The 57,671-nt window shown below is 36.1% G+C and carries 60 protein-coding genes, 1 rRNA gene and 1 pseudogene (1 of these 62 running past the window's edge); 27 read left to right on the top strand and 35 right to left on the bottom strand.

What is annotated here, in order from left to right:
• Positions 1-87 carry the beginning of a DNA helicase RecQ gene (recQ, locus tag C7437_RS14230; protein WP_211310035.1) on the bottom strand. 1,680 nt of this gene lie to the left of the window's left edge, so the window shows 87 of its 1,767 coding nt (coding positions 1-87); the start codon lies at positions 85-87; the stop codon falls past the left edge of the window.
• Between the two features lie 39 nt (positions 88-126).
• Positions 127-363 (bottom strand): hypothetical protein, encoded by a 237-nt coding sequence (locus tag C7437_RS14225; protein WP_111440524.1) that lies wholly within the window; start codon positions 361-363, stop codon positions 127-129.
• A gap of 124 nt (positions 364-487) precedes the next feature.
• Between C7437_RS14225 and C7437_RS14220 the strand changes: the two genes are divergently transcribed.
• The gene (locus C7437_RS14220) at positions 488-1,678 is read left to right on the top strand and encodes a class I SAM-dependent rRNA methyltransferase (protein WP_111440522.1); all 1,191 of its coding nucleotides are present in this window, start codon (positions 488-490) and stop codon (positions 1,676-1,678) included.
• 69 nt (positions 1,679-1,747) lie between these two features.
• Here C7437_RS14220 and C7437_RS14215 read toward each other — a convergent pair whose 3' ends face one another.
• From C7437_RS14215 to C7437_RS14200, 4 genes are all read right to left on the bottom strand, one after another.
• The gene (locus tag C7437_RS14215; protein ID WP_111440520.1) at positions 1,748-2,248 is read right to left on the bottom strand and encodes a ferritin; all 501 of its coding nucleotides are present in this window, start codon (positions 2,246-2,248) and stop codon (positions 1,748-1,750) included.
• A 201-nt stretch (positions 2,249-2,449) separates the two neighbouring features.
• The gene (locus C7437_RS14210; protein ID WP_111440518.1) at positions 2,450-3,274 is read right to left on the bottom strand and encodes a squalene/phytoene synthase family protein; all 825 of its coding nucleotides are present in this window, start codon (positions 3,272-3,274) and stop codon (positions 2,450-2,452) included.
• Between the two features lie 92 nt (positions 3,275-3,366).
• Positions 3,367-4,542 (bottom strand): MFS transporter, encoded by a 1,176-nt coding sequence (locus C7437_RS14205; RefSeq protein WP_111440516.1) that lies wholly within the window; start codon positions 4,540-4,542, stop codon positions 3,367-3,369.
• A gap of 170 nt (positions 4,543-4,712) precedes the next feature.
• A complete protein-coding gene (locus tag C7437_RS14200; RefSeq protein ID WP_111440514.1) occupies positions 4,713-5,090 on the bottom strand; it encodes an SET domain-containing protein in 378 nt (125 codons plus the stop codon).
• A 195-nt stretch (positions 5,091-5,285) separates the two neighbouring features.
• Between C7437_RS14200 and C7437_RS14195 the strand changes: the two genes are divergently transcribed.
• A complete protein-coding gene (locus C7437_RS14195; protein ID WP_245909303.1) occupies positions 5,286-6,002 on the top strand; it encodes an alpha/beta fold hydrolase in 717 nt (238 codons plus the stop codon).
• Positions 6,003-6,054: 52 nt separating this feature from the next.
• Here C7437_RS14195 and C7437_RS14190 read toward each other — a convergent pair whose 3' ends face one another.
• The 6 genes from C7437_RS14190 to C7437_RS14165 form a co-directional block, all read right to left on the bottom strand.
• Positions 6,055-7,716, bottom strand: a complete 1,662-nt coding sequence (locus C7437_RS14190) for a hypothetical protein (protein WP_111440510.1) — start codon at positions 7,714-7,716, stop codon at positions 6,055-6,057.
• A gap of 655 nt (positions 7,717-8,371) precedes the next feature.
• Positions 8,372-9,061, bottom strand: coding sequence for a GNAT family N-acetyltransferase (locus C7437_RS14185; protein ID WP_111440508.1), 690 nt, complete (start codon positions 9,059-9,061; stop codon positions 8,372-8,374).
• A 14-nt stretch (positions 9,062-9,075) separates the two neighbouring features.
• A complete protein-coding gene (locus C7437_RS14180; protein ID WP_111440658.1) occupies positions 9,076-10,188 on the bottom strand; it encodes a mandelate racemase/muconate lactonizing enzyme family protein in 1,113 nt (370 codons plus the stop codon).
• Between the two features lie 37 nt (positions 10,189-10,225).
• Positions 10,226-11,329: an amidohydrolase gene (locus tag C7437_RS14175; protein WP_111440506.1), complete on the bottom strand. Its 1,104-nt coding sequence runs from the start codon at positions 11,327-11,329 to the stop codon at positions 10,226-10,228.
• A gap of 32 nt (positions 11,330-11,361) precedes the next feature.
• Entirely contained in the window at positions 11,362-11,556 is a 195-nt protein-coding gene (locus C7437_RS14170) for a YwbE family protein (protein ID WP_111440504.1), read from the bottom strand.
• A 354-nt stretch (positions 11,557-11,910) separates the two neighbouring features.
• On the bottom strand, positions 11,911-13,731 hold the full coding sequence (locus C7437_RS14165; RefSeq protein ID WP_111440502.1) for a helix-turn-helix domain-containing protein: 1,821 nt from the start codon (positions 13,729-13,731) through the stop codon (positions 11,911-11,913).
• A gap of 693 nt (positions 13,732-14,424) precedes the next feature.
• On the opposite strand from C7437_RS14165, the gene C7437_RS14160 reads away from it, so the two are divergent.
• The 8 genes from C7437_RS14160 (at position 14,425) to C7437_RS14125 (ending at position 21,734) form a co-directional block, all read left to right on the top strand.
• Entirely contained in the window at positions 14,425-15,636 is a 1,212-nt protein-coding gene (locus tag C7437_RS14160; protein WP_111440500.1) for an acyl-CoA dehydrogenase family protein, read from the top strand.
• A gap of 56 nt (positions 15,637-15,692) precedes the next feature.
• Positions 15,693-16,667: a catechol 2,3-dioxygenase gene (locus C7437_RS14155; protein WP_111440498.1), complete on the top strand. Its 975-nt coding sequence runs from the start codon at positions 15,693-15,695 to the stop codon at positions 16,665-16,667.
• A 216-nt stretch (positions 16,668-16,883) separates the two neighbouring features.
• Positions 16,884-17,687: an alpha/beta fold hydrolase gene (locus C7437_RS14150; protein ID WP_425450572.1), complete on the top strand. Its 804-nt coding sequence runs from the start codon at positions 16,884-16,886 to the stop codon at positions 17,685-17,687.
• Positions 17,688-17,759: 72 nt separating this feature from the next.
• Entirely contained in the window at positions 17,760-18,233 is a 474-nt protein-coding gene (locus C7437_RS14145) for a flavin reductase family protein (RefSeq protein WP_111440494.1), read from the top strand.
• A gap of 12 nt (positions 18,234-18,245) precedes the next feature.
• Positions 18,246-19,037, top strand: a complete 792-nt coding sequence (locus C7437_RS14140) for a 2-keto-4-pentenoate hydratase (protein WP_111440492.1) — start codon at positions 18,246-18,248, stop codon at positions 19,035-19,037.
• Positions 19,034-19,915 (top strand): acetaldehyde dehydrogenase (acetylating), encoded by an 882-nt coding sequence (locus tag C7437_RS14135; protein ID WP_111440490.1) that lies wholly within the window; start codon positions 19,034-19,036, stop codon positions 19,913-19,915. The genes C7437_RS14140 and C7437_RS14135 overlap by 4 nt, the downstream gene beginning before the upstream one ends.
• Positions 19,916-19,927: 12 nt before the next feature.
• Complete coding sequence (gene dmpG / locus C7437_RS14130; RefSeq protein ID WP_111440488.1) at positions 19,928-20,935, top strand: 4-hydroxy-2-oxovalerate aldolase; 1,008 nt, start codon at positions 19,928-19,930, stop codon at positions 20,933-20,935.
• Positions 20,936-20,951: 16 nt separating this feature from the next.
• On the top strand, positions 20,952-21,734 hold the full coding sequence (locus C7437_RS14125; RefSeq protein WP_111440486.1) for an FAD synthetase family protein: 783 nt from the start codon (positions 20,952-20,954) through the stop codon (positions 21,732-21,734).
• A gap of 90 nt (positions 21,735-21,824) precedes the next feature.
• Here the strand turns inward: C7437_RS14125 and C7437_RS14120 are convergent, their stop codons facing one another.
• Both C7437_RS14120 and C7437_RS14115 read right to left on the bottom strand, forming a co-directional pair.
• Positions 21,825-22,799 (bottom strand): NADPH:quinone reductase, encoded by a 975-nt coding sequence (locus tag C7437_RS14120; RefSeq protein WP_111440484.1) that lies wholly within the window; start codon positions 22,797-22,799, stop codon positions 21,825-21,827.
• A 128-nt stretch (positions 22,800-22,927) separates the two neighbouring features.
• Positions 22,928-23,608 (bottom strand): DUF554 domain-containing protein, encoded by a 681-nt coding sequence (locus C7437_RS14115; protein WP_111440482.1) that lies wholly within the window; start codon positions 23,606-23,608, stop codon positions 22,928-22,930.
• A gap of 438 nt (positions 23,609-24,046) precedes the next feature.
• Between C7437_RS14115 and yhfH the strand changes: the two genes are divergently transcribed.
• The 6 genes from yhfH to C7437_RS14085 all read left to right on the top strand — a co-directional run bounded on the left by yhfH (position 24,047) and on the right by C7437_RS14085 (position 28,701).
• Complete coding sequence (yhfH, locus tag C7437_RS14110) at positions 24,047-24,175, top strand: protein YhfH (RefSeq protein WP_111440480.1); 129 nt, start codon at positions 24,047-24,049, stop codon at positions 24,173-24,175.
• Positions 24,176-24,398: 223 nt separating this feature from the next.
• Entirely contained in the window at positions 24,399-25,526 is a 1,128-nt protein-coding gene (locus C7437_RS14105; protein WP_111440478.1) for an ABC transporter permease, read from the top strand.
• Complete coding sequence (locus C7437_RS14100; RefSeq protein WP_111440476.1) at positions 25,526-26,197, top strand: ABC transporter ATP-binding protein; 672 nt, start codon at positions 25,526-25,528, stop codon at positions 26,195-26,197. Before C7437_RS14105 ends, C7437_RS14100 begins: the two co-directional genes overlap by 1 nt.
• A gap of 53 nt (positions 26,198-26,250) precedes the next feature.
• On the top strand, positions 26,251-26,922 hold the full coding sequence (locus C7437_RS14095; RefSeq protein WP_111440474.1) for a response regulator transcription factor: 672 nt from the start codon (positions 26,251-26,253) through the stop codon (positions 26,920-26,922).
• A 164-nt stretch (positions 26,923-27,086) separates the two neighbouring features.
• Positions 27,087-28,304, top strand: a complete 1,218-nt coding sequence (locus C7437_RS14090; RefSeq protein ID WP_245909300.1) for a sensor histidine kinase — start codon at positions 27,087-27,089, stop codon at positions 28,302-28,304.
• A gap of 4 nt (positions 28,305-28,308) precedes the next feature.
• A complete protein-coding gene (locus tag C7437_RS14085) occupies positions 28,309-28,701 on the top strand; it encodes a hypothetical protein (protein ID WP_111440470.1) in 393 nt (130 codons plus the stop codon).
• Between the two features lie 49 nt (positions 28,702-28,750).
• Here the strand turns inward: C7437_RS14085 and C7437_RS14080 are convergent.
• A pseudogene (locus C7437_RS14080) lies at positions 28,751-28,930 on the bottom strand (oxidoreductase); the annotation flags it as partial.
• A gap of 267 nt (positions 28,931-29,197) precedes the next feature.
• On the opposite strand from C7437_RS14080, the gene cyoE reads away from it, so the two are divergent.
• Entirely contained in the window at positions 29,198-30,094 is an 897-nt protein-coding gene (gene cyoE / locus C7437_RS14075) for a heme o synthase (protein ID WP_111440468.1), read from the top strand.
• A 144-nt stretch (positions 30,095-30,238) separates the two neighbouring features.
• A complete protein-coding gene (locus tag C7437_RS14070; protein ID WP_111440466.1) occupies positions 30,239-30,679 on the top strand; it encodes a peptidylprolyl isomerase in 441 nt (146 codons plus the stop codon).
• A 113-nt stretch (positions 30,680-30,792) separates the two neighbouring features.
• Here C7437_RS14070 and C7437_RS14065 read toward each other — a convergent pair whose 3' ends face one another.
• From C7437_RS14065 to C7437_RS14025, 10 genes are all read right to left on the bottom strand, one after another.
• Positions 30,793-31,899, bottom strand: coding sequence for a DUF1648 domain-containing protein (locus tag C7437_RS14065; protein WP_111440464.1), 1,107 nt, complete (start codon positions 31,897-31,899; stop codon positions 30,793-30,795).
• Positions 31,896-32,285, bottom strand: coding sequence for a GntR family transcriptional regulator (locus C7437_RS14060; protein WP_111440462.1), 390 nt, complete (start codon positions 32,283-32,285; stop codon positions 31,896-31,898). The genes C7437_RS14065 and C7437_RS14060 overlap by 4 nt, the downstream gene beginning before the upstream one ends.
• Positions 32,286-32,418: 133 nt before the next feature.
• Positions 32,419-32,541 (bottom strand): hypothetical protein, encoded by a 123-nt coding sequence (locus C7437_RS17350; protein WP_281269975.1) that lies wholly within the window; start codon positions 32,539-32,541, stop codon positions 32,419-32,421.
• Positions 32,542-32,824: 283 nt separating this feature from the next.
• The gene (locus tag C7437_RS14055) at positions 32,825-34,126 is read right to left on the bottom strand and encodes a D-serine ammonia-lyase (RefSeq protein ID WP_281269974.1); all 1,302 of its coding nucleotides are present in this window, start codon (positions 34,124-34,126) and stop codon (positions 32,825-32,827) included.
• A 19-nt stretch (positions 34,127-34,145) separates the two neighbouring features.
• Positions 34,146-34,589: a GNAT family N-acetyltransferase gene (locus C7437_RS14050; RefSeq protein ID WP_111440460.1), complete on the bottom strand. Its 444-nt coding sequence runs from the start codon at positions 34,587-34,589 to the stop codon at positions 34,146-34,148.
• 215 nt (positions 34,590-34,804) lie between these two features.
• On the bottom strand, positions 34,805-35,761 hold the full coding sequence (gene trhO, locus C7437_RS14045) for an oxygen-dependent tRNA uridine(34) hydroxylase TrhO (RefSeq protein ID WP_111440458.1): 957 nt from the start codon (positions 35,759-35,761) through the stop codon (positions 34,805-34,807).
• Positions 35,762-35,853: 92 nt separating this feature from the next.
• Entirely contained in the window at positions 35,854-36,300 is a 447-nt protein-coding gene (locus C7437_RS14040) for a YaiI/YqxD family protein (RefSeq protein WP_111440456.1), read from the bottom strand.
• A gap of 118 nt (positions 36,301-36,418) precedes the next feature.
• A complete protein-coding gene (locus tag C7437_RS14035) occupies positions 36,419-37,486 on the bottom strand; it encodes an ABC transporter substrate-binding protein (RefSeq protein WP_111440652.1) in 1,068 nt (355 codons plus the stop codon).
• Between the two features lie 27 nt (positions 37,487-37,513).
• Complete coding sequence (locus C7437_RS14030) at positions 37,514-38,293, bottom strand: ABC transporter ATP-binding protein (RefSeq protein ID WP_111440454.1); 780 nt, start codon at positions 38,291-38,293, stop codon at positions 37,514-37,516.
• Positions 38,294-38,300: 7 nt separating this feature from the next.
• Complete coding sequence (locus C7437_RS14025; protein ID WP_111440452.1) at positions 38,301-39,122, bottom strand: ABC transporter permease; 822 nt, start codon at positions 39,120-39,122, stop codon at positions 38,301-38,303.
• Between the two features lie 125 nt (positions 39,123-39,247).
• Here C7437_RS14025 and C7437_RS14020 point away from each other — a divergent pair, with 125 nt between their 5' ends.
• Complete coding sequence (locus C7437_RS14020) at positions 39,248-40,552, top strand: M48 family metallopeptidase (protein WP_111440450.1); 1,305 nt, start codon at positions 39,248-39,250, stop codon at positions 40,550-40,552.
• 349 nt (positions 40,553-40,901) lie between these two features.
• Here C7437_RS14020 and C7437_RS14015 read toward each other — a convergent pair whose 3' ends face one another.
• Positions 40,902-43,982: an AAA family ATPase gene (locus tag C7437_RS14015; RefSeq protein WP_111440448.1), complete on the bottom strand. Its 3,081-nt coding sequence runs from the start codon at positions 43,980-43,982 to the stop codon at positions 40,902-40,904.
• Entirely contained in the window at positions 43,979-45,145 is a 1,167-nt protein-coding gene (locus C7437_RS14010) for an exonuclease SbcCD subunit D (protein WP_111440446.1), read from the bottom strand. Before C7437_RS14010 ends, C7437_RS14015 begins: the two co-directional genes overlap by 4 nt.
• Before the next feature lie 126 nt (positions 45,146-45,271).
• Here C7437_RS14010 and putP point away from each other — a divergent pair, with 126 nt between their 5' ends.
• The 6 genes from putP (at position 45,272) to C7437_RS13980 (ending at position 51,011) form a co-directional block, all read left to right on the top strand.
• Positions 45,272-46,756: a sodium/proline symporter PutP gene (gene putP / locus C7437_RS14005; RefSeq protein ID WP_111440444.1), complete on the top strand. Its 1,485-nt coding sequence runs from the start codon at positions 45,272-45,274 to the stop codon at positions 46,754-46,756.
• 179 nt (positions 46,757-46,935) lie between these two features.
• Positions 46,936-47,988 (top strand): Delta(5) desaturase DesA, encoded by a 1,053-nt coding sequence (gene desA, locus C7437_RS14000; RefSeq protein WP_111440442.1) that lies wholly within the window; start codon positions 46,936-46,938, stop codon positions 47,986-47,988.
• Between the two features lie 212 nt (positions 47,989-48,200).
• A complete protein-coding gene (locus C7437_RS13995; RefSeq protein ID WP_111440440.1) occupies positions 48,201-49,331 on the top strand; it encodes a sensor histidine kinase in 1,131 nt (376 codons plus the stop codon).
• 2 nt (positions 49,332-49,333) lie between these two features.
• Positions 49,334-49,933: a response regulator transcription factor gene (locus C7437_RS13990; RefSeq protein WP_111440438.1), complete on the top strand. Its 600-nt coding sequence runs from the start codon at positions 49,334-49,336 to the stop codon at positions 49,931-49,933.
• A gap of 210 nt (positions 49,934-50,143) precedes the next feature.
• Positions 50,144-50,752, top strand: a complete 609-nt coding sequence (locus tag C7437_RS13985) for a hypothetical protein (RefSeq protein WP_111440436.1) — start codon at positions 50,144-50,146, stop codon at positions 50,750-50,752.
• A 64-nt stretch (positions 50,753-50,816) separates the two neighbouring features.
• Complete coding sequence (locus C7437_RS13980) at positions 50,817-51,011, top strand: CsbD family protein (protein WP_425450571.1); 195 nt, start codon at positions 50,817-50,819, stop codon at positions 51,009-51,011.
• A gap of 35 nt (positions 51,012-51,046) precedes the next feature.
• Here the strand turns inward: C7437_RS13980 and C7437_RS13975 are convergent, their stop codons facing one another.
• The 7 genes from C7437_RS13975 to C7437_RS13945 all read right to left on the bottom strand — a co-directional run bounded on the left by C7437_RS13975 (position 51,047) and on the right by C7437_RS13945 (position 55,630).
• Entirely contained in the window at positions 51,047-51,844 is a 798-nt protein-coding gene (locus C7437_RS13975) for a metallophosphoesterase (RefSeq protein WP_111440433.1), read from the bottom strand.
• A gap of 25 nt (positions 51,845-51,869) precedes the next feature.
• Positions 51,870-52,493: an NAD(P)-dependent oxidoreductase gene (locus C7437_RS13970; RefSeq protein WP_111440431.1), complete on the bottom strand. Its 624-nt coding sequence runs from the start codon at positions 52,491-52,493 to the stop codon at positions 51,870-51,872.
• A gap of 172 nt (positions 52,494-52,665) precedes the next feature.
• Positions 52,666-52,944 carry a hypothetical protein gene (locus C7437_RS13965; protein WP_211310034.1) on the bottom strand — a complete coding sequence of 93 codons (279 nt, stop codon included), beginning with the start codon at positions 52,942-52,944 and terminating at the stop codon, positions 52,666-52,668.
• Between the two features lie 79 nt (positions 52,945-53,023).
• Entirely contained in the window at positions 53,024-53,728 is a 705-nt protein-coding gene (locus tag C7437_RS13960; RefSeq protein ID WP_111440429.1) for a CBS domain-containing protein, read from the bottom strand.
• A 26-nt stretch (positions 53,729-53,754) separates the two neighbouring features.
• Positions 53,755-54,537, bottom strand: coding sequence for an ABC transporter permease (locus C7437_RS13955; protein ID WP_111440427.1), 783 nt, complete (start codon positions 54,535-54,537; stop codon positions 53,755-53,757).
• Positions 54,534-55,436 (bottom strand): ABC transporter ATP-binding protein, encoded by a 903-nt coding sequence (locus C7437_RS13950; protein ID WP_111440425.1) that lies wholly within the window; start codon positions 55,434-55,436, stop codon positions 54,534-54,536. Before C7437_RS13950 ends, C7437_RS13955 begins: the two co-directional genes overlap by 4 nt.
• Entirely contained in the window at positions 55,433-55,630 is a 198-nt protein-coding gene (locus C7437_RS13945) for a PLD nuclease N-terminal domain-containing protein (protein ID WP_111440423.1), read from the bottom strand. Before C7437_RS13945 ends, C7437_RS13950 begins: the two co-directional genes overlap by 4 nt.
• 102 nt (positions 55,631-55,732) lie before the next feature.
• Here C7437_RS13945 and C7437_RS13940 point away from each other — a divergent pair, with 102 nt between their 5' ends.
• Both C7437_RS13940 and C7437_RS13935 read left to right on the top strand, forming a co-directional pair.
• Positions 55,733-56,305 carry a GNAT family N-acetyltransferase gene (locus tag C7437_RS13940; protein WP_111440421.1) on the top strand — a complete coding sequence of 191 codons (573 nt, stop codon included), beginning with the start codon at positions 55,733-55,735 and terminating at the stop codon, positions 56,303-56,305.
• A gap of 13 nt (positions 56,306-56,318) precedes the next feature.
• Positions 56,319-57,224 carry an EamA family transporter gene (locus C7437_RS13935; protein ID WP_111440419.1) on the top strand — a complete coding sequence of 302 codons (906 nt, stop codon included), beginning with the start codon at positions 56,319-56,321 and terminating at the stop codon, positions 57,222-57,224.
• Between the two features lie 218 nt (positions 57,225-57,442).
• Here C7437_RS13935 and rrf read toward each other — a convergent pair.
• Positions 57,443-57,558, bottom strand: a 5S ribosomal RNA gene (gene rrf / locus C7437_RS13930).
• Between the last annotated feature and the right edge of the window lie 113 nt (positions 57,559-57,671).

The raw sequence follows: 57,671 nt of genomic DNA, 5'->3' as shown, positions 1-57,671 counted from the left end.
GACATACTTGATCACAGTCTCTTGTCCTTCACGAAAAGAATCATATCCAAAGTACTTTTGTAATAATTCACGTGCATTTTCTATCAATTTAGTCACTCCTATCTCAGTATGAAAAAAGAAAACAGATTATTTCCCGTTTCCTTTTTTATTGTTATACGTATTTGTTGGTGGCTTTGGATCTACTTTATCCACATCTACCCCTAGTAAAAAGTAGCCTATAACAGAAGAAATAATTGCTGCTCCCGCTATGATGAGAATTCTATTTATAATAGTTACTTCATTATATTCATCTGAGTTTAACATGATAGTTGCCAATACAGCTACGACGACCATAATAGGCACAATTATTTTCGATTTTTTCACTGCGAACTTCCTTCCATTACATATGTATAGTATATTGTACCATAAGAAGGTCTAAGTCAATTAGTAAACGACGGGCTTATTAATGTGAGATAATTATAAAAAATAACTTGTAAGGATGACATAGATGAGAAATGAAATAGATGTAAAAGTAAAAGATATACTAGCTCAAGATTTACAAAAAGGTATTCCTATTTTGTGGAAAGATGGGTTTAGCGAAACTGAATCTCTAAATGAAGGTAGCATTCTTAAATTGCGAAATCCAGCAGGTAAGTTTATCGGAAAAGGCTATGTAGGAATGCAAAATAAAGGCATCGGCTGGCTTCTAACAAAAAATGAAAACGAAACAATTGATACTGCATTTTTTCAAAAGAAAATTACTAATGCAGTCAAACACCGCGAAGACTATTATAATAATCCCGATACGACTGCTTTCCGTGTATTTAATGGAGAAGGAGATGGCATTGGTGGACTTACGATAGATTACTTTGATGGATATTACTTGTTGAGTTGGTATAGTGAAGGTATTTATTCGTTTAAAGAAATGATTTTGGATGCGCTCGATATTTCTGTTTCTTCTAAAGGAATTTATGAGAAAAAACGCTTTGATACAAAAGGACAGTATTTAGAAGACGATGACTTCGTTAAAGGGGAACGCGGAGAATTTCCACTGATTGTAAAGGAAAATGGACAAAACTTTGCAATATACTTAAATGACGGTGCTATGGTTGGTGTATTTTTAGATCAACGAGATGTTCGTAAAAAAATTAGAGATAACTACTCAAATGGTAAAACTGTTCTTAATACATTCTCTTACACTGGAGCATTTTCTGTCTTTGCTGTGGCTGGTGGTGCAACGAAAACGACAAGTGTTGATCTTGCTAAACGAAGCTTAAGCAAAACGACGGAACAATTTGAAGTAAACGAAATGGATGTAGAAAAGCAAGACATTATTGTAATGGATGTATTTGATTACTTTAAATATGCCAAACGAAAAGAATTAGCCTTTGATGTCGTTATTCTAGATCCACCGAGCTTTGCACGTTCGAAAAAATATACTTTCAGCTCTGCTAAAGACTACACTAATTTATTGAGAGATGCGATTGCTATTACCGAAAAAAGCGGTGTCATTATTGCTTCTACAAACAATGCTACTTTCGGAATGAAGAAATTCAAAAGCTTTATAGAAAAAGCATTTACTGAAAGTAATCGCAAATACGCAATCGAAGAAGAGTTTTCCCTTCCAAGTGATTTTAGAACTTCGCCTTTGTTTAAAGAAGGAAATTATTTGAAGGTTTTATTTATTAGAGCTAAATAATAGTAATATCAAAGACCCTGTGAATATAGATTCACAGGGTCTAAAAAATCCTCATTTTATAATAAGAGTTTATGCTTCGTTAAATTTACGTGATCCTAACTCAGAATCTAGCATAAAGATGGCATTTGAATCATTTTCAATACGTCTAATTTTGTTAATAAGTGTATCAAATGATGACTCTTCTTCCACTTGCTCATCGATAAACCATTTTAAAAATGCCATTGTTGCATGTTCACGCTCATCTAATGCGATATCAGCTAAGTGATAAATGCGACGTGTCACTTCTTTTTCATGTACTAAAGCTTTTTCAAAAACTTCTAAAATAGAAGTAAATTCATTTTCTGGACGGTTGAAACCATCAATTGTTGATCTATATCCTAGATCACTTAAAAAAGAATAAAATTTCATTGCATGGAAACGTTCTTCTTCTGCTTGTACTAAAAAGAAATTAGCAAATCCATCATATGCTTCCGCTGTGCAGTATGCGGCCATTGCAAGATACGCATGTGCAGAATAAAATTCAAAATTCATTTGATCATTCAAGGCTTCATGTAGATTTTCAGACACCATCGTAAAATTCCTCCTCGTTTGGAAACTATTAAAGATAAAGTAACCATCTTCTATTATTAGTATACAACTTGTAGCAATTTTAAAGCAATTAACAATTGATAAAAGTTATCAATTAGAAAAACGCCCTTCTTCACCAACATCATTTGACAAAGAACCAAAATACCCAGAAGAGTCATCTACTCTACTGGGTATTTTTTGTACTTACTTAGCCTCGGCTTGTACTTCTTCTACAGTCTCTTCGACTTCTGCTCGAGTCATTTTTTCTTTCCCATTTTTCAATGCCTTTAATGTCTTATGCGCAAGTGCCAGTGGTAGTTTGCAGAACAACGAAATACTGCGACGATTAATACTCTTGATATAGTCATCAGCCTTCGATAAATTTCCATCAGCATACTCAAACATGTCTGCTCGAGTCCATCCTTCTGGGAAAAACTTAACGCCTCTTTCACTATCCTCGTCTACATTGCGTAAAATATTAACCGCTTGAAGACCACGTCCATACGCTATTGCAAGCTCGCGGTCCGTCTCAATATCTGCACTCCATTTCCACAAATCTGATAACATTACACCAACAAGACCTGCCACATAATATGTATATTCATCGAGATCTTCTTTGGTTTTTACTTGCCAGTTCTTCCCTACCCATTTAGCCATTCCTTCTGCCATTTCACTCGTATAAACTTTTACTGTTTCAACTAAATCAGTAGGACAAATTTCTAACCAGTCGCCTAATCTTAGTGAAACTGGAGGAAGTATATCTTTATATGGTGCTACTAGTTGCTCATATTCTACCTTATTAAAGTCTTTTAACAACATTTTACTAGTTGCAATTAATAATTCTTGTTTTATTTTTGGATCCAATGTCTCATGATCCTCTACTTCGTCAATCGCACGCATGCATAAATAAGCAGAAGCTACCGCCTTTTTTAGCTTTGGTTCTAAAAAAGTGATTGGTATATAAAAAGTTCTACTTGTCTTTTTTAGCATATCTAGCGCTTCTTTTTGTAAAGCTGCCACTTCACTCACAACTAGTCCTCCATTCACAATCAAATACTCTACGTACTATTGTATCGGATTTTCATAAAAAGACAAAATGACATCCCTTATTACATCGTCTATTAATTTGTTCGTTCTTTCCAGAACAATGAAATGACAAAGCTGAGTATAAGTACAAACATCGATAACACATATGGATAATCAATATTCACGTCGAATAAAATCCCTGCCATACCCGGCCCAATAATATTTCCTATACTTGTGAAAGTTGAATTTAGACCTCCTACAAACCCTTGCTCATTGCCAGCCATTTTAGATAAATACGTCGTCAGTGCTGGACGAATTAAATCAAACATTAAGAAAATCACAAAAGTCACTATTAATATGGACCAATATGCTGTCACTTTAATCATAGCAAATATGAAAATTGCCGATACTCCCATACAAATTTGTATCAATCTAATTTCCCCGATTTTCTCCACAATTCGGTCGAATGTTAAAACTTGGGCAATGACGCCTAAAACTCCACTAATCGTAATGATCAATGCAATATCTTTTGGTGTAAATGCAAACTTATAATCGACGAAAAGAGAATATACCGTCTCAAAAGCAGCCAAGCCAAAACTAGAAACAAAAATAATAATCATAGGAATCAGATAAATTGGCTCCAATACTTTGCGGAACCCTGATTTTACAACCGGCTTATCTGTATTACTCTCTTTAACGTCTGGTCTTTTAGGCTCTTTCAATATAACCAGTGAGAAAATAGAACCTAACAAGCCTAGCAACGCCGCAAAAAAGAAAGGCAGTCTAGTTCCGTGTTCAGCTAAAAAACCACCAATTCCAGGTCCTATGATAAACCCTGCGCTGATAGCAGCTGCAACGTAACCCATTGCTTTGGGACGCTCTCTTAAAGAGGTCATATCTGCAACAAAAGCTGTCACTGCCGGCATTATGAACGCTGCACTAATCCCGCCAAGCATTCTAGAAACATATAATGTTTTCACATCTTGCCCAAGACCAAAGAGCAATTCAGACAACGCAAAGATAAACATACCAATCACAATCAATTTTTTACGACCAATCGAATCTACCCATTTCCCCGCAATAGGAGAAATCAATAATTGTGCAAATGCAAATGCCGCTACTAAATATCCCATAGTGGAACCTTCTAATTGCATCTCTCTCATTAGTGTAGGCATTACCGGAATAACTAAACCCATGCCTAAAAATACAATAAATAAATTTACTAACACTAAAAATATTGTCTTATCTAAACCATTTTTTTGTAAAACCATTTTCAATCTCCTTATATGCTGTTCATAAATTTCATGCTAGTATAGCTTTTTTAGTTTGTAGAGTTTATTATGTCCCTAGAAATATAATAACCATCTATCAGTTACTTTGATAGATGGTTATTATATTTCATTTAGAAAGGCGATCCTTCAAGAATCTCCTCCAATTTCTTTTATTCCTTATTAAACCAAAGTGGATCCTTGTCATCAACGTCGCCATTATAATTAATTAAAATTTCCTCACCTGCTTTTATATCTGTGTAAGCAAAAAAGTCAAATGTGTGATTTTTAAAATTAATCTCATACGTTACATTAGGTTCATATGAATGATTAAACAACATTCCATAACCAAGAAGAATAGCAGATCTACCTATCCCATACTCAAATGCGTAATCACCTAGTATAGTTTGCTCAATGTATTGATGCTCCTCGTTTGGATAAGCAATGACTGGTGCTTCATGTAAAAGAGCACCTTTTTTGATATCACATGTAGCAAATAACCCTCTATTGAATTCTCCATCACTTAATGTAGAAGTTTTTACCTCAATCATGTTTGTTCACCTACTCACTTTTAAAATGTTCTATCTAACAATAACATGAATTTGGACATTGAGCTCCATTATTTACTTTTAAAATGTGGCCATATACTTTCCTTTGAATAAAATAGGAATAATAAGAAAATGCTCGGGAACAATAGTAATACATGATCCACAGTAAAGGAGGTTTGTATCATATATTACTTGGATGTGGGTCAAGGAGACCCTGTCGTTTTAATTCATGGATTGGGAAGCAAAAAGGAATCCTGGGAAAATCAGTACGAATTATCGTCCAATTACCGTTTAATAATACCTGACCTACGCGGACATGGAGAATCTCAAATATACAGTAATATTTCCATATCTAACTTTGCGATAGACATTCTATCTCTTCTTGCTTCTTTAAATATAAAAAAAGCGCATTTTTGCGGGCTTTCCATGGGAGGTCTAGTTGTACAAGAGATCTATAGACAGAGCAAAGAAACTGTTCTCTCTATGGTTTTGTCTAATACATTCTCTTACGTCCCTACATTTTTAGGACAACTGACTGTCATGAAAGGCGCAAAAAATTTGAGTGCCACATCGAAAGAAGAATACACAATGTATACTGCGAAAAAATGCCTGTTTCAGAAAGAACCTAAGTTAATCGAGGCTGCTAAGAAAATGTTTAATATCAAAAAGGATTCTTATATCCCTTCTTCTCTTTCTGCGGTCAAATCAAATTATCTTCCCATTTTGCCATTTATAAAAATTCCTACTTTAATCATCGGAGGAAAATACGATGAAGTTAATCCTTTAATAAGTATCTATCAAACCAAGTGGTTTATGCCTAAAGCGAAAGTCGTTATATTTGATAATTGTGGACATTTACCAATTTTGGAGAAGAAAGAGGAATATAATCAGTTGCTGAAGCAATTTTTCGCTTGAATAGGAAAAGAAAGCTTTCCCATTACTTTAGGGACAGCTTTCTTTTTCTTGATTATTGTTCAATTCCTTGAATTATAACTTCTTTTACAGGCAGGAATAATTCTCCTGTATTTAAAAACTTCACTTGTACCTTGTCGCCTTCTTGCATATAAACTGCAAGTGGCGATATTTCTGAAGAAACGATGTAGTTATCTTTATTGTCTAGCAAGAAAGAAACTTGCGTATAGTCTCCTACACGTTCTTTGAATACACGTACAACAGTACCTGATACGGATTTCTCTTCCGCACTTGAACTACCGTCTACCGTGCTCCCCCCGCGTTGAATTGCTGTTTTGTACAATTTCAATGCTTCGTTTGGTGTATTTCCATATACCGAAATTTCCGGATTTGCAGCAGAAACGATAAAGTAATTTTGTAAAAATCCATTCGAATCGAGTACTGGTGTTAACCAGCTTGCTTCCCCGTAGAAGTTATACAGCACAGGCATTTCGCCTTGCCATTTCTTCTCTATGAATTTCTTTTCAATAATTTGAAGAGCCCCTTGAGAATCCATATAAGAATCTTCTAAGTTACCTGTATAGAAAGTAGCTTCTCCACTTCGACCATCCGTTAATGAATAACCAAGCATCGAATCGACGCCTTCTTTCGGACTAGTGAAGTCTGTGAAGTAATACATCTGACCATCTTCACCGAAAATTGGACTAACATTTGCTTCTGTTCCTTCATCAGAAGGTAACTTCACATCTTTTTTACCAAAAAGGCTATTGATAAAACCATGAACATATTTCCCGTAATAGCTATTTTGCAAACTAACTGTTTCCGGTGATACCGCTCCGTCTATAAAGCTAGGAACATCTGCCAGTTTATAAGAATCTGTTTGACCGGTTGCAGGATCGACTGCTACAATACCTTCCACTTCAAAGCCGTTTCGAGCAGAGATGAATTTCCCATAAGAACGGATATAGTACGGTTTTCCATCTTCATCAATTTCAAGCTGCGTATCTCCGTGGAAAATCTTTGTAGGATGCTTCATACGCATATGTCTTTCTAAGTTTTTATGGAAATAAGATGATGGTGTATAAGACATCTCAGCTGCTAAGAATTTCGGATTATCCGAAGAATCTGTTGCGCTCATTCTAAAGTATCCAGGTGTAATATCTCCGTTCCACCATTTGAATATTCCAGAAAACTCGACTGGTGCAATATATACATATTCATCTTTTATTTTTTGAATTTGTAAATTTCCTAACTCATAATAACTGGTATTTGGTACTTGCCCAAATGCTTTTTTCATTTTATTTCTTGCAAATTTTGGTGGTACACTTGCAGGTGTTTTTGTTTCATCAAAAGCCTCTATTTCTACTTGTTCAGCCATTTTTGAGACTTCATATTTATCATCTGCATTCCAAAATGGTGCAGACAACATGAAAATAGCAAAGCCTAAACTACCAAGGAAAAGCACACCCTTTAGCTTTTGCTCATTGCCTCTTGAAAGAATTGTCCCAGCTAACGTAGCAAGTACTAACCAAGGCCATAAAGCCGTCCAATTACGGTCTAAATTTGTTACGTAATATATAATTGCTAATACGATAAAAGATAAAATCGCTAGACTAATTAAAGAAGGCATCATGTCCTTCCTTTTAGCTGTTAACGGTACGACTAATAATGCAGTAACAATTGCTGCAATTGCCGAAAGAATAAAAACAAACGTCATATCATCATCCTTCTTTCTAATTTTCTACACACTTACTATACGGAAGAAAATAATAATGGTTTCAGTTTTTATATTTAACAAAAGCGCAAGCGCCTATTACTGCCCCGACAGGCAAATGGGGAATCGCGAGGAGGCAGCTCCTCAGCCACCGCAGTGATTCCCCATTTGACCCCGAGGGGCAAGGCGCTGGAGCTAGACGTCATTTTAGAAAAGCCTTTGGACGTAACTTATAGTAGACAGGATAAACGAGAAAAAGAGAGAGGAGCTATGTGACGCAATCACGTTGCTTCTCTCTCTTTTGAACCATCAAAAATAGATAGGCATCTATCATTTCTACACATTGAATATTTCTATTTAAATTATTAGTACTGATTACTAAAATATAGCAAAATGGCTATACGACTTATCCGTTAATAAGTGCAAAAAGAGACTTTTCTCCTGTATTTGCACTTATTTTAAAATATGTCGTATGTGAATTTTGCTTAATTTTGAAGATGCGACTTTTTTTTTTGGTAGGCTCGTTTAAGAAGTGCTTTCTTAAGCCATTGTTGTTCTTTTAAGTAAAAGTGTAAGCTAAAGAAACTGGCCAAAGCAATCCAAAAAAACCGCACATACTTCGGTCCAAGTCGGTGAAATTCTTATACTCTCTTCGTTTTTATAAATACGTTCCTTTTTTCTCGTACATGACGAACCAAACATCCTCTATTTCTTTCAAACCTGTTCCGATCCAGCCTTCTGAAAGTAGTTGCTGTTGTTTAACAGTATCAGCCATATCGATAAGCAATTCTACACTGCCTTTTTCACGTTCTTCATGTAGCTTTTTATAAAATACGTAGCGCAACATATTCGCGTATTTCTTTTTTAGAGCACCAATGATCATCTTTTGGCTTAGTTTATCTTTTAAGCTAGCAATATTAAAAGGTGCAACCGTTGCACATACATGTGTATACGCAGAATGTTCTAATCGATCCATGACAATTTTACCAAGTTCTTTTTGTAATCCATATCCACGGTACGCTGGATGAACATTCGTAATTTCTTGATACACTACCATGCCGAGTTGTGCTTCCTGTAGTCCTATATCGTATCCTAAATGTTCTTCATCTATTTCTGGAAGAGCAAGTGCTCGAAAGCCGATTAACTCATCTTCTACAAATGCTCCTACCATTAAGTTTTTTGAGATGGAATCCTTAAACTCTTCTTTTGACAACGGAGACAAGAACTCCCCTTTTTCAAGAGTTTCCAAAACAATATTTTGAATACGCAAAATATCATCTAAACTATCCAATGTCAACTCGCGAACTACATATTCCTTCTCCCCAAGCATTCCCTTCCATTCTTGCATCTCAACACTTCCTCTTACTTCATTACTTTCGTAGAATACTGCGTTAGTTCTTGTAAAACTGTTTCATCTATATCAATTCCTAGGCCAGGACGTTCATTTAGCTTTATAAATGGTACATCATAGTGAAGATTTCCAACATCTTTGGAGAATTTAATCGGTCCTGTCAATTCTACGCTAGTAAATGCTTTTTTCGAAAATGCAACATGGAATCCTGCTGCTGATCCGATAGAAGACTCTACCATCGAACCTATTTGACATTCTATTCCAGCCATTTCTGCCATATGCGCAAGCTTCATAGCAGGATATATGCCACCGCATTTCATCAATTTAATATTCACTTTATGTGCAGCTTTTTTCTCGATTAACTCACGCATATCACGAATTCCTCTTAAACCTTCATCCATCATGAGTGGCGTACTTGTTTTTGCTTTCACTTCAACCATTCCATTAAAATCATCTGCAACTACTGGTTGTTCTAACCAATCGAGATTCTCTTGCTCTAGCTGACGCATTGCGGTAATAGTATTGGCACTATTTTTCCAGCCTTGATTGACATCTACGCGAATAGCAACATCTTTCCCCACTTTTGCACGTACTGCCTGAATGCGTAAAATGTCTGCTTGAACTTCTGTTCCTACTTTCATTTTAAACGATGAATAACCTTCTTTCATGCGTTTTTCTGCTTCTTCTGCCATCGATTCAGGTGTTCCTATACTCAATACATGTGTAATAGGGAATTTCTCATGGTAACGACCACCCAACAGTTGATATACTGGCACTCCTAGCTTTTTCCCTACTAAGTCATAGCATGCAATATCCATTGCAGCTTTTGCAGCTGGTGCTTGATAAACAGCTTTATCCATTTTTTCGTGTATCCGCTCGAACTCCATTGGATTTTGTCCAATTAGTAAAGGAGCTAATGTATGTTTTAATAAAGCATATGTACTTTCCCATGTTTCGCCAGTTACGTGTTCATCTGCAACCGCTTCGCCATAACCCACTAGCCCATCCTCTGTCGTCATCTTTACAATAATAGATGGCATATCCTCATATGTATGATAGCTAATAATAAATGGGTCTACTAATGGTAATCTAATTGCATAAATATCAATTTCTTTGATTTTCATCATAAATATCCTTACTCCCTTACAAATGAATGGTTCATTAAGCTTTTTTTGAAACGATTGCAAGCGTTTTTGCAATCACTTTTGCACCTATGAGAAGTGAATCTCGGTTAAACGTCATTTTTGGATGATGTAATCCAGGTGAAAGATCTGCTCCAATGCCAATCATTGCAGCCTTTACTTCAGGCTGTCTAATAGTATAAAAATGAAAATCATCACTTCCAGAAGTAATCACTTCTTCCGCTAACTGATTTTCCCCAAGTACTTCAATAATTCCTTCCCTTGCAATTGCAGCTGCTTCCTTCGAAACCTCTGCCCCTGGTGTTAGGTCATACCATTCCCACTCTATTTCAATATCGAATAGTTTTTGCAACGCTACTAGATCCTTCTCTATTTGGTCTTTCAGTTGAAATAAAATAGGGTTTTTAGCTGCACGTACATCTATCGAAAATACTGCGTTGCCAGGGATAATATTCGCATTTTCTCCACCGGCTTGTATTTTCGTTAACTTCGCTGAATAGGATTCGAAAGGAGAGAAATACAGATTTTTTAAAGACTGATGAATGGACATCATCACGTCAATTGCATTTTTCCCTTGATGTGGACGTGCACCATGTGCATCGATCCCTTTAATTTTACCCTCTAAAAAAATAGCTGCTCCGTGATGAATCGCAGGAGAAACTTTTCCAAATGGCAGCTCTTCAATTGGTCTTAAATGCACACCAAATAGATGCGTTACATCTTCCAATGCTCCCCTATCGATCATAGAATTTGCACCATTTCCTTTTTCCTCTGCAGGTTGGAAAATGAAACGAATTCGTTTATTTACTTTTTCATTTTTTAATAGTAACAAAGCTCCTAGTACCATGGAAATATTAGCATCATGCCCACATGAATGATTCGCACGGAAAACACCATCCACTTCTTGCCAAAGGGCATCAATATCTGCACGTACAGCGATAACTTCATTCCCTTCACCAATTTCAGCAAGGAGCCCAGTCACATCATCAAAACGACGATATGGTACTTTCAATTCATCTAATATTTCTGCAAGTTTTTTCGTGGTTTCATGTTCTTCCCAACTGACTTCTGGATTTTCGTGAAAATGATTAAACCACTCTAAAATTTGATTTTCTACTTGCATAACCATCCACTCCTTGTCCTCTCCGTTAGTACTTAGCCTAAAATTTCACATACTCTTCCTATTTGTCCATCCGCTAATCGAACTTTGATGCCATGGGGATGGAAAGATGAGCTAGTTAAAAGATCTTTCACAATCCCTTTTGTTTTTTGGCCCGATCTTTGGTCTTTCTTCAAAATGATATATACTTCTATACCTGGTTTTACATCTTTTCTATTTTGTCCATTCATTTTAATTCACCTCTTTTTTTATCGTACCACTTTCATGCTATACTTACATCATTTTGTAAACGAAGGTTTAACAATTCTACAAACTCAGGTAGTACCAACACTTTAATATGTATCGTTAGTTTTTATCTTTACGATATAAGGTAAATTAAACATATATTTGGGGCTAAGCAATAGAAGAAACTTAAAATACTTAGTATTTAAACTATCATCTTCTAAGTAGTGATAAGTAGGCAGTAGCGCTAGAGCAATGCGTACAAATTTTCTGAACTCTTTTTGATAAACCTAATATAAAAATAGTAGTACAAGCCATGGTCTTGGTTTGTACTACTACTTTTAGTATTTTTTTCTCTTCATTTATATTTTAATTATCCCTTTTGATTTTAAAATATTAATGGCTAAGTAAATCGAAAATAAAGCTTGTGTATCAGTCAGATCATGATTTAAGATTTCGCTTATTTTAGTGAGTCGATAGCGTAAACCACTAATCGACATCGACATTTTCTTTGCTGTATTGTTAATGCTATTGCCATTATCTATATATGTGTAAAGCGTCTTGATTAAATCGGATTCTGTATCTAGGGCTAGCAATTTGCCAATATGCTGATTTACAAAACGCTCGATTAGCACTTCATCTTGTATTTGGAACAATACACTTTCAATACCGAGTTCTTTGAAAAAAGAGATATTTGATTGTTCGTTTATGGAACGTAGGGCAGCTAACGTTTCATTATATAGCACTGAGATATCCATAAACTTTGAAATCACTGTACTTACACCTACAAAGAATTTATATTTAGAAGATCGTCGCGAGCAATGTTTTAATAATTGATCGATGAACTTTGATTGAGTTATACCCAAGTCTTCAAAAGTAGGGTATTCAATTAGAACAATAACCTTATCAAGCTTATGTGAAACGATTGAACTAATATTGCGCTCATTTAAAAATAAGTTGATATGTCGAATTAACTCTTCATTAAATGCAATTTCGTGGTCAACTTCCTTCATATTACGATCGAGTGTAAGCATCCAGTACGATGAAGAGGAATTAAAGTTCAAATAATAAGAAGTTTTATACATTTCTTCTTCTGTTAAACGGCCCTCTAAAATATCACCTAAAAAACTTCTTTTAATATTTTGCTCTATATTAATTTTAATATTTTCATTCATTAGGATAATCGAGGATGTCAATCCTGCTTTTTCTATGATCATATTGTCCAGTTTATTAGGTTGATCTTCGCCGGTATAAAGAAATGAGCAATAACCCTTTATTTGATGTTCATAGAAAATAGGTGTGCGTAACAATGAAAGGTCATCTGAATAGCTAGTAAAAATAGTATGTTTTGATTTGAATTTCTTTAAGTCGAGCGTTGTATCAAGATGTCCTGCTTTAACTAGAATTTGATGATTTTCATTTTCTATAAAGGTAGTTAAACCCGTAGTTTCAAATAAAATGTCGACAACCCTTTGAATTCCTTGTTTTGATAACAATTCCTCAATTAAACGCTCAGAGATGTCATTAGCTTTGGTTAAATTGTCGCGCTCTATTTTTAGTTTTTCTGTAATTTCATCCAGTTCATTGATGATGCTGGTGGTCTGATAATAACTTTGTTCACTTGCGATATCGTCTCCCCACTTTTCAATAGGCATACAAATACATTTACAATGCTCGTGACCCATAGCGCGACATTCTATTTCTTTTACTATGATTGGTTGTTGTAAGACTGTTGATAAGTAACCACTAGTATAGCCACATAATGTATGACAAACTGGTTTGGTAACAAAATCTTGCGTTTTTAAATGCTCCTCTGCTTCAAATGTATTAATCCATAGTACTTCAATAAATTCAAGTTGATCCTTATCAGTACGCAATTCCAGAATTTCTACTTCATCTAGGTAACCATGTAACTTGTGAAATTTAGGTCCAGCATATACTGCATCCCAAACGCTATCGGACTTAAATAGCTTCGATTTTTCCCCATCACTTACACCACAATGCCAGCCATATCGCGTAAATACACCTTTTGTTCTATCTTCACCAATTACGGAAATAAGCTCTTTTTTTAACGCGGTTCTTGTTTCAATTGGGATCGTAATCACACGTTCATAAAGCCCCTTTATAACGGTTTCTTTCTGGAAGTCAAACGCATCTTTTAAGTGCAAATGATTAGGCTTCATTTATATTTCACTCCTTGCTTTAATTTTTTTGACCTTCTATTTTCAATATGCGTTATTTACTAGAAGCTAGTGAAATAATAATAGCTATTTTATAATATCTTTTGTTGATAAATATGGATTAATAAGAAGATAGAAGCTGAGTGTTTGTACTATTAAGATACCCATAGTTTTTTAATTGTTTATTATTTTTAAGAAAAGCTACTTTCCGGTTGTTTTTTTAAACTGATTTAGATGCTGCTCCATAAACTTTCGGAAGATTGGAAAAGTAAGCGTTTGCATCATATAGAACTTTACCAACATATCACAATACAAAGGTGAATGTAAAATGGATCATTTATTATTATTCAGAAAAGCAATGGGTAAATTTGCAACGTGTATGACAGTATAGAAGTTCAAAATTTTGTGCCAGGCTGCCTATTAGTATGAAGAAACGCAGGCAATATTAATAGAAAAAAGTGTTTTTTAAAGTATTCTTTTACTTTCTATTAACAATAGATTTGTTTGTAAACCCCTAACACCACTCAATTTTTAGAACATTAAGAAAGTTCAATTAGTATGTAATGTCTGAAAAAACAGTAAACTTGAGTACATTAGATAGCTATCTTAAAGAATATCTGAATAATATAATAATAACCAGATAGACAGCAGTTATTTACAAAAATGATTGCGCTTACAATATGGGGGGGAATTAAATTGACGATTGGTACTTTACAGGTTCAGCAAAAAACAATTAATAGAGAAGAGTTACTTCAAAAAGCTAAAGAGGTTGGGGAATTAGCTGAAAAGCATGCATTACAAGCAGATATTGATGCACAATTACCAGATATCGTCATTGAAAAGATCAAAGAAGCTGGATTTCAATATCTTCATAGACCAAAAGAATATGGTGGTCAAGAATTAGACTTTCATACCTTTGGCGATATCATTCGAACTGTAGCCAACCATAATGTTTCAGCTGCATGGATAACTTATTTCTCCATTATTCATGACACTTGGCCAGCATTTTTACCAAAAGAGGCTCGAGACGAATTATACGAAAGTAAAGCTTTACTAGCTGATGTTTTTGCACCGGTTGGAAAAATTACAGATGATCCTGATGGAAAAGGTTATCGAATCAGTGGTCTTTGGAATTTCTGTAGTGGCGTATTGTGGTCTGATTGGATTGCTTTAGGCGCTATTCACCAAATGAGAGATGGTTCTGAACCAGAACTTGGCTTGTATATCGTCCATAAAAAAGATGTAGAAATTGTCAAAAACTGGAATCCTATTGGATTACGCGGGACAGGCAGTAATGCAGTTAAAGTAGATGATGTTTATGTCCCAGCAGATAAAGTTTTCCAGATAAAAAGAGTAATTGAAGGTGCTACTGCACCTGATGGAAACTACGATAAAGACTATCAACTATTTAATGTACCTTATTTAGCATATTTCTTCTCTGGATTCTCACAGATTGCAATTGGTGGTTTAGAACGCCTCGTTAATGATTTTGAAGCAAAGACAAAAGGACGCGTTCGTATTTATAACAAAAATGCAAATGAACAAGACAATAGTGTTGCCCAGCGCGCACTTGGTGAATTTAAAATAAAGTTATATTCTTTACAACTTATGGCGAAAGAATATATGAATAAATTAACTTATTATCAAGAAAATAGTATACGAGTTTTACCTGAAGAAGAGCGTGAGCAATTATTCGCTATGCGTGGTCATATTGCTAAAACTTCATCGGAAATGGCAACTCAGATTTTAGTAACACTGGGCGGTAACTCATTGTATAAAGAACAGCATTCAGAAAGATTCCTTCGTGACTTAATAGCTGTAGCTGCACATCCAACACATTTATATGATGACGCGATGGTAGGATACGGAAAAACGGTTCTAGGATTTGATGGACATCCAATGTGGTAAATTAGTAATCCTATTAAATAAAAACTAAAAAACTGAAATTATTGGAGGAAAATAAAATGACAAAAGAAAATATTTTTGATATTGCACATCTTGCACACGTTGAGCTTTATAGCCCTAAATTAGAAGAATCTGTAGAGTTTTTTAGAGAAATGTTAGGCATGAGTGAAATAGCTCGTCAAGGTAAATCCGTTTATATGCGTGCTTATGAAGATCATTACCATAATACATTAATTCTCACGGAACATCATGAGGCTGGTTTAGGTCACCTTTCTCTAAGAGCTACATCTGCTCAAGCACTTGAGCGCCGCGTAGCTCAGATTGAAAAAATGGGCTACGGTATTGGTTGGATTGACGGAGATGTCGGTCATGGACGTGCATATCAATTCAACTCACCTGATGGTCATTTGATGGAAGTATTCTGGGATGTTGAATATTATCAAGCACCTGAAGATCAGAAAACACCATTATTAAATCGTCCGCAAAAACGTCCAAATCGCGGTGTTCCTGTTCGTCGTATCGACCATGTTAATTTACTGGCAAGTGAAACAAATAAAAATGTTGAATTTTTAGAAGAAGCACTGGGCTTTAAAGTTCGCGAACGTATTTTAGCTGAGGATAAAACAGATATTGCTGCTTGGTTAAGTGTTAGTAACTTGGTTCATGATGTTGCTATTATGGGCGATGCATTAGGAGAAAAAGGGCGTCTTCACCACCTTTGTTACTGGTATGGCTATCCACAACATTTATCCGATGTTTCAGACCTGCTAATTGATAGCGGATACGAAATTGAAGTAAGTCCAATAAAACATGGCGTATCTCAGGCACAATGTATGTATGTTATGGAACCAGGTGGAAATCGTATTGAGCTGTTTGGCGATTCAGGCTATCTAATCTTTGACCCAGATTGGAAAACAATCGAATGGGATGTGAAAGGTATAGATCAAGCTATTCTATGGCATGGTACGCAATTGCCTCAAGAGTTCTTCACATATGGAACTCCGATAAGAAGCAAAGAGCTAGTAGAAAAATAACTCTTGCACGGTAAATTGCAGTATAAAGGACACCACCCGAATAATTTGATTGAAAGTAATATATATCAGGAACATGAAAGAGGAAGGATGAGCTGCATTCCTCCTTCATGCTTCCTTATTTTAGTAGTTAGCCAATTATATTTAGTTGATCGTTATTTATAAAGCCTTGTAGAAAAGGCACTAGGAGGGTTTCACTTGGAAATAAGTTCAAAACATATGAAAGTTAATGGTATTAATACGCATTATCATGAAGAAGGTTCTGGGAATAAAGAAACAATGATTTTAATACATGGTTCTGGTCCCGGCGTGTCAGCATTTGCAAACTGGAGACTCGTTATTCCCCGTTTAAGTGAATCCCTACATGTATTTGCACCGGACATTGTTGGGTTTGGTGAAACAGATAAACTTTCGAAAGATGAATACACCCTTGATTTGTGGGTAAACCATCTAATTGGTTTTATTGAGGAAGTATCAGATGGACCAGTGTATTTAGTAGGGAATTCTTTCGGCGGAGCGCTTTCCCTTCATGTAGCACAAAGAAGACCTGATTTAGTGAAAAAGTTAATTTTAATGGGCAGCGTAGGGGTTAAGCATAAAGTATCCTATGGTTTAGATCGTGTATGGGGGTACGATCCTAGCTTTGAATCCATGCAAGAATTGATTCAATTGTTCTCCTATAATCAAGATGCAGCTAATAATGAAGAACTTGTACGTATGCGTTATGAAGCGAGTATCAAACCCGAATCCAGGGACGCTTTTGCAGCGATGTTCTATGATTCAAGACAAGAAAGATTGGATGAACTTGCACTTTCGGACGAAGAAATTAAAAATATTAAAACGGAAACTTTACTATTCCACGGCCTGAATGATCAAGTAATTCCATTTGAAGAAACAAGTTATAAATTTATGCAGCTACTACCTCATGCCGAGTTACATTTATTTAATGAGTGTGGCCACTGGACACAAATAGAAAAAACAGAACCGTTTATTGACCATATCCTGGCTTTTCTTAAAATCTGAAACAAGTGTAAGCACGGGGACAGTTCTCGTGTTTACTTTAGCTTAATATCACAATTTAAAGGAGAATGTAAAATGGATGATTTATTATTCAGAAAAGCGATGGGTAAATTTGCAACGGGCGTAACGGTATTAACAACAATTCATGAAGGGGACATTCATGGAATGACAGCGAATGCCTTTATGTCTGTTTCATTAGATCCGAAATTAGTTGTGATTTCAGTAGGAAAATATGCACGCTTTTTAGATAAGGTAACGCAGTCGAAGAGATTTGCGGTCAATATTTTAGCTGAAGATCAACAACTGGTTTCACAGCATTTTGCTGGAAAGCCTCAAGGAGAAGTACAATTCGGTACTTTAGATGGTCTACCTGTAATAGATGGTGCAATTGCACAAATAACGTGTGAAGTAGCATCTGTATATGAAGAAGGCGACCATACACTATTTATAGGAAGAGTAACTGATCTTAAGCTAGAAGAAAAAAATCCACTTCTTTTCTTTGGTGGACAATACAGCGAAGTAAAAGCACTTGAAATAAATAAATTATAAGTAGGTGAGATCATGGAAATTCAGGCGATAGCACAAAAGCTACTAAATGCAGAGCTGTCTAAACAGCCCATTGCCCCATTAACTGAAAGTGAACCAAATATTACTGCTGATGATGCCTACCGCATTCAACTGCATCAAATAGAGCAAAAAGTAAGCGAAGGAGCCGTTGTAAAAGGCTTAAAAATTGGTTTAACGAGCAAAGTGATGCAAGAAATGTTAAATGTGCATACACCCGATTATGGATTCATTTTAGATACGATGATTTTTCAAGAGAATATAGCGATTGATACAGAACGATTTATACAGCCAAAAGTAGAATTTGAAATTGCCTTTGTCTTTAAGGAAGCACTAAAAGGACCGAATGTGACGATCCAAGACGTGATTGATGCTACAGACTATGTCGTACCGTCAATTGAAATTATTGATAGTCGAATAGAAGATTGGCGTATTAAGTTTGAAGACACAGTTGCAGATAATGGATCGTCGGCTGGCGCAGTATTAGGTACTCGAAAAACCCAATTATCGAATATTGATATCGCTAATATAGGCATGACAGTATATAAAAATGATGAATGCATTGATAAAGCAACCAGTGATGCAGTACTAGGAAACCCTTTAAATGCGGTAGTCTGGTTAGCAAATGAAGTGAGTAGTTATGATATTAGCATTCAACCAGGCATGTTTGTCTTATCAGGTGCATTATCCAAAGCATTGCCATTTACAAATGGCGACCACTTTAAGGCAGACTTCGGTAAATTAGGGGAAGTAAGTATTTCATTTCAAAAGGCAGAGGTGAAACAATGAACAAATTAAAAGTCGGAATAATAGGTTCAGGAAATATCGGGACGGATTTAATGTATAAAATTGAACGCTGCGACTCACTAGAAATGAGTGTCATGGTAGGGATCGATCCAGATTCTGAAGGACTAAAACGCGCGCAAGATGCAGGCTATACAGTCATTTCAAATGGAATTGATGGGTTAATGAAGCAATTGGATTTAGTCGACATCGTGTTTGATGCGACGAGTGCATATGCACATAAAGTGCATAGTGATTTACTAACGGCAGCTGGTAAGAAAGTGATTGATTTAACGCCAGCTGCAATCGGTCCATTTACTGTACCACCTGTTAATCTAAAAGCTAATTTCGAATCGTCAAATGTCAACATGGTTACATGTGGTGGACAAGCAACAATTCCAATTGTTTATGCAATTAGTCGAATTGTACCTGTGGAATACGCGGAAATTGTGGCTACTGTTGCTAGTAAAAGCGCAGGTCCGGGTACACGTGCCAACATTGACGAGTTTACACATACAACAGCACGAGCAATTGAAGTTGTTGGTGGAGCTGAAAAAGGAAAAGCGATTATTATTTTAAACCCTGCAGAGCCACCAGTTATTATGCGTGACACTGTAAATGCATTAATCAAAGATAAAAATTTCGATGAAGCAGCAGTTATCGCCTCAATTGAGAAAATGGTAACGGATGTTCAAGAATACGTACCAGGCTATCGCTTGCGCGGGGCACCACAATTTGACGGACAGCGTGTATCGGTCTTTTTAGAGGTTGAGGGTGCGGGTGACTTCTTCCCTGCCTATTCAGGTAACTTAGATATCATGACCGCTGCAGCCGCTAAAGTAGCGAATGAAATGGCAAAAGAATTATTAGCGACTAAAGCGTAAGGAGATGAACAAATGGAAAAGAAATCATTTGAAATTTTAGACGTAACACTTCGTGATGGAAGCCATTCGATGTCTCATGCTTTCACACCGCAACAAGTGCGTGAAACAGCAAGAGGCCTAGATGAAGCAGGCGTTCGCTATTTTGAAGTATCTCATGGAGATGGCCTCGGCGGATCGTCTTTACAGTACGGACTGTCTACACATGACGAGCTAAAGTTAATCGAAATTGCAGCAGATGAGTGTAAGCAAGCAGAAGTCTCAGTACTGTTAATTCCTGGTATAGGTGTTAAGGGTGATTTACAAGATGCCGTAAAAGCAGGTGCCAAAATGGTACGAGTAGCAACGCATGTTACAGAAGCAGATGTTGCAGCTCAGCATATTGCACTAGGCCGGGAACTAGGTTTAAAAACAGTTGGATTTTTAATGATGTCTCATATGGCATCAGTAGAAAAAATTGTAGAACAAGCTAAACTATTCGAAAGCTATGGTGCCGAGGTCATTTATGTAACAGACTCTGCAGGTTATATGTTACCTCAGGATGTTACTAATCGTATTTCTGCATTAAAACAATCGGTTGGCTGTGAAATTGGTTTCCATGGGCATAATAATTTATCCATGGCTATGGCGAATACGGTTGCAGCAGTTGAAGCAGGTGCTACATTTATCGATGGCAGTTTACGTGCTTTAGGTGCTGGAAGTGGGAACACACAAACCGAGGTTATGGTAGCAGTTCTAGATCGACTTGGGTATCAAACAGGCATTGATTTTTATAAAATCATGGATGTAGCAAATGATGTTGTAGCAAAATATATGCCAAGACCACAAGAAATAACAGGTTCAAGCTTAATCATGGGCTATTCAGGTGTGTATTCAAGTTTTCTTTTACATACCCAGGTTGCCGCTAAACGTTTTGGTGTTGACGAACGCGATATTTTGGTTGAACTAGGTCGTATAAAAGCAATTGGTGGCCAAGAGGATTTAATTTATGATGTTGCTCAAAGATTAGCAGTTCAAATTTAATGCGGGAGGGCATTTTATGCAAACAATTCACTTAACGAGTCAAACTATGTCACAATGGCAAAATCAATTTCAACAGCAAGTCCTGGCAATTGGCTTTTTTGATGGTTTGCATAAAGGCCACTTATCCGTCATTCAAGAGGCTAAACGTTTAGCTGGAGTTTATGAAGTTCCAGTAGCGGTAATGAGCTTTTTTCCACATCCAAAAACGATATTAACAGATCTACCCAATTCATTTCAATATTTAATGCCGCTTGAAGATAAACAAGCACTACTTGCGGAGCTTGGTATCGATACATTGTTTTTAGTTCACTTTGACCGTGACATCGCAAGCCTTCCTTCTGCTGATTTCGTACAAAGTTTTTTGATAGGATTAAATGCAATGCATGTTGTATGTGGGCCTGATTTTCACTATGGTTCCCGAGGTAGTGGGTGTACACATTCACTGAAAAAACAAGGAGAAGGAAATTTTCAAGTATCTGTAGTAGAGCTAATGGAATATAATGGAGAGAAAATTAGTTCAACACGTATTCGTCAAGCTTTAGCAAAAGGAAATATTTCCATACTCCAAAAATTGTTAGGGAAATTATATACAGTGAATTGGTGTCCTCAAAACGGTCTATTACCATTCTATTCTTTACCAGCACCTGGACAATACGCAGTGAAATTACATTATAATAACGAAATAATTTCATGTAATGCGCGAGTGTTAAATGAAAAGGAAGCAAAGTTTACGCACGATTTCAATCAATGGAGTCAATCTATTAAAATAGAATGGGTTAGAGCAATAGGAACCCTTTAGCGTACTTCTTCGGAGCTGAACGAAGAGAAGCGAAAGTTAATCTTTTATCCGTAGTATGAAAAAAGCACTCAACTAATGAGTGCTTTTTTGTTATTTAATTGTTAATACAAGTTTACCGTTACTAAAACCTTTTGCAATAATTTCAAATGCTTCACTTGCCTGTTCAAGTGGTAATGTTTTACCAATGATCGGACGTAAGGCACCATTTGCAAGCATGTCACCAACACCCTCAATCAATTTTGCATAATCCTCTTGTGGTGTGTTCCATAAAGCCGTTGCTAAAATATCACATTCCTTTTGCATTGCTAGACGTGGATTGATTTCAATAGACCCGCGGTTTCCAATGATAACGATTTTACCAAATTGCGCAATCATTTTTAAATCCGTCTCTAAATTGACGTTCGCTAAAAATTCGATAATAACATCTGGTCCCTTGCCACCTGTTACGTCAAGTACAGATTGAATTGTTTCATCTGTTACATGATCTATGACTGTATCCGCACCAGCTTGTTTAACTAATTCTTTTCCTTGTGGCTTACTAGCTGTTCCGATTACTTGAGCACCTACTGCTTTAGCCATTTGCACAGCTTGCAGACCAACCCCACCACTCGCACCGTGAATTAACACGGTCTGTCCTTCTCTTAAACCTGCCCGTTGGAATAGTGCACGATAAGCTGTTAGAGCAGGTACACCTAGTGCTGCCCCCTGCTCAAATGTTACAGCTTCAGGTAATGGGTGAATTGAAGCCTCCTCACAAACGATTTTTGATGCAAAGGTGCCAGTACCCCCTTTTTTCATTGAAGCAATAAATACGCGGTCACCCACACGAACATTCGTTACCCCTTCTCCAACTGCTTCCACAATACCAGCCCCATCTACACCTGGTGTATAAGGTAACTGTGGAACAAAGGAATAGGTACCTGTTAAAGTATATGTATCACTTGGATTTACCCCAGCAGCATATAATTTGACGCAAACTTCTCCCTTTCCTGCTATAACGTCTTCAATTTCTTTATAATGTAATAGTTCTGGTCCGCCGAACTCTGTTACTTGAATTGCTTTCATATTATCAACCTCCATCTATTATTATATAACGAATAATCAGAAAATACAGGAATAAGAAAAGCGCTGGAGCTAGACACTATGTCGAAAAACATGATGTGTCTGAACGTAAATAATACTCCCTATTTCTTTTAGGTAAACAATGCTAGTCCAACAAACCAAAATACAGGTACTAACAAAGCTGGTAGCATATTTAACGATTTACTATCTTTAATTCCTAAAATCGATAGCCCTGAACTTAATATTAAAATGCCTCCAACAATTGATACTTCCGTCATTAAGGCATCCGTTAAAAATGGCTCTATGTACTGTGCACTTATGTAAATGGAAGTTTGCCAAACGAATAACACAACAGCGGCAAACGCTATGCCAATACCATATGTTGCCGCTAACGCCAACGACGTCACCAAATCAAGTGTTGCATTTGTAAATAAATATGTATGATTATTATTTAAAGCACTTTCTACTGGACCTAAAATCGATAAAGTCCCGATACAAAAAAGTAAAATTGCTGTTGATAGGCCTTTACTTAAATCAGATTGCGAAAATCGGCCGACAAGCTGTTGAAATTTTGCATCGATATCTATAATCGTTCCTACTAATCCTCCAATTGCTAAACTTGCGATAAATAATACGGGATATGCGCTATTCGGCATGTTCTGTACAATAGCGTTTACACCAAGAGCAACAGCAGCAAACCCCATCGCTGTGAATAAAGCAGATTTGTATTCTTCCTTAATCCCTTTCTTTAAATAACTTCCGACTACACTACCTACTAAAATGGCTATTGTATTCACAATCGTGCCAATCATATTACCACTCCTCTACCGTCCTTATCATAAACCTTCAAGTAACTTAAGAGTCAAGAACACTTGACGGGAATTTGAATTTCGGTAACAAATTCATTCTCATTATTAGATAAACCATAATCAACATACTTTTTGATGTGTAATCTCACGCTGTACTTCTAGTTGCTTTATTACTTCCCCAATCGAAAAAACATCTTTCATGCTCGTTTCCCTCCTTTTTTATCTAGTTCTAAATAAACGAATTCATTATATACATTAACCTGCGTATACGGCAATTACATACAACTAATGACTTAAGAAAAGCGTAGGCGTCTATCTCTTCCCCGAAGGACTGATAATACCTGCACTGAATAATTAAAAAATAATTATATAACAGAATTTATTTTTCATTTCTATTATAGTACAATGAATTTAATAACAAACTAAATGGGGGTAATAAAAATGATGAATTTAGAATTTTACCGTAACTTACCGAAAAAAGAATGCCGTGAATGTGGATGTGAAATTAAAGAGCAACATGAATCCTATTTATATGAATGTGAGCACTGCATGCGTTCGCAAGAAGAGTAGGTCATAGTTTTGGGATTTAAAATAAAAAGGCATAAAAAAAAATTTTCGAACAGAAAATTTTTGTTTATGCCTTTTATTATATCTAGACCAGGATTTTCTAAAATAAGACCTTAACTTGGATGTATTAATACCTCTTTTCCAGCTCAAGTACCCAAAGTTTATATAAAGTTTATATAACTAGTTTATGATGAGGTATGTAAATGAAAAGAAGGAGGTTTATTGTATGTTTTTAGCATTAAAAGAATTAAAACATGGTAAGTTACGCTTTACAATGATTGGGCTTATCATCGTATTAATCGCATGGCTTGTATTTATCCTTTCGGGTTTAGGAAATGGATTATCTACATTAAGCGCCGCTACGATTAAAAACTGGGAAGCAGAGCATGTTGTTTATGAAAATGGTGCAGGTGCGACATTCTCAAAATCATTACTATCACAATCTTTACAAAGTGAAATTGAAGCTCAACCGGGCGTTGAAGAAGTAGCACCATTTTCTCAAGCGGTCATCGCAATATTACCAACTGCGGGTGTTACTGAAGGTGAAAAGAAAGTAGATACTGCTCTATTAGGTATCGAAGCAGGGACATTTTTACATCCAGAAGTAGTAGAAGGTAAAGCATTGGATCCGAACATTAAAAATGGTGTGGTTGGGAATATCATATTAAAGGATCAAAAAGGCTATGCAATTGGAGATGTAATAGCAATTGATGGTTCAGAACTAGAAGTTGAAATTATTGGTTTTGTGGAAAATGAAACATTTAACCACTTACCTTCATTATTTGCAAATATGGATTTTGTCCGAGATTATAAATATGCGGCACCTGGTTCAAATAATGGCGTAGAAGATGCGATCAATGCATTTGCCGTTTTAGGAAAAGATGTAGATGCAGAGCAAATGATTAAAGCAGTCGATGGTGTTGAAGTAGTGACAAAATCAGCAGCTATTAATGGTATGCCAGGTTATACAGCGGAAAATGGTACAATTATGATGATGCTAGTGTTCTTAATCGTCATTTCAGCATTCGTTATTGCAGTATTCTTCTATGTATTAACGATCCAAAAAACACAGCAATTTGGTGTGATGAAGGCAATTGGTGCTTCAAATGGATTTATTGCAAGAGCAATCGTGTCACAAGTATTTGTATTATCATTCTTTAGTATTTTAGTAGGAATAGGTCTAACATATTTAACTGCGATGGTATTCCCAGAAGAAATGCCATTTAATTTAGATCCTGCATTAGTTATTACATATGGAATTGTATTATTAGCGATTTCTGTAGGTAGCTCATTGTTCTCAGTACGTAGAATTTCAAAAATAGATCCATTAACAGCTTTAGGGAGGGTTGAATAATGACTTTAAGCATGAAAAATGTCTCAAAGGTATATAAAGAAGGCGAATCTCAAATAATTGCTTTAGATCAAGTATCAATGGAAGTTTCCTCTGGAGAGTTTGTGGCAATTATAGGCCCATCAGGTTCCGGAAAATCAACGTTTCTATCGATTGCTGGTGCGTTATTAAAACCTTCGCAAGGTGAAGTGAAAATTGGTAATAAGAATATCGCAACATTAAAAGACAAAGAGCTGTCCCATTTACGATTACAAGAAATAGGATTTATTTTACAAACGTCTAACCTAATGCCATATTTAAACGTTTTAGACAATCTACTTCTATTAAAAAAGATGTCGGGTAAAGTAACAAAACAAGATGAAGCCTTTGCAAAAGAATTATTAACAGGGCTTGGTTTGACTAGTAAATTTAAAAAATTCCCAAACGAGCTTTCTGGGGGAGAACGTCAGCGTGTTGCTATCGCACGTTCATTTATGAATGATTCATCGCTTATTTTAGCCGATGAACCAACTGCATCGCTAGATACTAACCGTGCACATGCGGTCGTATCACTTATTTCAAAAGAAGTAAAGGCACGTGGTAAAGCGGCTGTTATGGTAACACATGATGAACGAATGCTTGCATATTGCGACCGTGTTTACCGCATGGAAGATGGTAAATTAACGTTACAATAAAATGATTAATAGCTTACATGAAACTAAATTCACTAGAAAGCGGAGGCTTAACTATGCAGATTTTATTAGTAGATGATGATTTAGATACATTACAACTAGTATCTATACATTTGGAACGTGAAGGGTATAAAGTGCATAATGCTGATAATGCGGAAGCAGCGCTAACGTTATTAGAAACTTTCAAAGTGGATTTGGCGATTGTAGACGTTATGATGCCAGGTATGAATGGTTTTGAATTAACAGAAATTCTGACGAAAGATTATGAGATTCCAGTGATTTTATTGACCGCTAAAGGCCAATTAGTCGATAAAGAACAGGGATTTACTGCTGGATCGGAAGATTACATAGTAAAGCCATTTGAACCTAGCGAATTATTATTTAGGGTTGCAGTTGTTCTACGACGTTATGAACGATCTTTAGAAAACTTCATAGAAATCGGTAATATGAAAATTGATCGAAAAAACTACGAAGTAATTATAAAAAAAGAAACCGTTTTGTTGCCTTTGAAGGAATTTGAGCTACTCACTTTACTAGCATCACGAAGTGGAAAAATCGTACAACGAATTTTTCTGATTGAGCATACATGGGGAATTGATATTGAGGGCAATGACTATACGTTGAATACACATATTAATCGATTGAGGGAGCGATTAATACGTTACGAGGCGGATGTTGAAATTCTAACCGTTCGTGGAATTGGTTATAAATTAGAGATGTTGAAATGAAAACACTTTATCGACAATTTATTAGCGCCACGTTATTAATTTTGTTTTGCAGTATCATCTTCGGCTTTGCCCTTGCAAATATTATTTACTTTTCAATCTCAAAGGACAATATTGACTCACAAAATGTAAAGTTTGCTCAAGAGGTTGCGAATGGAATTGAACATATGCATGATTCAAAGGATTCTATGCATGCATATTTATCATTAATCGGTAATTCAGGATATCAAATATATTTAATATCTAGTTCCGGAGAAAAATACCCTTTTGGTGAAGAATTTCAAAACTTAAAGATACCTCATGAAACAGTTCAAACTATTATTGATGGTGAAATATATCATGGGATGAAATACGCACCGAGTTCGTTATTAATGATAGGACATTTTTCCAATAGCTTGGAAAATTCAGTAGGTGTACCCATTAGTACAGAACAAAATCAATATGCTTTATTCTTAAGACCCGATAACAAGTCAATTTTCTCAGATATACATGTTGTATTAATGAGCTTTGTAGTTGCAATCGCTATAATTAGCTTACTGGGTGTGGCTGTAATGACACGAAAATTAATTCGTCCCATTTCATCGTTAACAGAAGCTACAAAGGCGGTAAAAAATGAAAATTTCAATTACCGATTGAATATTTCTCGAAATGATGAGATAGGTCAATTGGCGGAAAATTTTAACTTAATGCAGCTACAGCTTGCTCATAATGATGAATTACGCAAGGGATTTATCAATGACGTTTCCCATGATTTTCAGTCGCCATTAATGAATATTCAAGGTTACTCCGATCTACTGCAAACTGATGAACTAAGGAAAGAAGACAGATTACAGTATGCAGCGATTATTCAGCGAGAATCTAAGAGATTATCGAACTTAACAAAACAATTACTCATCTTAACCTCATTAGATCAGGCTTCTTATTCCTTACAAAGGAATAGTGTCCGATTAGATGAACAGTTAAAAGAGGTTATAAGGAAGTCGCAATGGCGAATCAATGAACGCGAATTAGAATTATCCTATAAGTTAGAACCTATATCTATTCAAGGTGATGCAGAATTACTCATAAGTGTGTGGGATAATTTATTAAGTAATGCTATTAAGTATTCTGAACTTGGAAGTATTATTTCAATTACTTGTCGAGAAGTACATGACGAAATTCAAATTATTTTCAAAGATACAGGAATTGGGATTAATAATGAACAACTAACGCAAATATTTGTCCGCTTTTATCGAGGAGATACAGCCAGAAAGAAAGACGGAACTGGGCTAGGACTATCAATAGTCAAGAAAGTTGTGGAGTTACATGGTGGACAAGTTAATGTCACAAGTAAAGTCGGAAAAGGAAGTACATTTGTAATTAAATTACCAATTAGAAGGAGCTAAAATAATGGAAAAGAAATGGTCAATCCGATTAATTCGCTTTGCAGCAATTTTTGGGCTTATAGGTACAGTCATTGGATCAAAAATGAGTGGAAATATGGATTATTCATTGCGTCCTATACACGCACATATTTTATTAGTTGGATGGTTATCTGTATTTGCATGGGGTATTTTTTATAAAGTCTATACTGTGAAATATAAAAAACTTGTTTCTATACACGCCATTACAGCAATGCTAGGTGCAGTTGGATTAACATTTGGCATGTGGATGTATAATTTAAACCCATTTAACTTAGATGAAACATTTGTGATGATTTTCTTCATTGTAGGAGGAACTTTATTATTATTGGCATTTGCATTATTTGTAGTGATTACTTTTTTAACAGAAGATAAGAACTAATCTTAATGAAATATCCCTGGGTTAGAAACATTCAAGTTTGTTTCTAACTCAGGGACAAAAAATAATTCATACTTTTTTCAAGCGTTCCACCACAGTGATCATCTCTGCGATTGGAATGTGGAGAGAAAAATCGTTGAATCAGATAAGTATTTGCTCTACGTACTTCTACTCCATCAAATCCTGCTTGAATAACTCTTCTAGTCGTCTCACCAAATGCTTCTACTATATTAGCAAAAAATATTTTAAATATGATGTTAAATGGCCCTGTAGGAGTAGCTGGCTTACTTCCTGGAGAAGTTATTTATGTCGATAAGTTTTTGGACAAATTAAGATTGTGACACTCCCAAATGCTATAATGGTACTAACGCATTTTTTTATATAGAAACAGTCCCAAAATGTCCAAAGGTGATTATGAAAAAGAGGCAATATAATGGAACTTAGCTAATTGATTAGGTTATATTAGTTCAAGTGGGTAAATAAGGAGCAATCAAATTCAATGAATATACAAACACAAAAGACGTTATGGGCTCAAGTAGTTAAAACAGGAATTATCAAGTCAAATCTAATTCCAATGGTCGCAGGATTAATGCTCGCTTTATATACATATCAGTACAGTTTTGCAGATAATATTTGGAATGTAGTTTGTGCACTTTTAGGAACAGCAGCTGTTATTGCAGCGGCTGGTTCGTTCAATAACATTTACGATCGCGATATCGATGCCATCATGGCTCGGACAAAAGTTCGTCCGACTGTTACAGGTGCTATATCGATTAAGAAAGTTTTAATAGTCGCAATTTTATTATTAGTGATTGGATTAATTTTATTATACTTAGCCTCTCCGTTAGCATCTTTACTTGGGTTTTTAGGGTTCTTTTTCTATGTAGTTCCTTATACAATATGGACAAAACGCTATACCATTTGGAATACGGAAGTTGGAAGTATTTCAGGTGCAATGCCACCTTTAATCGGCTGGGCAGCAGTCGGACCAGATATTTGGCATCCAGCGTGTTGGGCGTTATTTTTAATAATGATCATATGGCAAATGCCTCACTTTTACGCTATTGCTATTCGTAAGAAAGAAGATTATGCTGCGGCAAAAATTCCGATGCTACCCGTTGTCAAAGATGGAAAACGTACGTATATCCAAACAAATTTCTATTTAATTTTGTTAGTGCTCTCTAGCTTTTTATTTTTACCACTAAGCTTAGGCTTAACTTTAGTTTCACTTGTTTTAGGCCTAATTTGGTTGGGATTAAGCTTATTCGGCTCTCGCACAATGGATATGAAAGACTGGGCAAATAAAATGTTTATATTCTCCTTAGTGCACATGATTGTTATTTACTTTACGGTAATTATCTACGCTACAATTGGTTTAATTTTACAGGCAATTTAAACTATCTATGGCCATGTCCAAGTTAAAAGCTGTTTATAGTGACGGTGGGCTGCTTATTCATCACACTTGTGCAGCAGCGATCTTTGGAAAATGCACTAAGTACATGCTATACTTATAAAGAATTTATAAAAAGGAGTGTTTAGAATGTCAAAAAAAGGTTATTTCTTAATGGATTCTGGCGAAAAAATTGAATTTGATTTATTCCCGAATGAAGCACCAAACACAGTAGCGAACTTTGAAGAGTTAGCAAACACAGGATTTTATAACGGAGTAGTTTTCCACCGTGTTATTCCTGGCTTCGTAAGCCAAGGTGGCGACCCAACTGGTACAGGTATGGGCGGAAGCGGAAAAAACATTAAATGTGAAACTGCTGGAAACCCACATAAACACGCAGCAGGTAGCCTATCTATGGCGCATGCTGGTAAAGACACTGGTTCAAGTCAATTCTTCATCGTACATGCACCACAACCACATTTAGACGGCGTTCATACTGTTTTCGGTCAAGTAACAAGCGGCCTTGAAGTAGCAAAAGCTATGAAAAACGGCGCTAAAATGGAAAAAGTAGAAGTATTCGACGCAGAATAATACAAAAAACTCCCTAACATGATCATGTTAGGGAGTTTTTTGTATTATATGTTGAGCTTTCTTCCAACTTTAACAATCATTCTTCCAAAACTCAATAAATGCTTAACAATTTCCTACAACAAAAATGTTATTCCAAAAATAAGAAGTAAAGGCACGATTAAAACAATCCAACTTACAGGATGTGCAAAATTTAATGTCCACCCTACTCCGAAACGTTTTTCCACCATAATACTCGGATCTTCTTTATTGAAATAGAACATTCCACCTTTCCAATAACGATCCTCATCTATTGCTACCTTATCCTCTAAACTAGGACTACTATCATCTACCTTTATCCGTGAACCACTCTGCCCAACCTTTACCGCATAAATGGCAACCGCTAAAAATACGGCCACTAAAAATGTCACAGGAATGGAAAACGTAATCCATGCTGATCCGATTTCTGGATGAATCGTTTGCAAATGAAAATAACCAAACATTAGTGTCATACTTACCGAGATAAATAACGCAAACCAGCTCGTATATTTACGGAATGCTAACTGTTGCGTAAGAGACGTCTTTTTATTTGCAGGATTGATACGAGCTCCCGAAAACTTCATCCCTTCACTCATCATGAGAAACATCCCTTGCAACACCAGTAACATGAGCGGCAAGGCAATAGAAATAAAATATGTTTTTTCACTAAATGCGTCCGGTTGACCACTTAGACCCCAGTGTGTAGGAATCATATCGGGTATCTCTGGATATTTCATATATGTGTAAATGATAAGACTAACCGTCACAATCATTGGAATGATAAACATTACTCGTGGTAATAAGTGAAGCTTTTGCTGAAATTGAACATCCACGACACGCACTTCATTCTTTCCAGTCAACCAGCCTTGTTCCTTTTTTAGTTTTTTCACTCTTACATGCATGATAAAATAGTAACCAATACTTATAAATAGTGTGACAAACTGAACTCCTACACCTAATAGCACTAGTGTTTCTTCAACTGGATTTTGTGTTAATGCCCAAAATAAATATCCCGCTAATGCGATTAATCCACTCATGAGAACAACACCCGTATATCTTTTTTTCAGACGAACTATCGTAGGCTCCAAAGTATATTGGTCTGGTACATATATACCAAAAGCTTCCGTTGGCTTCAAAAATTTCGGCGTAAACGCTTGTAAAACCGTAATGAACAAAATAATAAATGCGAATAACAAAATAATCATTGTATCCCCTCCTTTATGTCTCGAACTAACTCACGAAGCATATCTACCATTTCTTCTTCTGAAAGCTTTAACACGATTCCTTCTGCAAGTATTGGTCTTATTTGATCTGCTAATTGTTGTTTTTGATCAGCAGTTGCTTTTGGAATTTTATTTGGTTGAATAATTACGCCGGATTTAGCGACAATTTGGATGAATTCTTTTTCCTCTAGATAGTGATATGCTTTATTTACCGTATGCATATTCATCCCTAAATCTGCTGCAAATGCTCGTACTGATGGCAATGATTCCCCAGGTTTTAGCTCCCCCCTTGCAATACCTTCAATTAGCTGATTTGCTAACTGTATATAAATAGGTACATCTGAATTTGCTTTAATCTCGATAAACATGTCTCTTCCACCACCCTTTGTTATATAGTTAGTATAACACATTTGTTCTATAGTAAATAGAACAAATAATAAATACAAAAAGCCTACTCTCCGAAGAAAGTAGGCTTTTTGCATTTATATTTTACTCACTAATTTATGCACATAATGAGAGAATTGCTGTATCTTTAAAATTTTGAAGTGCTAATGTAGCTTCTTTTTTGTCTTCGTACTCAAAAATTCGAAAAGAATTTAGTTCAAACACTGTAATAACCCACATAGTAATAACGCCTCCATTTTTTTGTTATACAACAACCAGACTCACTTCGATATTTATTAATAGTTGTTATATATCACTATGTCATGATTGTACATCATTAATTTGTAAATTAATAGGGTTTGTGAAAAAGTTCACATATTGTTCAATAACTTTTCGAAATTTTTAGACATTAAATAAACCTATAACATTTCTGTAATAATTTTAATACGAATCTTGCAACTATACACAGAAAAAGGACCTAAAGTTAGGTCCTTTTTCAATAAAATTATTTGTAAATCAGCTCTTATTTCAACAAGGATTTTCCTTTAGCATAGTATGCCTTCATTTCATCTTCTGGAACCATTCCTCCACCAGTTGCCCATACAATGTGAGTTGCATTTTGCAAATTTACGCCATGCTTCGCTAATTGAACAGGTCCTGTCATGCCTGCAAGTGCAGAAGGCTCTAGCTGAATTTTTTCAGTGTCAGTCAACAAAGCCAGTAATCGGTACATAGTGTCATCACTTATTGTATAGCTTCCGCTGATTAGTTGTTCTAGTGTTTTTCCTACGAATCCAGACGGACGTCCAACAGCTAATCCATCGGCAGCAGTTTTATTGTCTAATCCAATATCTCCTACTGCAATTTTTTCATGTAATCCTGTCATCAAGCCAAGTAACATACAAGGTGAGTGTGTTGGTTCAGCAAAATAACAATGTACATGGTCGCCAAATATTAGCTTTAAGCCAAACGCAACACCCCCTGGTCCTCCACCAACTCCGCAAGGTAAGTATACAAATAACGGATTTACTTCATCTACTTTTCGTCCTTGTTGTTCTAACTGTTTTCTCAATCTACTAGCAGCAACTGCATATCCAACAAATAAGTCTACAGAGTTTTCATCATCGATAAAGAAGCACGTTGGATCTTGATCCGCCTGTTTTCTTCCTTCTTCTACAGCAATGCTGTAATCCGATGCATATTCAATAACCTCTACACCTTTTGCGCGTAGCATATCTTTCTTCCATTGTTTTGCATCGCTAGACATATGAACAGTGACTCGGAAGCCTATTTTCGCACTCATGATGCCTATACTCAATCCTAAATTTCCGGTTGAACCCACTGCAATGGAATACCCAGAGAAAAACTGTTGCATCTCCTCTGTTGCAAGCATCGCGTAATCATCTGTTTCTGTTAACAAACCTTCTCGAGTAGCAAGTGTCTCCGCGATTTTAAGCACTTCGTAAATACCGCCTCGCGCTTTAATAGAACCGGAAATTGGCAAGTCATTGTCACATTTCAATAAAAGCTCTCCGTTGAAATCGCTTTCAAATAAATTTGTTAAAGCAATTTGCATCGTTGGAATTGCGACTAGTGGTGACTCGATAATTCCTTTTGATCTTATTGTTTCTGGAAAAGCAATTTGTAAATAGGATGCAAATCGATTGAGACGATTACTTGCTTCTTTTACCATTTCACTTGTGACAGTCACAGTTTTTAAAGCTTCTTTTGTTTTGTTTATATTTGGATTAAACCATATTATTTCTTCTGTATTTTGCATATTTTTTATTAAAGGAAATTTTTTAACTAACACTTGCGTATTCACGGTTGTAAAACCCTTTCTATTATAAGCTCAGCACATGTGTTGTATCGGGTGAGCGTTCTTCAAATACAAAACCATTTGCACGATAAAATGCATCTGCTTTTGCGGATTCTGTTTTCGTTGTAATCTCTTTAAACTTGCCTTTCGCATTTTCAGAAATGGCTTTAAATAATTCACTTCCAATTCCTTTTCTACGATGATCTGGTAAAGTATAAAAACGGTAGAGCCTTGCTGATTGATCCTCAGTAGTAATTGTATTTTTAGTTAAACCACCTATTGAAACTAGTTCTTTGTCTTCCCATACACCATAAAGTGCCTCGCCTTGTTCGCTGAATCTATTCGTACCATCTTCGTATTCTTCCTTTAACCTAGTTACGAATCGATACCCTTCTTTTTCACTTTCTTGAATTAGTTTGGACACGTCGACTTCTTTGAAATCCGAAATTTTTTTCACTTCGATTACCATTTCCGTTTCCCCCATTCTATTATCAAGCTAAAAAAATGAACTCTCTTAATACTATTCGATAAGTATAGAGGTTTATCCTTTTATTTTAAAAAATACAAAGCACGGACGATCGTAGGCGCATGTATAATTTCCTAGGAAATAAATATTCTTAACTTTATTTATTAGGTATTATAAAAACCCACACTACTCAGTAGCGTGGGCTTAGCAGAATCTTATTATACAGTTTCTTTAATTGCCGCTAGTCTAGCTTCTACTTCTTCTTCAGATAAATTATGTTCTACGATGTAACGGTTGCTTGGATGAACGCGACATTCATCTGAACAGCTACGAAGATATTTATGTTCATTTTCTTTAGAGCAAAGAATTTTATCATTACAGTCTGGATTTGCACAGTTTACATAGCGCTCACATGGCTCTCCAGTGAAATGATCTTTCCCTACAATAACATGTTCAACTTGGTTAATCGGCACAGCTATACGCTCATCAAACACGTACATTTGTCCGTCCCATAGCTGACCTTTTACTTCTGGATCTTTTCCATAAGTAGCAATCCCACCATGTAATTGAGCAACGTCTTCAAAACCTTCTCTAACTAACCATCCAGAGAATTTTTCACAACGAATTCCGCCTGTGCAATAAGTTAAAACTTTTTTTCCTTCGAACATTTCTTTGTTATCACGAATCCATTCAGGTAAATCGCGGAAATTGCGAATTTCCGGACGAATCGCGCCGCGGAAATGACCTAGGTCAAATTCATAGTCATTACGAGCATCAATTACTACCGTATCTTCTGCTTGCATTTGTTCAAAAAACTCTTTTGGTTCAAGGTATTTCCCTGTTAGCTCATTTGGATTAATATCATCATCTAATCCTAAATAAACAATTTCTTTTTTCGGACGCACATGCATTTTTTTGAATGCGTGTCCTTCTGCCTCATCTATTTTATACACCATGTCTGCGAAACGTTCGTCCGCTTTCATCATGCTCATATACGCATCTGTTTGTTCAATTGTTCCTGAGCACGTGCCATTCATTCCTTCGTCTGATACTAAAATACGCCCTTTTAAGCCAATCTCTTTACAAGCAGCAAGATGTTCTTGTGCAAAAGTTACTGGATCTTCAATCGGGACATATTTATAGTAAAGTAATACTCTGTATGCATTTGTTTCCATTTTTTACTCCACCTTTATTAAATTTTGTCCAACCTTGTTAATATAACAAAAATTTTGGTGGATGTTAACTAAAAAACTCAATTTCGAAAGAATCAGTTATTTGTTGCAAATTCACATAATTTATTGAAGCTCTTTTCGAATTTTTCATCATCTTCTTTTTGACGTTTTTTCGGTCCTTTTAATCGGCCACCCGCTTGTCTAATTTTCTTTGACATATGGCGACTGTCTAATAATTGATCAATATTTTCAGATGTGTACCATCGACCATTTTGATCAATTGCGTACCCTCGTTTAGCTAATACCATTGCAGCAAGTCCGTAATCTTGTGTTACGACGATATCGCCTTTTTGTACTCTATTCACCAGCACAAAATCAACGGCATCTGCTCCCTGTGAGACCATAATAGTATCTGCTCCATCCCGTTGCATATAATGCGCTGTATCACATAATAATGTTACTTTTAAATTATAGCTCTTCGCAACAGTAATGGTCAGATCTACTACCGGACAACCATCTGCATCTACTAAAACACTTACCATCCTAAGCACCCCATTTACCATTCAATCTATTCTTATCCTTTACTATAATGCATAATATTTTATAAAAAAGCGTCCAATAGAAATATTGGACGCTTTTTCACTGTTAGTTACTCTTTTCTTATTCATATTTCCCTAAAATATCTACTGCTTTTTCTGTAATCGATGTATCTACTGCTTTGTCGAAGTCCACATCACCATCGATTGCTCCATTCGCTTTATATGCATCGTATTGCTTTAACACATCATCTAAAAACATTTCACCATCTGGATTTAGACCCGTTACAAATACTTCATCCCATAATGCCGCATCTTTTAATGAGGTATACTGCGTCATAATATCAACAATTTCTGCTTTATTCTCACCTTTAACGAAGGCATCATTATAGTCGCGAACTCCTTTTAAATAAGCAGCCATAAATCTTAGTGATACATCTTGTTCTTCACTCATAAACTGAGGCGAGCCAAGCACCATTGCAATTTGTGATTCTGGTGCAAAATCAGTAGCATCCCCAAAACGCACATGGAAATTATTTTGAATACCTTGTGCGATTAACGGTTCTATTTGCAGTGCCGCATCAATCGAACCATTTTCAATTGCTCCTAACATACTGCCGAAATCCGCTAGCAATACAAACTCCACATCTTCAGCCGTAAGTCCAGCATGTTTTAACATTTCCAAGTAAATATATTCATCAATAGAGTTTTTCGAAGATATAGCAATCCGCTTTCCTTTAAAATCTTTATATTCCTTAATTTCATCCTTCATATGGTTACCAATAACAAATGTAAAATACGATTTCCCAACTACATTATGCCCTTTATCTGCAATAATTTTTACGTCAATTCCCTGAGCAATTGCGTTAAAAAACGACGCTGTTGATACACCTCCTGCGATATCTACATCACCAGAAGCTAGGGCTGGAAGCATTTCATCGCTATTTGCGAATACAGCGAACTCTACGTCTATATTGTATTCATCAAAATATCCTTTTTCTTTCGCGATATAAAATCCTGCTCCTGATGCAGAACCATCCTCAGCGATCACAACCTTTACTTTCTCTTTTAGTGGAGCTAAATCTCCTGATGGATTATCTTTACTGACTGTATCGTCGATTTCATTTGTTCTCACTTGTTCCTTTGTACTACAAGCCCCTAACGAAAGTACGATTGATGCGAATAAAACCATCCAACGCTTTTTCACAAATTTCCCCCTTTATTTTCTTGAACGCTGTACTTCACTTTGCAAATGATTCCAAATCGTTAGAAATTGTTCTGCCATTTCAGCATTTGCACGCACTTGCTCCATCGTTCTCGGCCTTGGAATAGGAACTTTAATTTCTTTCATAATTTCTCCAGGATGCGCACTCATTAAAATGATACGATCACTCAGTAACAACGCTTCATCGATGCTATGCGTGATAAACAAAACCGTCTTTTTCGTTTCAGACCAAATGGATAATAGTTCTTCTTGCAAAATAAACTTATTTTGTTCATCAAGTGCAGCAAATGGTTCATCCATGAGTAGAATTTCTGGATCATTCGCAAATGCACGAGCAATACTAATACGCTGTTTCATGCCGCCGGAGAGCTCTTTAGGATAGAGCTTAGAAAACTGACTTAGCCCTACTTTTTGTAAATAGTAATTTGTTTGCTTTTGAATAACTTCCTTTGGTAAATGCCGCATTTTGAGGCCAAATGCCACATTTTCTTCCACCGTTAACCATGGAATGACACCTTTTTCTTGAAAAACCATCGATTGTAGAGGACGTTCGTCTGATTCAGATGCAATAGTGAATTCACCAGAGCTTGGTAACTCTAACCCTGCCAAGATACGTAGTAATGTGCTCTTCCCACAACCACTAGGTCCGACTAAGCAGACAAACTCTCCTTCTTTAATTTGTAGAGATATATCTTTAATAGCAGTTACGCTATTATGTTTTTTATAGAAAATTTTCGTTACATTGTCAATCGATATTTTGATAGATTCACTCAAGCATTACTCACCTCCATGGGACAATTTTCTTTTGCAGCCCACGTAAGAACAGCGAAAACAAGAAACCAAAGAAAGAAATGATTACTAATCCTACAAACATTTCTTTTAACATGAATGCTTTATACGAGGTCCAGATTAGATAGCCAATTCCCGAGGTCGCACCCATCATTTCTGCAGCCACTATTGTTAGAAGAGCAATCGCCTGCCCCATCTGAATACCTTCTAACATGACAGGAAGTGCTCCAGGAAACGCTATTTTCATGAAAAAATCTTTCGGACTTGCTCCGTAATTTTTGGCAACGTCTAAATACACTCGTTCAATATTCAACACACCAGCAACTGTATTGATCACTACTGGGAAAAACACGCTTCCTGCAATTGTTACGACTTTTGAAAAATCACCAATTCCAAAAATAATAATAATAATTGGCAATAAAGCAAGAGTTGGGATTGGCATAAATGCCATAATCAACGGGGAGATAAAGTGACGTATGGGCGCATATAATCCCATAAGCAATCCAATAATCACCCCAGGTATGACACCTAATAAAAATCCTGCCGCTATTCTATATAAGGAAACTGAAACATGTTTAAATAATTCCCCACTTGCAATTAAGTCGAAAAACGTTCCTAATATTGCAGTTGGTGGAGGAAAAAATCGAATATCGAGAATCCCAGTTTGCGAACATATTTCCCAAATCATGAGGATAAATAATGGAGAGATAATTGTTAGTAGTTGTTTAAAACGTTCTTTTACTTGTTGCTTCTTCCATTCCTGTTGTTCCGTTTCATAAGGATCAAAGAGTACGACCCCTTTTTCATCGCGCATCTTTCACCACCTCTTCTAAAAATAATATGTCGAGAACCGGGAATGTGTGAAAGTTAACAAAATCTTAATTTGACTAATATCTCAAAATTTGGTAAATTGATAAATACTGCAAAGGGGGAACAATATTGTCTTCAAAAGAGTTAAGATCTAGTAGAGAAAAGACCTATTTTATAATTAGCATTATTTTTAGTTCATTATTATACATTTTTGCCATCGCTTCTTTATTTGGAATTGCTATTTTACTTATTATTTTAGCTTTACTATTATACGTAAACGCCATTATGCTAGGATCAATTCGTGGTAATGGGATACGTATTAGTGAAAAACAATTTCCCGATGTATATGAGCGAGTTGTAAGCCTTTCTTCTAAAATGGACTTAAAAAAAGTTCCAGATGTGTTTGTAATAAATTCAGAAGGTGCGTTTAATGCATTTGCAACAAGATTTCTCGGAAGAAACATGGTTGTCATTTATTCGGAAGTATTCGAGCTTGCTAGAGAACATGGTGAAGCGGAATTAGATTTTATCATTGCACATGAACTTTCCCATGTGAAACGTAGACATGTTTGGAAAAATATCTTAATCATGCCTGCACAATTTATCCCTTTTCTTTCTCAAGCATATAGCCGTTCATGTGAGTATACATGTGACCGTGAAGCAGCCTACTACATACAAAATGGTGCCGCAGCTAAACATGCTCTAACAATTCTCGGTGTTGGAAAAAAATTATATACAGAAGTAAATGAAAACGCCTATTTAGAACAAATACATACAGAATCCAATGTGGCGGTTTGGTTAAGCGAGATTCTATCAAGCCACCCACTTTTACCTAAACGAATTCAAGCAGTTGGTAATTTTATGCGAATAGAAGGCACTCCTAAATATTATTCAAATTCAACAAAAATTGCGCTTGGGATTGGTGCTTTACTCGGAATTTTCTTTGCAATATATATTGGGGCAATCGCTCTTTTTGCTGCTGGGACACTCACTTATGCAAACCTATTTTCCGGAAGTATTTTAGATGAATCATTAACTAGTGGTGAGCCTTATTCCTATGACGACAACTCTCTTACACCACTAATGGAAGCAGTATTAGATTACGATGAAGTAAAAGTCCAAGAGCTCGTATCTGACGGTGAGAGCTTAGAGGACCAAGATTCTGAGAAAACAACTGCTCTTCTTCTTTCCATATATAATGACAATGATTCAATCGCACATATCTTGTTAGAAGCCGGAGCTAATCCAAACACTGCGGACAATTTTTCCAACGCACTAACAGTTTCGCTATACAATGAAAATTATAAATTAGCTAAACTTCTTTATTCATATGGTGCAGATCCTTCCATTGAAGATCCTGAAGGGTTTTCTGCATTTAGTATATTGGACGTTGACAATGAGAACGATTTTTTAGCAAGTTTGAAAAATTTTTAACGTTAAATTATGAGTCTCTTTTTTTGGGGACTCACCTTTTTCTTGTAAATACTCCAATTTAATCGTACACGGCACTCGATTTTTACACGAATAAACCAATGATTTGAAAAGAAATGAATTCCTTATTTAGGGAGTTCATTTTTTTGTTCACAAATTGAGATTGATTAATGCTAAGTTAGTATTTTGGTTTTGAGCGTATAGGTATGATTTCCGAGCTTATAGCTATCTGATTCAGGCGGATATGGATGATTTACGGGCTTATAGACAACTTTTTCGGGCGTTAAGCCATTTACTAGGAGAATTACGGCATCAAAAAGCCACAACCTCGAAAGATTGTGGCGGCTACTTCTTATTTAATAACAAATCTCGTTTTACTATAGCCTTCTTTTAGTTTTTCTACCTCTAAAATTGCTGGGATCGATGCTTTTAACTCAGCAACATGGGAAATGACACCAATCATACGTCCTGATTTTTGCAAATCAACTAATGTATCTATTGCTTTGTTTAACGACTCTTCATCAAGTGATCCGAAGCCTTCATCGATGAACATCGTGTCGATTCGAATACTTCCTTGGAAGCTTTGAATCACATCCGCCATTCCCAGAGCGAGACATAGAGATGCATTAAACTTCTCACCACCTGATAATGTTTTTACATCACGCGTTTGGCCTGTATACGCATCGTATACATCGAGTCCAAGACCACTTTGTCGACCATGCGTTTCTTGTCGTTCACTTCGAAGCAATTGAAATTGTCCATTTGACATATGCTTCAAACGTTCATTTGCCGCATGAATTATTTGCTCTAAATATTCAATTTGAACGTAACGCTCAAATGAAATTTTGACATGATTTTGCCCTCTTAACACATCATATAAATCGGTTATCCGATGTACTTGCTGCTCGAGTAGAGTAATACGTTCACTTGTAGAATTGATCTTCTCATCTAATTCAATACCTGCTTTTTGGTATTCCTTCGAGCTATTTAGTAAAGTTAAAGCTTGTTCATATGCTTCTTTTAGCTGCACTAGTTCTTCTTCCAGTGGAGCTAGTTCTACTTTGGTTTTACTCGCAAGCTGGGCTTGTCCCTCTCTTACTTGTTCTAACAGTGTGTGAAGTGCTTGTTTGTACTCCATACACTGCGTTTTCAACACTGCACGGTCTTGTTCAGACATCTTAGCTGCTATATACAAGTCAATCGAATTAAACTCTGCTCTAGCTAATGCTTTATTAAATTGCTCTTTTGATTTTTTCAATTTTAAACTAGTTTCTTCTTCTGCGTTTTTTGCATGTTCTAAAGAAGTCTGCGCTTTTGCTTGTAGCTCTTTTGCTTGTTGTAGTTGTTTTTGCACTTCGTTCCAAGTGCTTTCTAATTGCTCTTTATGCTTATTCGCTGCTTTTAATTGTACTTGCAACTCTTGTAAATCGGGAATTTGAGCAGGAATAGAAATTTGTTTTGATTCGTAGACTGCTTTTTCTTGTTCCCAGAGCCCTTTTTGTTGCTGATAGGATATTTCCAAAGCTACCTTTTGTTGCTCTAATTTATCCACTAGTAAGAGGTTCTGTTTATATGGTTCTTTTAATAAAGAAAGATTACTCTTTTCCTCACGTAAAGTCCTAACTTCATCTTGCAGATTCTCAAGATCTTTTTTTAGTTGATCCACTTCTAGAACAGTTATTTTGAGCTCTTCTAATTGTACAATTATTTTTCCTACAGTTTCTTGAGTTGTTTCCTTTTTTGCAACAATAGTTAAGTAACTAGACTCTTGTTTGTTTAATTGATTTTTTAATTGCTGCAGTTCATCCTCGTTCACTGTCTGTGCCTGAGTTTCTACATGTGCCATTACATGATTTGTACTTCCGCAAACGGGACAAGCATCTCCATCAACTAGCTTCGATGCTAAAATACTCGCTTGGCTACTCATCCACTTTTGCTCTTCTACAACATATGCTTTCTTCATTTCATCAAATAGTCTTTTTTGTTCCGACTCTTGTGACTTGTAAGCTTTCAGTTGCCTTTCATGCTTTACATATTCCTGGAGAACTTTATAGTTTGCCTCCAAAACACTCAATTGTTGTACATGTTGATCGAGTGGTTCTACTAACTGCTCCAATTTTTCTATCTGCTCTTTTTGTGTAGCACATGTCTCTTTTTCATGAATGAATTGATCATTAATTATTTTTACCTTACTATTCAATTCCATTGTAAGTCTTTCTAACTCTTGCATTTCAAATTTTTTCTTTTCTAGGTCCTCAAATAAAGGAATTAGTGCATTTAGCTGAATTAATACTTCCACACTTTTATCACGTTCTTCTTTTTTTGCATCTTCTTTGACATATGCAGTTGTGATTTTTTTTAAAGTTCCTTCTGTATCAATGATTTCTTTTTTCGCAGTTTCTAAAAGTTCTAATTTAGAATTTAATTCTGATTGCAAGTCTTTATAGTAGACTTCTACTGTTTCAATCGTACTAGCTCGTTCAGCTTCCTCTAATTGTCGTTGCTTTTGTGCGTATACTTCCGATTGCTCTTGTAAGTTAGCTAATTTCTGTTGTTTTTCTTCTAGCTCCATAAAACGAGTATTAATAGATTTTGCTTCATGATAGGATGTTTGCCTATTTGAGTGTTTTTCATAAGCTTCTTTATATGCAAGTTCATCTAATTTAATCTTCTCTGAATAAAAGGCAGTTTCCTCTCTCAAAGCTTCTACTAATTGAAACATATTAAAGTTTGCTGTCCCGATCAGTTGAAAAACATTAGAATCTCTCATTGGAAAAGAAGCTACAATTTGCTCTGTATAGCTATTTCGAGTTAATTCTTCTTTTTTCAGTTCTGCTTCTGCTACAACTTTTTTCTCTTTCAAACGTTCGTTAATCATTTTATATGGTTCTGTTTTGAAGATTTTACGCAAAATCGCTTCTTTATTTTCTGTTTGAGAAGTAAGGAGTTTTCTAAACTCTCCTTGTGGTAGCATGACAATCTGGCTGAATTGATCTTGTGTTAGTCCAATAATATCTAATACTTTATTGTTGATTTCCGATACGATTTGTCTTTCAACTACCGGTACTTCACCTGTTTCTTTTATTTCAAAAAATTCATAACGTTCTCCAGTTGCACCCTTGTTTCCCGTTTTCACATGTGAAAGCTGTCGCAAAATACGATATCTGCGATTGTGAATGTCAAATACTAGCTGAACAGATGTATGCGTATCGTCTGTTGCGAAATCACTTCGCATCATTTTTGTATCTCGTCGATCTTCTCCACTGCCATATCCATATAACGCAAAGCATATTCCATCGAAAATAGTTGTTTTTCCTGCACCCGTAGCACCTGAAATAACGAATAGTCGATTATCTTTGAGTTCTGTAAATTCGATGGTTTCCGTAAATTTATAAGGTCCAAATGCAGTCATCTTTAGTTGAATAGGCTTCATGCAATCGTTCCTCCTTCTCGCTCATTATCCATCAAGTCCGCCAACACTTCTTTAAATAACTGTTCTGTTTCTTCTGAAGGTGTTTTTCCACTGACTTCTGCATAAAAAGATTGAAATAAGGAAATATCATCCACTTTTTGACGACTAGATGATTCTTTTTCTCTGGCAATGATAGATGTCCTGAAAGACTTTCTTTCAACATGCATTGCATTAGGATAAACTGTTCGAATCTGCTCCATTGGAGATAATATTGGTGTATCATCTAACAATTTAACAAACACAAAGTCCTCACTCATTGGCTGTTTCAAAATAGCATTCATATAACCTTCCACTGTTCGCATATCACGATTAGGAATGAGTAATCTTTTTTCAAGCGTCACTTGGCCTTCACCATCTATGTTCACGATAAAGAACCCTTTTTTATGATGCTCTTCCGATATCGAATACTTGAGCGGAGAACCAGCGTATTGAATCGTTTCGTTTAACACATAATGCGCTTGATGAAGATGGCCAAGTGCTGTGTAATCAAAACTTTTGAAAAGTGCTGCATCCACATACTCTACGCCCCCAATAGCAAGTGGTCGCTCTGATTCACTCGTGTTTTCTTCCTCTTGCCCACCCGGAGTTACAAAAGCATGTCCAATAAATACATGGCGTTTTGTGGTGTCTAGGTCTTTTTCTATTTCCTGAACAATTCTTTTCATCGCTTTTTGATGACTAGTTACCTCTTCATCGTCAAATAAATAGCGTACTTGAGAAGGATCTGCATAAGGAATTAAGTGAAATTCTACTTCTCCGAAATCATCCTTCAATGCAACTGATTTCAAATCTTTATTTAACTGTCCCACTATATGAAGTCCAGTTTCTTTCATTAGAGTACTCCCAAAATTCAATCGTCCTGGGCTATCATGATTTCCCGAAATACACAAAACTGGCGTATGACGTTTTAATACGATTTCTGCTAATATTTCATCTAATAAATTCACTGCTTCTGTAGGAGGAACTGCTCGATCATATAAATCACCTGCAATAATAACAGCGTCCGGTTTTTCTGTGTCTATAGCTTCCAAGAACTGCTTTAATACAACTCTCTGCTCCTCTGTCATATACACACCTTGTACAAGTTTTCCTAGATGCCAGTCTGCTGTATGAAATAACTTCATCAGTAAAACCTCCTTTATGTCTTTTCTATTAGTTTACCATCCTTATGTATTGGGATAAGTAATTTTCAAAATAGTGATGCGTCTGAATTTTTGACATGTTATGATGTTTATGAGAGGAGAATGGTTATGTCTTCAGAAGCTTATCAATTAACAGCCATCATAATTTATATGCTCGCTATGTTAGCTATCGGGTATTATTCTTACAAGAAAACAAATAATTTAACAGACTATATGCTCGGAGGACGTTCGCTTGGACCTGCTGTTACAGCCTTGAGTGCAGGAGCTGCCGATATGTCTGGTTGGTTATTAATGGGATTACCTGGAGCAATTTATTTCTCTGGTATGGGTCAAGCATGGATTGCAATCGGTCTTACAATTGGTGCGTATTTAAACTGGTTATTCGTGGCACCAAGACTTCGTGTTTATACTCAAGTGTCAAACGATTCTATTACAATTCCAAGTTATTTAGAAAGTCGTTTAAAGCAATCATCTCGTTTATTACGTATTGCATCCGGTCTAATTATTTTACTATTCTTCACGTTTTACGTATCTTCAGGAATGGTAGCAGGCGGGGTTTTCTTTGAAAGCTCATTTGGACTTGATTACCACACTGGACTTTTAGTTGTTTCCGCTGTCGTTGTAGCGTATACACTTTTCGGAGGTTTTTTAGCAGTTAGTTACACAGATTTCCTACAAGGTCTTCTAATGTTCCTTGCGTTAATATGTGTTCCTGTTTTTGGTGTATTTATGACAGGTGGAATTGGTGAAACGATTGATTCTATTAAATCGGTAAACCCAACACATCTTAGCCTATTCGCAGGTACTACTTTTGTAGGTGGAGTTTCTGCCGTTGCATGGGGGCTTGGATACTTTGGTCAGCCTCATATTATTGTTCGTTTTATGGCAATCAGTTCTGTAAAAGAAACGAAATCAGCGCGTCGAATCGGTATTGGTTGGATGATTTTAAGTTTACTTGGAGCAACTGCAACTGCTTTAGTGGGGGTTGCTTACTTTGCACAAAACCCAGATGTCACTTTAACAAGCCCAGAAGCGGTATTTATCGCTCTTGGACAAATTATTTTCCATCCTTTTATCGCGGGACTTGTGCTTGCAGCTGTTCTTGCAGCAGTTATGAGTACAATTTCTTCACAGCTAATCGTTACTTCTTCTGCTTTAATAGAAGATTTATACAAGGCGCTTATTAAAACAGATGCATCTGATCGTACATATGTAAATTATGGACGTGTCGCTGTACTCGTCGTTTCTATTATTGCAGCAGTTCTTGCATGGGGAGAAAACGAAACCATTTTAGAACTTGTATCATTCGCTTGGGCAGGTTTTGGAGCATCATTTGGTCCAGTTATTTTACTGTCTCTTTACTGGAGAAAAATTACTGCTACTGGTGCTCTTTGGGGTATGACTGTTGGAGCCGTTACTGTCGTAATTTGGGGATCAATAGAAGCTCTTAAAAGCTCTTTATACGAAATCGTACCTGGTTTCATACTTGCTCTAATTGTTACGGTTCTAGTTAGTTTAATGACTTACAAACCAAATGCTGAAATTGAAAAAGAATTCGATGAAACTTTACGTTTGTTAAAACGTGACCGATGAAATTACTTGAAAGCTGGCCGTTTATTCGGTCAGCTTTTTTATTTTCTAGAAAATACATAGAGAATATGCAAATCGACCTATATGACACTTGTCATACTTAGGAGTTGACGTTTATGCCTACTCCTAATACCAACATTTCTTTATAGTTGGGGTAACAATTCTTTTTAGGAGGAATATTAATGAGCAGAGAAAAAACATTAGCACTTCGTAAAAATGTAAAGCCATTTGAAAACTCAGAGTTGAAAAAGAGTATTTTTCAACTTATTAATACAGTACCACCATTCTTTATTGTTTGGTTCTTAGCCTACTTGAGTCTAGATATTTCCGTTTGGTTGACTGTCGCTTTATCAATTGTTGCAGCAGGACTTGTCATTCGTACTTTTATTATTTTCCATGATTGTACACACGGATCTTTCTTCAAGAATAAGAAAGCTAACAATATTGTTGGAACAATTACAGGGGTTATTTCGTTATTCGCTTATGAAAAGTGGAAACGTGAGCACAACATTCACCATGCAACAAGTGGAAATCTAGATAAACGTGGTGTCGGTGACATCTGGATGATGACTGTTGAAGAATATTTGGCAGCAACTCCAATGAGACGACTTACTTACCGTCTATACAGAAATCCAATCGTAATGTTTGGTTTTGGACCCGCTCTTTTATTCTTAGTGAGCAACCGTATTAATCGCAAAGGCGCTCCTGCGAAAGAACGTAACAATACGTATTTAATCAACATTTCAATTATTGTCATTTACTCGCTAATGATTTGGTTAATTGGATGGCAAGCATTTGCAATTATCCAAGGAACAATCCTTTTCGTAGCAGGTGCTTTGGGAATTTGGTTGTTTTATGTACAACATCAGTTCGAAGATTCGTACTTTGAAGATGAATCTGAATGGGATTATATTAAAGCTGCGATCGAAGGAAGCTCTTACTATAAACTACCAAAAGTATTACAATGGGTAACTGGTAATATCGGATTCCACCATGTGCATCATTTAAGCCCAAGAGTTCCTAACTATAACTTGGAAAGAGCACATGATTCTACTCCACCATTACAAAAAGCAACAACGATTGATGTACGTACTAGCTTACAATCGATTCATTTCCGTTTGTTCGATGAAGCCAATAAAAGCTTTGTGACATTTAAAGAAATTAAACATTTACTGAATAACGCTAATAATGGAGTAGACCTTCAAACAAAGAAAACAAGTTTTGAAGGAAAATGATCTCCCACAAAAACCATTCCAGCTTATACAGGAATGGTTTTTGCTTTATAATTAGAAAAGCGCAAGCGCCTATCACTGACCCGACAGGCAAATGGGGAATCGCGAGGAGGCAGTTCCTCAGCCACCACAGCGATTTCACATTTGACCCCGAGGGGCAAGGTGGCTTGCGCTAGACAATAAAGAAAAGCGCAAGCTAATGAGAGGTGAAGTAATTGCTTAAATGGTATCAGATATTTCCTAAGTATCCGTGGCTAAGTATATATGCATGGATTGTATTTTGTGTGTTCCCTTTCTTCTTTATCTTTAGATCTTCTAGCCCTCTTGAAATCATCATCGGCTTAGCCTTAATGCTTGTATTTTTTATTACGTATCGATTTTCATTTACATCTACCGGGGTTATTTTATATATTTGTGTTTTTATAGAAATAGCCATTAGTGTTAGTATGACTTATTTGTTTGGCTACATATATTTTTCTATTTTCTTAGCTTTCTTTATTGGAAATATTCAACACAAAGTTAGTTTCTTTGTGCTTTATAGTATTCATTTAGCAGCTACCATTGTCGCGGTCCTTATTGGATTCTTTACTCAAATGGAATTATTTATTTCTCACCTTCCTTTTTTAATTATCACCTTAATCGGGGTAATCTTATTGCCATTCAATACATATAACCATCATAAGCGAGTGCAATTAGAGGGACAATTAGAGGATGCCCAAAAACGAATATCAAAATTTATCATAATTGAAGAGCGCGAAAGAATTGCTCGAGATTTGCATGATACACTTGGACAAAAGCTCTCGTTAATAGGCTTAAAAAGTGATTTAGCTAGCAGACTCATTGAAAAGAATCCACAAGCAGCAAAAATTGAAATCAATGATATTAACCAAACAGCGAGGTCTGTGTTAAAAGAGGTTCGTGAGCTCGTGACAAATATGCGTGGAACAAAGCTAGAAGACGAGCTTTTTCGTGTGAAGCAAATTCTGAATGCAGCACAGATTACATGTAAATTAAACGGATCGCCGGAACTAGTAAATACTCCACTTCTTGTAGAGAATGTACTCAGTATGTCTTTAAAAGAAGCTGTAACAAATATTGTAAAGCATAGTCGTGCCACTTCTTGTTCTATTTCTATTAAGCAATCTACTAAAGAAACCCTTATCAAAGTACATGATAATGGAATTGGACTCAATCAAGAAACCGAATGGTCAAAAGGACACGGACTTCGTGGGATTAAAGAAAGACTTGAATTCGTCAACGGTAGCCTTGATATCCATTCAAAAAATGGGACAACACTTTATATACGAGTGCCAAATGTGATTAAACAACCACGTCAGGAGGAATAAACATGATACGAATTGTCATTGCAGAAGATCAACGAATGGTACTAGGAGCCCTTGGTTCACTTTTAGATTTAGAAGAGGATATGGAAGTTGTCGGAAAAGCAAATAACGGCGAAGAAGCTCTGAAACTCATCAGTGAATTACAGCCCAACATTTGTATTATGGATATTGAAATGCCCATAAAAAGTGGTTTAGATGCCGCAGAAGAATTAAAAGGAAGTGACTGTAAGGTCATCATTTTAACTACTTTTGCACGTTCAGGTTATTTTGAACGTGCTCGAAAAGCTGGAGTCAATGGGTATTTACTAAAAGATAGTCCTAGCGAAGAGTTAGCGAATTCGATTCGTATAATAATGGACGGCAGAAGAATTTATGCTCCTGAGCTTGTTGATATGGCTTTTGAAGAAGAGAATCCATTAACAGAACGTGAAAGCCAAGTGTTGGAGCTAATTGCAAATGGGAAAAACACAAAAGAAATCGCTAGTGAATTATATATTACAACAGGAACAGTCCGAAATTATATTTCAGTCATTTTAGATAAATTAGATGTAGGAAATCGGATTGAAGCAATCTCTCGTTTTAAAGAAAAAGGCTGGTTTAAATAAGCGATTAACTACTTAAGGTTTATACTTTAAGTAGTTTTTTATTTCCACTAAACTTTTGTCCTCTTATTAGGGTATATATAAACAAAAGGATTCCACGAGTTAAAAAAGAAATTCTTGAGCACACAATGGCTTTTTCCGATAAACTAAAAGAAAATATATGGAACCACCTAGATCAAGAGCTATTCCCCAAAAAATAGAAAGGAGAAAAAAATGAAAAAGCAAAGGAAAATCATTCCCATTATGATTGTCGCTGCTGCAGCTATTATGTTGCTGTTTACCACACAAACAGACACTGGAACGGCATTTATCAAACAATTGAAGGATATGTTCGTACCAAAAAAGGAAATAACTCAAAGTATTGAAGGAACGGAGGAAGAAACTGAGGTTGTTCTGCAAGAAGGAAAAGATGCGGAATACGTCATTTATATGGACGAAGAGAGATACAAGTTAGTAAAAGGCGAAAGCTCAGATATTATCACAACAAAAGAACCATTAGAAGATCGATATCCAGAAGTTTCTATGGAAATTAAACAATTCAAAGATGTATCTCCAGAAGACATGGTAGTAACTCTTGAAACAGAAATAGCTTCAACATATACAACAGTTACAGAAACAGAAAATGTAACGGAACCAGTTGAAGGCTATAAAATTCACGGTATTTCTGGATCCGAATGGGATAGCCCAGTTACAAATGTATATGTAATAGATAATAGACATGGTGGAAGCTTTGTTATTACCGAGAAGTATTTCTTAGAAGCTGCGGAAGGTCATGGTGCTCGGTTCTATGCCATCCTTCAAGAATTCAAAATTATTAATTAAGGAATTTAATGACTTCTCTAACAGGTTGGAATATACTCATTAAAAGAACTAAGGGGGAATGTACATGAGTGGGCTATCAGATAAAGTTAAAGGTACTGTAAGTAAAGTCAAAGGGGAAATTAAAGACCAGATTGGTAACGCAATAGACAACCCGAAATTACAGGCAAAAGGGAAACTCGATAAACTAAAAGGTCAAGCACAAAAAGGGATCGGAAATGCAAAAGACCGCTTTGAACATCGAAATGACCATAAAGAATAGAAAAAACCACTTTGTAGAACTCTACAAAGTGGTTTTTACTTCTCATTTTTCAACATCACAACAATAATTTCTGGTGTGTTAAAAATTCTAATAGGAATTATACTGTTCCCTAGACCTCTACTAACAATCATATTTGTGCCATTATCTTCATAAAGCCCTGATGTAAAGGTCGGAAATAAGCCTTGACCTGGCGCCACTAGTCCCCCTACTCCTGGTATCCGGAATTGTCCACCATGAGCATGGCCTGCAAACACCACATCTAATTTATTCTCTACATATGCTTGAAAAGTTTCTGGACGGTGCGATAGCACTAATGTAAAATCTTCTGTCTGTTCAAAACTACTCAAGGCATCTGCAACAGAAACTCCATTTAGTGGATCTTCTATTCCAATTACTCGAATCTTCTCGCCATCTTTTTCAATCGATTTTTCCTCATTGGACAATACTATAACCCCTAGATCAATAAGCGAGTTCTTAATATAATCAACATCATTTGTTGCAATTTCATGATTCCCCGTCACATAGTAAACAGGCGCTACCAATATTAGCTGCTCCACCATATCTAAACTATTTTGTAACTCATATCGATTACTGTCGATTAAATCTCCCGTTATAAAAATAACATCCGGTTTTGTATCTATAATCTTTTGTACTAATTTCATTTGTTTTTCTCCAAATGTAGCATCATGAAGATCAGAAATTTGAGCTATTTTTAACCCATCAAAAGTGGCTGGGAGTTTCTCAGATTCAATTATAACTTCTGTTGTCTTTATCCAAGTATTTCCGGTATATAGTATCACTGCTATTATGAATACTACTAATAATTTCTTCATTTATTTACTCCTATAGATAACTATCTCAAAGTGGACTCATAATGCCTACGCGGTAACCAATATGCTCATTCTCCAAGAGTTCATGTACTGTGAATAAAGCAGTGTCCCCTGTTGTCGTTTGTACCGCTCCTAATGGTAACGTATCACGTTCAATTATATACGCATTTGTTGCATTTCCAGTTGGTAAATAAGTGGGACATATAATTGTCCATTTTAGCGAAGACTCTTTTAATTTATTATAAACTCTATGATGTTCCATTGCCGCAACTGTAGATCTGCGTTTATTTTCAGATGACTGATAACGAAGTAGTTCAGGCTCTACTCTACTCGTTAAAATGCCGCCAGTTCCAATCGTAAGAATTCGATCTATGCCATTTTTCGACATGATAGAAATCATATGCGAAATTGACTCGGTTAAGACGGTCGTTTTATCAGTACCAAGTGCACTAATTACTACATCAGCTTCTCTTATGACTTTTTCTACATCACTAGCAACTCTTGCATCCCCTTGTAGGACGGTTAAATTCAGATGAGGTTGCAGATTATCTACGTTTCTTACAAGAGCAGTAACTTCTATACCTCGTTCAAGTAGTAAAGTAAGAATTCCATTGCCAACACGACCTGTTGCACCAAACAAAGCAATCTTCATAAAAACAACTCCCTTTTATTAAAGTATACCAAAGATTATTTCCTCTCACTTCTACAGTGTGCTGACTAGAACGTTAGATTGAAAAATTTCTATGCAATAAAAAACGTCCTAGTTTAATAAAACTAGGACACTTCTACATTGTCGAATAATGTTATTTCCCAGGAAATATTAATTAATAGCCACCGACAGTAAAAAATAGGGCAATCACGACTCCGTAAAACAGGACGGCAAGCCCAATACAAATTGCCATCCAAATAAGAGACGCACGTGCATAATTACGTCGTGGATCCGGACTTCCGAATCCCCAAATAAACAGCATGACGATGTTTACAATAGGTATAATCATAATTAGCATTGAGATCAGCCATTCACCTACTGATATTTCACTCACTGTTTTGCTGATAGCATTATTTTGAAGCCCCTCACGTTGCTCCGTTTCATATGATTCCATAAAAAGTCCCCTTTCCTAAGATACTTGGCATTTCCATCTTACTTGAAAATGCATAGGAAAAGTCCTGTTTTATAAAACTTTATTTTATCTTCATCATACTCATAGGCGTAACAATTCCTATCAATTTTTTATTTGGCTTGCCATCTTCTGTTATAAGAAGAGCTTCTAATCGTTTCCCTCTTGTTATCGCTTCTTTAAAAACTTCCAACGCTTCATAAATAGATGCATTTTGACCAATAAATTGATGATTTTCTCTACTATTTTCATGCGCAAGAATTTCTCCTAATGACGTCCTCTTTCTTGAAAAAGACTCGGAGTCTACTGTGCTTGCCATCCACATGGTAATTCCAACTGGTGTGATTAGTCCTTTAAACTCATTACCATCATATACGGGAAACTGGTTATACTTTTTATCCTTAATCACTTTCAGCGCATAACTTAAAAAATCTGTTTTTTGAAATGTTGTAACACTAGTTTGAAATATTTTTCCAACTGTAATTGGTTTTGTTAGAGCAACTTCCATTTCTTCCATTTTCAACACTACATCTTCATGTGGTTCTGCGATGGCAAACTCCGTTGAGGTGTGACCATGAACAATTGCATTCCGAAGACTGCCATATTCACGCAAATCAGCTTCGTATTTTCTAATAACCGCGTTCTTTTTTTTCGCATAATCTATTAATCGAAAAAATGCCATATGCTCCTGCGTTCCAATAGTGTCCTTCATCAATTGGTCTATTCTATTATAAGACGTAACAAATCGGTCTGAATTGCGAACAGTCATCTTATCTCACCTCGGATTAAGTATTATTATATCTTCGTCTTGGAAACATTTCTTTTAGCAAAATAAACTGCTCCCACAAGAAGTATGATTATTGCTAAAACAGTAACAATTACACTCCAAACAAACAAGGTCATATCAACACTACTGTTCAATATTTCCCCTGCATACATTGGTAACTTCCAAGGAGAAATTGTCCAATATGCTCCTAGTAAACCATCGATCAGCTGTACAAACAAAACGAGTAGTAGAGAAACGGCAGAAGCAATTCCCGTAGAAAATGCAGCACTTGAGAATAAAACAATACTAATCACAAACAATAACCACACGATGTACGTTCCAAGAAACCCCATAAATGCACCTGCATCTACTGTTCCAAAAAGGATATACGTGTAATACAAATTAGCTAACAATCCAAGTATCGCACTACCTATAACCAGTATGCACATGATGAATAATTTACTATACACGTAACTGATATATGAAATAGGTCGAACATATAAAAGCGTTGCTGTCCCGTTCTTACGCTCTCTTGCAATTATTCCTGCAAATCCTAGCGTCACTAAGAGCATTCCGATAAATTGATACTGGCTAATGGTCGACATAACTATTTGCTCTGGGGTAAATTCAGGTAGCTGGAAAACTGCTCCTTCAGGCATATTGCCCACTGCATTTAGTATTTGAGGTAAATAATAATTCGTTAAAGGCTCCGAAATACCAAATAACAAAAATACCAGAGGGATCCAAAGGATTTTAAAATTCCGTACATTTTCTCTCCATTCTTTTTGGAATAAAACCGAAAAATTATTCATCCTTTATTCACCACCTGTAAAAAGATTTCTTCCAAACTAGCCGTTGCTCGCTCTACTTTAGACAAACTTAAATTACTATCGGAAAGTACACGCAAAACTTCATTCATTAACGGTTTCGCCTCTTCTATATGAATAAAAGCAATCGAATTTTCCTGTCTTGCTGACCAAGGTGACAACTCAACAAACCTAGCTGCTTCTTCACTGGATGAGAAATACATTTTATATACAGGATTTGCATATTTTTCACGAACTTCTCGCATCGATCCTTGTTCCACTAACTTTCCTTTTCGTAAAAACAATAACTGATCCATCATTTCTTCTGCATCATTTAAAATATGAGTCGAATACAAGATAGTCGTTGATGCTTGTAACTCTTTTAGTAGATTAAGTATTTCACGTCTACCTATTGGGTCTAGTGCAGATACTGGCTCATCTAGCAGTAATAATGAAGGTTTATGCACAATAGCTTGTGCAAGGCCTAGTCGCTGTTTCATGCCCCCAGAAAATGTACCCGTCTTTTTCTTTTTAGCGTCGCCAAGTCCTAAAAATTCAAGTGTCTTTTCTGCCTCTAGTCGTGCAATTTTAACGTCTACTCCACTTAACTTCGCAGTCATTTCTGTATATTCGAGCGCCGTTAGCCACGAGTAAAACTTAGGATACTGCGGCAAAAAACCAATTCCTTTTCGAAAATCCTCTGTTATTTCTCCGTCAAATACAATGGATCCTTTGGTTTGTTTTAAAAGTCCTGCTAACACCGACAAAATGGTAGTTTTCCCTGCTCCATTTGGTCCTATTAATGCGGTAGAAGTATGCTTATTCAACGAAAATGTTACATCATCTACTGCTTTTTCTTTACCATATTCCTTTGTTAGCCCCTGCATGTGGAGTAATGTTTTCATTCATTTCGTCTCCCTACGATGAAGTATATAATCGGTCCAATCATATTCCCCAAAATAATGATGATAGCCCACAACCATTTAGGACCATTTGTATCCCGTACCCGGATTAAATCAATAATAGCCACTATTATTAAAATAAATTGTATAATTACTAATGGTAATATAAGCTTCCACGGTATTGACTCAAAACCCATTAAAATCCCCCCAATATTTTCTTTCTTTTATTCTACTATATATAGAACAAAAGGTTTCAAAGTTTTTATGTTATAATGTTTAATTGGGAAGGTGGATGAGCAATGAACATTACAATTAGAAAAGCAAGGAAAGAAGATGCACAAGCTGCTATTCCACTTATTATGGAAGCTATCGGGGATATCTCCATGCATATAACTGGAGAAACAAAGGAAGCTGAAATTACAATAGAATTTCAAAACTTGTTTACACGTACTGATAATCGACATTCTTATCTATATACGTATATTGCAGAAGTGGAAGGTAAGGTTTCTGGAGTTCTCGTATTTTACTCTGCTGAGCAGGTCATTGAACTTGATGCAAATTTGGAGAAATACCTATCCAATAAAAAAGGTACTCCTGTAAAGATAGATCCCGAGACATTACCTGATGAATGGTATATAGATACGGTAGTAGTCGATCCAACATATCGTGGAAAAGGTATCGGTACCGAGCTTTTAAATTATGCGGAGCAATTAGTGAAAAGCTTCGGTGGTGGAAAACTAGCTTTGAATGTAGAAACAGAAAAAAGTGCTGCAATAAGTCTGTATAATCGACTAAGTTTTGAAACTTTATGTCCTTGGACAATTATTGACGAGCCTTTTTATCATATGGTGAAAACAGTCCCCGCCAATTAAAGGAGTAGTATATATGAAATTATGGATTTACCCACTAATGGTTGTCTTTGCAGCAAGCTGTTACGGGACTTTATCAACAATGGTGAAACTTGCAATTGAAGAAGGTTACTCAGCCTCTGAAGCGGTTTCTAGTCAATATATTATAGGATTTATGTTAGCTTTGCTATTATATATTACTACACAGAGAAAGCTCCCCCGCTTGTATGGAGGATTCAAGATTATTTTATTGGCTGGTGTCTTTACCGGTGCCACAGGGATTGTATATGGACAGGCACTTATATATCTGCCCGCCTCTTTAGCAGTCGTTATGCTATTTCAATTTACATGGATTGGAACGCTAATCGATTGTATTTTAAGAAAACGATGGCCGACAAGAACAGAAGTTATTTCGCTAATTATATTATTTATAGGAACTATTTTAGCTGCTGGTGTGCTGGATGTCGATTTAAGTGGAATTGACTTGCGGGGCTGGATTTACGGATTTGCCGCTGCAGTATCTTTCTCTTTGAATATGAATATCAATACAAAGCAAGTCGAAGGAATGAATACGACGACTCGTCTATTATTTGTTTCCTTTATCGCTGCTATAATGATTACAATGTTTCAAAGCCCCGAAATTGTCTGGAATGGAAAGTTGTTCACAGAATCTCTTCTGTTCTATGGACTAGCTCTTGGTTTACTTGGCATTATTGTTCCAATTTACTTCTTTGTCATTGCTGTTCCAAAAGTAGGAGGTGCTCTGTCTTCTATATTAAGTGCGATGGAGCTACCAGTTGCCGTGATTGTTTCGGTACTCGTATTAAGCGAGGCGTTATCATGGTTACAAGTTCTTGGGATAATCGTTATTCTAATCGGTATGACAATACCTACACTTGCGGGTATTCGGAGTAAGAAAAAGCAACGACGAGCAATTCGATAATTCCCTATCGTAAAAAAACAGGAGTGCAAATTAAATCGCACTTCTGTTTTTTTCTACCTTGTATGTCACAAGAACAAAGATAGCAAAACTAATTAATAATATCGTTCCACCTACAATATATGCAATTAGTACAAATGTCTCGTGTATATTAAATGTTAATATTATTTTCTACATAAAAAAGGTTGTTACCGATTTCTCAGTAACAACCTTTTTTTAGTGCCTAGCGACGTCCTACTCTCACAGGGGGAAACCCCCAACTACCATCGGCGCTGAAGAGCTTAACTTCCGTGTTCGGTATGGGAACGGGTGTGGCCTCTTCGCCATCGTCACTAGACAATGAGTGCTTGTTCACTCAAAACTGGATAAAAGACATTGATTTTACGTATTCATTATTTGGTTAAGTCCTCGATCGATTAGTATTCGTCAGCTGCACGTGTCGCCACGCTT

This window comes from Psychrobacillus insolitus, assembly GCF_003254155.1.
GTDB lineage: Bacteria > Bacillota > Bacilli > Bacillales_A > Planococcaceae > Psychrobacillus > Psychrobacillus insolitus.
The sequence above is the reverse complement of the archived record's forward strand: the minus strand, read 5'-3'. Positions and strand labels throughout refer to the sequence as shown.

Bases quoted from the DNA above. Each gene is read 5' to 3' on its own strand.
- C7437_RS14070 (WP_111440466.1), top strand. From the start codon at position 30,239: ATGTCAAAAAAAGGTTATTTCTTAATGGATTCTGGCGAAAAAATTGAA.
- C7437_RS14085 (WP_111440470.1), top strand. From the start codon at position 28,309: ATGGAAAAGAAATGGTCAATCCGATTAATTCGCTTTGCAGCAATTTTT.
- C7437_RS13935 (WP_111440419.1), top strand. From the start codon at position 56,319: ATGAAATTATGGATTTACCCACTAATGGTTGTCTTTGCAGCAAGCTGT.
- C7437_RS13990 (WP_111440438.1), top strand. From the start codon at position 49,334: ATGATACGAATTGTCATTGCAGAAGATCAACGAATGGTACTAGGAGCC.
- C7437_RS14140 (WP_111440492.1), top strand. From the start codon at position 18,246: ATGGAAATTCAGGCGATAGCACAAAAGCTACTAAATGCAGAGCTGTCT.
- putP (WP_111440444.1), top strand. From the start codon at position 45,272: ATGTCTTCAGAAGCTTATCAATTAACAGCCATCATAATTTATATGCTC.
- C7437_RS14115 (WP_111440482.1), bottom strand. From the start codon at position 23,608: ATGATTGGCACGATTGTGAATACAATAGCCATTTTAGTAGGTAGTGTA.
- C7437_RS14175 (WP_111440506.1), bottom strand. From the start codon at position 11,329: ATGCAAGTAGAAAATCAAATTTTAGAGTGGTTTAATCATTTTCACGAA.
- C7437_RS13955 (WP_111440427.1), bottom strand. From the start codon at position 54,537: ATGAATAATTTTTCGGTTTTATTCCAAAAAGAATGGAGAGAAAATGTA.
- C7437_RS13950 (WP_111440425.1), bottom strand. From the start codon at position 55,436: ATGAAAACATTACTCCACATGCAGGGGCTAACAAAGGAATATGGTAAA.
- C7437_RS14025 (WP_111440452.1), bottom strand. From the start codon at position 39,122: ATGCGCGATGAAAAAGGGGTCGTACTCTTTGATCCTTATGAAACGGAA.
- C7437_RS14180 (WP_111440658.1), bottom strand. From the start codon at position 10,188: ATGAAAATCAAAGAAATTGATATTTATGCAATTAGATTACCATTAGTA.
- C7437_RS14220 (WP_111440522.1), top strand. From the start codon at position 488: ATGAGAAATGAAATAGATGTAAAAGTAAAAGATATACTAGCTCAAGAT.
- C7437_RS14200 (WP_111440514.1), bottom strand. From the start codon at position 5,090: ATGATTGAGGTAAAAACTTCTACATTAAGTGATGGAGAATTCAATAGA.
- C7437_RS14120 (WP_111440484.1), bottom strand. From the start codon at position 22,799: ATGAAAGCAATTCAAGTAACAGAGTTCGGCGGACCAGAACTATTACAT.
- C7437_RS14150 (WP_425450572.1), top strand. From the start codon at position 16,884: ATGAAAGTTAATGGTATTAATACGCATTATCATGAAGAAGGTTCTGGG.
- C7437_RS14190 (WP_111440510.1), bottom strand. From the start codon at position 7,716: ATGACGTTTGTTTTTATTCTTTCGGCAATTGCAGCAATTGTTACTGCA.
- C7437_RS13965 (WP_211310034.1), bottom strand. From the start codon at position 52,944: ATGGAATCATATGAAACGGAGCAACGTGAGGGGCTTCAAAATAATGCT.
- C7437_RS13970 (WP_111440431.1), bottom strand. From the start codon at position 52,493: ATGAAGATTGCTTTGTTTGGTGCAACAGGTCGTGTTGGCAATGGAATT.
- C7437_RS13980 (WP_425450571.1), top strand. From the start codon at position 50,817: ATGAGTGGGCTATCAGATAAAGTTAAAGGTACTGTAAGTAAAGTCAAA.
- cyoE (WP_111440468.1), top strand. From the start codon at position 29,198: ATGAATATACAAACACAAAAGACGTTATGGGCTCAAGTAGTTAAAACA.
- C7437_RS13945 (WP_111440423.1), bottom strand. From the start codon at position 55,630: ATGGGTTTTGAGTCAATACCGTGGAAGCTTATATTACCATTAGTAATT.
- C7437_RS14165 (WP_111440502.1), bottom strand. From the start codon at position 13,731: ATGAAGCCTAATCATTTGCACTTAAAAGATGCGTTTGACTTCCAGAAA.
- C7437_RS14015 (WP_111440448.1), bottom strand. From the start codon at position 43,982: ATGAAGCCTATTCAACTAAAGATGACTGCATTTGGACCTTATAAATTT.
- C7437_RS13985 (WP_111440436.1), top strand. From the start codon at position 50,144: ATGAAAAAGCAAAGGAAAATCATTCCCATTATGATTGTCGCTGCTGCA.
- C7437_RS14135 (WP_111440490.1), top strand. From the start codon at position 19,034: ATGAACAAATTAAAAGTCGGAATAATAGGTTCAGGAAATATCGGGACG.
- C7437_RS14185 (WP_111440508.1), bottom strand. From the start codon at position 9,061: ATGCAAGAATGGAAGGGAATGCTTGGGGAGAAGGAATATGTAGTTCGC.
- C7437_RS14170 (WP_111440504.1), bottom strand. From the start codon at position 11,556: ATGAATGGACAAAATAGAAAAGATGTAAAACCAGGTATAGAAGTATAT.
- C7437_RS13975 (WP_111440433.1), bottom strand. From the start codon at position 51,844: ATGAAGAAATTATTAGTAGTATTCATAATAGCAGTGATACTATATACC.
- C7437_RS14205 (WP_111440516.1), bottom strand. From the start codon at position 4,542: ATGGTTTTACAAAAAAATGGTTTAGATAAGACAATATTTTTAGTGTTA.
- C7437_RS17350 (WP_281269975.1), bottom strand. From the start codon at position 32,541: ATGTGGGTTATTACAGTGTTTGAACTAAATTCTTTTCGAATTTTTGAG.
- C7437_RS14125 (WP_111440486.1), top strand. From the start codon at position 20,952: ATGCAAACAATTCACTTAACGAGTCAAACTATGTCACAATGGCAAAAT.
- desA (WP_111440442.1), top strand. From the start codon at position 46,936: ATGAGCAGAGAAAAAACATTAGCACTTCGTAAAAATGTAAAGCCATTT.
- C7437_RS14105 (WP_111440478.1), top strand. From the start codon at position 24,399: ATGTTTTTAGCATTAAAAGAATTAAAACATGGTAAGTTACGCTTTACA.
- C7437_RS14145 (WP_111440494.1), top strand. From the start codon at position 17,760: ATGGATGATTTATTATTCAGAAAAGCGATGGGTAAATTTGCAACGGGC.
- C7437_RS14100 (WP_111440476.1), top strand. From the start codon at position 25,526: ATGACTTTAAGCATGAAAAATGTCTCAAAGGTATATAAAGAAGGCGAA.
- C7437_RS14090 (WP_245909300.1), top strand. From the start codon at position 27,087: ATGCATGATTCAAAGGATTCTATGCATGCATATTTATCATTAATCGGT.
- trhO (WP_111440458.1), bottom strand. From the start codon at position 35,761: ATGGAAACAAATGCATACAGAGTATTACTTTACTATAAATATGTCCCG.
- C7437_RS14040 (WP_111440456.1), bottom strand. From the start codon at position 36,300: ATGGTAAGTGTTTTAGTAGATGCAGATGGTTGTCCGGTAGTAGATCTG.
- C7437_RS14050 (WP_111440460.1), bottom strand. From the start codon at position 34,589: ATGGTAATCGAAGTGAAAAAAATTTCGGATTTCAAAGAAGTCGACGTG.
- C7437_RS14155 (WP_111440498.1), top strand. From the start codon at position 15,693: ATGACAAAAGAAAATATTTTTGATATTGCACATCTTGCACACGTTGAG.
- C7437_RS14060 (WP_111440462.1), bottom strand. From the start codon at position 32,285: ATGTTTATCGAGATTAAAGCAAATTCAGATGTACCTATTTATATACAG.
- C7437_RS13960 (WP_111440429.1), bottom strand. From the start codon at position 53,728: ATGACTGTTCGCAATTCAGACCGATTTGTTACGTCTTATAATAGAATA.
- C7437_RS14010 (WP_111440446.1), bottom strand. From the start codon at position 45,145: ATGAAGTTATTTCATACAGCAGACTGGCATCTAGGAAAACTTGTACAA.
- dmpG (WP_111440488.1), top strand. From the start codon at position 19,928: ATGGAAAAGAAATCATTTGAAATTTTAGACGTAACACTTCGTGATGGA.
- C7437_RS14215 (WP_111440520.1), bottom strand. From the start codon at position 2,248: ATGGTGTCTGAAAATCTACATGAAGCCTTGAATGATCAAATGAATTTT.
- C7437_RS13940 (WP_111440421.1), top strand. From the start codon at position 55,733: ATGAACATTACAATTAGAAAAGCAAGGAAAGAAGATGCACAAGCTGCT.
- C7437_RS14095 (WP_111440474.1), top strand. From the start codon at position 26,251: ATGCAGATTTTATTAGTAGATGATGATTTAGATACATTACAACTAGTA.
- C7437_RS14065 (WP_111440464.1), bottom strand. From the start codon at position 31,899: ATGATTATTTTGTTATTCGCATTTATTATTTTGTTCATTACGGTTTTA.
- C7437_RS14035 (WP_111440652.1), bottom strand. From the start codon at position 37,486: ATGGTTTTATTCGCATCAATCGTACTTTCGTTAGGGGCTTGTAGTACA.
- yhfH (WP_111440480.1), top strand. From the start codon at position 24,047: ATGATGAATTTAGAATTTTACCGTAACTTACCGAAAAAAGAATGCCGT.